Below are 57,671 nucleotides of genomic sequence, written 5' to 3' on the forward strand. Positions count from 1 at the left end.
TCCAGCACGGTGCCGGTCACGGAGCCGCCGGCTGTGAGGCTGGCGTTGATGTTGGGCACTGTCTGCCCGGAGGTGACCGGGATGGACTGTGCCTGCCCCGCGCCGGCGGATTCCGGCTGGTTCTGGTAGTACTGCGCCTCGTCCTGGGTGAACCCGCTGGAGCGGTTGAACGCCACCTTGTAGGAACCCGCAGCGAGGCCGACCACGCTGTAGTTGCCGGCCTCATCCGAGTAGCCGTTTTTGACCAGCTTGCCGGCTGAATCCAGGACGCTGAGCAGGTAGCCGGGCTGGCCACTTGCCCCGGAGACGTTGCCGCTGATGGTCGCCCCCTTAACAACCGTCATGTTCGCGCCGGCGACAGTCTGGCCCGCGGTCACCGCGACGGAATTGGCGGTGGCGGCTGTTGTTCCTCCGTACCAGAGGTCCTCGGCGCCGCTCTGGCCGCCGAGGAAGCGCAGCTTGTAGGTGCCCGTTTCGAGTCCGACGATGCTGTAGGTTCCGTCTGTATTGACCCAACCGTGAACGGAAGAATCATCGATGGTTCCGGTCTTCGTGGCGACGATTTCCGACGCCGTCAGTCGCGTCCCCGCCGGAGCCGTGATCTGGCCGCTGATGGCACCGCCCTTGACGAGGGCGGCGTTGATGGCCGTGAGGGTCTGGCCGTCGGTGACTGTCACCGGAGTGGCGGTGGCCAGCGAAGTGGCATTGGTGTACCACCTGGCCAGCACACCAGCGTTGCTGTATCCGGCGAACCGGAGTTTGTAGCTGCCTGCCGGGACTCCGCGCAGCGCATAGGTGCCGTCGCTGTTGAGCTGGACAGAACTAACCGATTCGCCATCGGCTGCCTTGAAGAGGCCGACGCTGACGGCAAAGCCGTTCACGCCCGCGGGCAGGGTGACCTTGCCGCCGATGGTCGCTCCCTTCGCAAGCGTCGCATCAACCGCCGTCTTGTCCTGGCCTGCTGCCAGGACAACGGGCGTGGCAGCGGCCTCGGTCTGCACGTTGTTGTACCACTCGTCCAGTGCCCCGGAGTTGTAGTTGGAGAACTTGACCTTGTAGCTGCCAGCCGGGAGGCCCTTCACTTTGTAGGTGCCGTCGGCGTTCACGCTCGCGTACGTGCCGTAGGGGCTGCCCTCTCCGCTGGCGGACACGGACACCCCGGACAGGGTGACCCCTACCGGGACGGTGACTTTGCCGCTGATGCTTGCACCCTTTACCAGGGTCGCGTTGATGCCGGTGACGTCCTGACCCGAGGCGACAGGCAGTACGGTGGCCGATTCCCGGGAGGTGGCATTCGCGTGCCACTGGTCCAGGGCCCCGGAATTGTAGCCCGAGAACGAAATGGCGTAATCGCCTTGGGGGAGACCGGCGAGCTTGTAGCTGCCGTCGGGCTGCACGTTGGTGTAGCCGGGGTAGGACAAGCTGCCCTTGGAGTTGTACGCGTAGACGGAGACGGCGGAAAGGTCAACGCCTGCGGGCGCAGTGACTTTGCCGGAGATGGTTGCACCCTTGATGAGCACAGTGTCGGGCAGTGTCAGATCCTGGCTGCTGCTGACTGCGACGGGTGTGGCGGCAGATGCCGCAACTGCACCGCCGTACCACTGCCCGAGTGCTCCGGAGCTGCCCGTGCTGAACTGGATCTTGTACGAGCCTGCCGCGAGGCCTGCGAACTGGTAGGAACCGTCAGGGCTGGGCTGCATCCCCCCGGCCCAGGACATAGTTTCCGAATCATAGAGGTAGATCCATACTCCAGAAAGGTTGACGCCTGGGGCTGAAGAAACCTTTCCGGTGATGGACGCGCCTTTCACCAGTGCAGCATCGACCCCGGCGTGGTTTTGTCCCGCCGTGACGGCAACGGCAGTGGCCGTTCCAAACGATGCCGCCCCGTTGTACCAGTGCTCCAGCAGGCCGCTGTTGGTGCCGAGGAACTGCACCTTGTAATTTCCAGTGTTGAGTCCGTCCACCTTGTAGGTGCCGTCGGCGTTCACTGACGAGGATCCGACGTAGTTGGGGTTTGGTCCGGCGGCCTCGTACACCGTGGCGTGAACCAGCGAAAGGTCGATTCCGGCGGGGGCGGTGACCTTTCCGCTGACTGAACCGCCCGTGACGAGGGATGCGCCGATTCCCGTCTTGTCCTGGCCTGCCGCGACGGTGACCGCAGTGGCGGTGTCGAAAGATGAGGCGCCAGGGTACCACTGCTGCAGCAGGCCGGTGCCATAAGAGGAAAACAGAACCTTGTAGCTGCCCGCCCGCAGGCCGCGGAGGCTGTAGGTTCCCTCGGAACTGATGCTGGAATAGCCTGCGGTGTTGCCGTTGATGTCCCGGGCCTCCACATGCACCTGGCTCGCGTCGGCGCCGGCAGGAACCGTAACGGTGCCGCTAATGGACGCGCCCCGCACAAGGGCCGCATTGATACCGGTCAGATCCTGGCCAGCCGTCAACGTGACGGGGGTGGCTGTGTCGAAGGACGTCGCCGCCGCATGCCACTGGGTAACAGCGCCGGAGTTTCCGCCGGCAAACTGGATCTTGAAGCTGCCTGAAGGCAGGCCGCGCACCGAGTAGCTTCCATCCTGGTTGACCGACCCATACGCGGAGAACCAGTCGTCGCCGGTGCTTTGGACAGATACCCCGACAGAACCGATATCCACGCCGCTGGGCCCGGTGATCCGGCCGCTGATGGTGGCACCCTTGACCAGGCTGGCATTAATTCCTGTGAGCGTCTGTCCGGCCGCAAGGGTAACAGTGGTGGCAGTCTCGAACGAGGAAGCTCCGGCATGCCACTGTTCAAGGGCACCGGAGTAGTTGGAACCACTGAACTGAATTTTGTAGGTTCCTGCCGGCAGTCCGTTGATCGCGTAGGTGCCGTCCTCATTGACCTGGCTGTAGCCGGTGTACGAATAGCCGCTGGCGGTGTGTGCGTAGACCTGCGTCGAAGCGAGGTCAACGCCCGCCGGCGCCGTTACCTTTCCGCTGATCGAGGCGTCGGACAGGTCCACCGCGTTGGCTGGTGCCAACCCCGTGACTATGAGCGCCGAGAGTACCGATAATAACAATGCGATTCGCAAACGGAATCGCCCGCTCTTAGCGAGCATTTTTATCCCCCCATGGGTCAGCAAACGGCGCGGCCGTCACTTTAAATTGTCAAAGAACGCCTCAGTCTAACTGTGGAATAGGGTTTGTCCAACGATTGTGTAACATCCTGAATTTATATATTGCGGTCACCGGTCCGTAGAAAGTGACCGTGGAAAGTCAGTACCCAGGAGCGGCTATTGTTGGTTACGAACAATTTCGGGGGAAAGGCTGCAGGCTGCGCATGGAACGAGCCATCTCCCGTCTTCCCGGGGCCTGCATCATCCTGATGGCCGCCTCTCTCCTGGCCTTCCAGCCCGGCGGACTGTTCCGCTTTGTATGGGTCAAGCTCGTGGTGGTCATTCTCGCGGTCCTCGCCGGCCTGCTGTCGCCCGTGGGTGCGCGCCTCCCGCTGGCAGTGAAGGCAGTAACGGCAGCTTGCGTGCTGTGGATCGCCGTCGCGATGCTGCTCTCCGACACGCCTCTTGCGAGTATCTCGGGACGCTGGCCCCGTTATGAAGGCCTGCTGACACTGGCTGTGTACGTGGCGGTTTTCGCTACCGGTGCCAAGGTTCTGGGAGGTTCCGCAGGCGCTCCCCGGCGCACGCTGCTCAGCCTGTCCCTGGCCGTTGCGGGCATCGCCTTGTTCGTCATTGCCGCGCTGGAAGGCGCCGGTCTGCGCCCTCTAGGCGGCGCTGAGGACGTCAGGCCGGGAGCGACGCTGGGCAACGCAACCGACCAAGGCCTGGCCGGTTGCGTGATTGCCGGTGTCCTGGCTGCGCAAGGCGGGCCGGGCAACACCTGGCAGGGTTGGCTGTGCCGTGCGGGCCTGCTGGCCGGCGCCGGAGTTGCTGTGCTTTCCGGGTCCCGTGCTGCGCTGGCGGCCCTCCTGGTCGTGGCGCTGTTCGCCGCCTTCACGTGGATGGCGGGCAGGTCCTGGTCCCCGCTGAAGATCGCCGCCGGAGCCGCGGCCGCCGCGGCGGGCATCGCCGTCGTCGTGCTTCTGGTTCCCGCCGCCAGGGATCGGCTACTGTCGGCCGGAACGGTGGATGGCCGGTGGCTGCTGTGGGACCGGACCCTCGGGCTGATCGCCGACCATTCTGTCTCGGGCGTAGGTCCGAGCGGTTTCGTGGACGCGTTTCCCGCGTACGTGAACGGGGAATGGGCACGGACTGTGGGCGACAGCTTTCCTGCTGACTCGCCGCACAGTTGGCCGCTGCAGGCGCTGGCCGCAGGCGGATTTCCGCTGCTGGTGCTCGTTCTGGCTTTGATCGCCGTGTCGGTGATTGCTGTGATCCGGCGGTTGCAGGAGACCCCGGTGGCGGCGGACCGCCGGTACCTCACGGTGGTGCTGGTGACTCTCGCAGCCTACGCGCTGGCCCTCCTCACCCACTTCACCTCGATCGGGACCACGGGCCTTGTTGCCTTCCTCTGCGGGGGCCTGGTGGGGTCCGACGTCGGGACCCCCGCCGGAGCCGGCAACCGGTTCATCCCGGCCTATGCTGCCTGGAAAATGCGTGCGGTTCCGCGACTGGCGGGCGTGGTGCTGGTCCTCGCGGCGCTGGCCGTTGCCGTTCCCGCTGCCCTCGCTGAATGGCCCATGGGTGCCGGAGTCCGGGCGGCAGCTGCGGGGAACAACGCCGGTGCGCAGCAGGCATTTGTGCAGGCCCGGCAGTTTCGGCCATGGGACAGCGACACCGCGCTGCTCGCAGCCCAGGCGTTCGCCGGCCCGGCAACGGCGGGCGACCGGGAGGCGGCCCGGTACGCCGTGGAATGGGGAAGGCTCGCCCGGGAACGGACGCCCGGTTCCCAGGAGGCGGGCACCGCCTTGGCGCTCGGCTACCTTTACAGCGGCGACGTTCCTGCGGCCAAAGACCTGCTGGATGCGCTGGTCGCCGACGCCCCGTATTCGACGGCCCTCTACGTCCACCGCGGTGTGGCGCAGTTCGGCCTGGGCCGTCCCGCCGAAGCCATCGCCGACTTGGAGCACGCGGCCTCGCTGGACCCCACCCTGGAGACGCCATGGCGTATTTTGGCGAATATCCACCAGCGGCTCGGCCACGCACAGGAGGCTTTAGCTGCCAGTCAGCGGGCAGATTCCCTAGTGGGGAATTAGGCCGTTACTGTCCATGCATAGGGTTCGCGTCCATAAAAGGGGAGGGCTCTTGGTGGCGATTAACGAATATTTCCTTAACTGAAGACACTCAAGCTAAGAATGCCGCAGGAAACGATCAAGATTGGCGCAGTTTTCTCGATTTCGGGCTTAAGTCCATTTCCTGCGTGTTATTGACCCACATATTTTCCGGCGGTCTTATTCCCCGTCAGCGGGGCATCAGTTTACGAGGTGCGCTCGCTGGCAGAGCCGGTAACAGCGCAGACACACAACGCGACCTCACATGAAACGTTTTGGAAAACATCGTGGTGCAGGCTGGTTCCATCAACATTCCAAGGGAGGTGGACCGGCCGTGAACGAACATTTGACGCCTGAAGTGCAGTCCAGCGCGGAGCTGGCGGTGGGCGACGAGGTCGAGGCCTGGCACCGTGGACGGCTGGCGCACCGGGGGACCGTGAGCAGCACACTCCGGGACATCGACCTGTTCTGGATCATCGACGCCCGGACCGGCGCCCGCCGGCTGCTGGATCTTGAGCAGCTCAGCGTGCGCCGCGTCCCCGCCGGAAAGGCGGCGAACGCCGTCGGGCATTCCACAGGTGCCGCGAAAGTGAAGTCCGACGCCGGGAACCCGGCCAACGCCGTCGGCAAGCCTGCCGCCCGGAGGCGGCGCCCGGTCAGAAACCTGAGCCAGGTGGTCTTCATTGAGGCGCCGGCCACGCGGTAGCCGGCAAAACCTACGGCATGTTGCTGAACCGCTCCGCCTGCGTCTTGCTGCCCTGCACGATGATCTGGTCGTCGTCGTACAGGACGGTCTGCGCGGTGGTGTGGCCCCAGATGCCGCCGGGGCGCTTGACCGCCACGATGGTGATGCCGTACTTGTCGCGCAGCCCCAGCACGCCCAGTGGACGGTCGCGGGCCTCGGTGGGCGGGCTGGTGCGGATCATCACGAAGTCGTCCTCGAACTCGACGTAGTCCAGCAGTGAGCCCCGGACCAGGTGGGCCACGCGCTTGCCCATGTCGTGCTCGGGGCGGATCACGTGGTCCACGCCGAGCTGGTTGAGGATCTCGGCGTGCGGTTCGCTGATGGCCTTGGCCCAGATCTGCGGCTTCTTGAACGTCAGCAGGCGCGACGTCGTCAGGATGCTCGCCTCGATGTCGCTGCCGATGCCCACCACGGCGCGGTCGAACTCGTGGACGGAGAGCTGGCGGAGCACCTCCTCCTTGGTGGAGTCCGCCCGGACCACGTGGGTGAGCCGGCCGTTGTAGGACTGCACGGTGTCCTCGCTGGAGTCGATGCCCAGCACCTCGGTGCCCTGGGCCTCGAGCTCCAGCGCCAGCGAGCCGCCGAAGCGGCCAAGTCCGATGACCACCACCGAATCCGCCTGTGCCGCGGATTCGGGGGAACGGGAGAAGAAGTTCTTAGCCAATGAGGGGCCTTTCCTTCGGGTATTCGTATAGAAGCGGGCGTTCGCGGAGGGCCAGTGCGGCGCCCAGAGTCACCGGGCCCAAGCGGCCGATGAACATGAGCAGGATCAGCACCACCTGGCCGGCCGGCGGCATGGCGGCCGTGATGCCGGTGGACAGGCCCACCGTGGCGAACGCGGAGATCACCTCGAACAGGATCCGCTCCTGGCCGAAATCGGTGATGATCATCAGGAACATCGTGGAGCCCACCACCAGCGCGATGGCCAGCAGCACCACGGCGATGGCCTGCCGGTGCACGGCGCGGGAGAGCCGCTTGCCGAAGATGTTCACGGCCGTGCCGCCCTGCAGTTCCGTCAGGAGGATGAAGAACAGCACGCTGAACGTGGTGATCTTCAGGCCGCCCGCGGTGCCGGCCGGGCCGCCGCCGATGAACATCAGGATGTCCATGCCGAGCCAGGACACCTCGTGCATCTGCCCGATGTCGACGCTGTTGAATCCGGCGGTGCGGGTGATGACGGACTGGAAGAAGCCGGCCAGGACGCGTTCGCCCGGCTTGAGGGCGCCGAGGGTGGCAGGGTTGGACCATTCGACGGCGGTGAGGAAGACGGTGCCTGCCGTGAGGAGCGCTGCCGTTCCAACGAGGACCAGCTTGGTGTTCATGCTCCAGTGGATGGGCCGCTGGTACTGCCGGCGCAGCTCGAAGAGCACCGGGAAGCCGAGGCCGCCGATGATCACCGCGGCCGCGATGGGCAGGCAGATCCACGGGTCCCCGGCGAAGCCGATGAGGTTGTCCGTGTGCAGGGCGAATCCTGCGTTGTTGAATGAGGACACCGCGTGGAAGACGCCGTGCCACAGCGCACGCCCGGGCTCATAGCCGTAGCCCGCGACCAGCCTGGCGGCCAGCATCCCCGCGAGCACAGTCTCCACGGTGAGGCTGATGGCCAGCACCCCGAGCAGCACCCGGCGCACGTCGCCGAATCCGTTGCTCTTGGTCTCCGCGGCCGCCGAGAGCCGTGAGCGCAGGCCCAGCCGGCGGGCCATGAGCACCCCCAGCAGCGTGCCGAAGGACATGACGCCGAACCCGCCGATCTGGATCAGGGCCATGATCACCACCTTGCCGAACCCGCTCCAGTACACCGGAGTATCGACGGTGATCAGCCCGGTGACGCACACGGACGACGTGGAGGTGAACAGGGCATCGAGGAACGGGGCGCCGTCGGGGCCGTTCCGCGCGATGGGCAGCATGAGCAGGATTGTGCCGAGGGCGACCGCACCGGCGAACCCGAGCACGATCACCTGGGCGGGGTGCTGTGGTGCGAAGACGTTGAGGATGCGCGGGAAGACTTTGGAACCCCCGGGCCACAGCCCGCCGAACCCGCGGTCCGTTCCGGCCGCTTTCCGGTCTGTCCTGGCAGACGCTTTGGCTGTCTTCGCTGCCGATTTGGCTGCGAGCCTGGCAGTTTTCGCTGCCGGCCGGAGTCTCTTGCCTGGAGGCCGGGCGTTCCTGCCCGCAGGCCGGGCCTTCGGGGCAGGAATGTCGCGCATACGCGTCACGCTACCACCGGGGAAATCCCTGTGGCCGGTGTGAAGGACGAGGCGTTAAGAAAGCGTTAAGATCCCCGGCTTTGGCGCTTTTCGTAATCCGGCCGATGCTAGGCTCCCGTGGTCATCAGCAAACTGCCCATGTGAATCGAAGGACCCCGTGGCCACCTCAAGCACGCAAGGCCGTGTCCTGCCATGCTGACCCAAAGCGCCCCGTTGCTGTGGCTGATCCTCGGGATCGGCGCAACCGGCTACATGATCTACCGGCTCATCAGAGCAACGAAGTAGCCCCCGCCGTCGGACGCCCCTCCCGCGGCCCGACGGCGGACCTTACTCAGACCAGAAAGACACTTCATGACCGCACCAGCCCAATACTCCGTTCCGGCCAGCGTGCCCAACCCAGAGCGGGAAAACGGCCCCGGCGGTGCGCTCACGCGGTGGCTGCTCGAGCACAAGGTGCACCAGCCGGTGGGGCCGGAGTCCGAGGAAGGCACCGGGCACCAGCAGAGCTGGTGGAAGGTCATGTGCCTGACCGGCGTGGATTACTTCTCCACGCTGTCCTACCTTCCCGGCATCGCCGCGCTCGCCGCCGGGGCCCTGTCGCCGCTGGCCACGCTGCTGATCGTGGCCCTGACGCTGCTGGGCATGCTGCCGATGTACCGGCGGGTGGCGCACGAGAGCCCGCACGGGCAGGGGTCCGTGGCCATGCTCGAGAACCTGCTGCCGTTCTGGCGCGGGAAGGTGTTCGTGCTGGTGCTGCTGGGGTTCGTGGCGACGTCGTGGATCATCACCATCACCCTGTCCGCCGCCGACGCCACCGTGCACATGCTGGAGAACCCGTATCTCCCGCCGTTCCTCGAGGGCCAGGCGGTTCCCATCACCGTGGTGATGCTGCTGATCCTGGGCGGGGTGTTCCTGCTGGGCTTCTCCGAGGCGGTGGCCGTGGCCATTCCGCTGGTGGGCGTCTTCCTGCTGCTGAACGCCGTCATCATCGGCACCGGAATTTACGACGCCGTCACCCAGCCGGGTGCCGTCGCCGCGTGGATGTCTTCACTGGGGTCCTTTGGCGGCGGCTTTGGCAATATCGCCGGGCCTGCGATCCTCGCGTTTCCGCTGCTGGTGCTGGGACTCTCAGGCTTTGAAACCGGCGTCAGCATGATGCCGTTGGTTTCCGCCTCAGGGTCCACGCCGGAGGAGATGCTGCGGAACCGGATCCGCAACACGCGCAAGCTCCTCACGACGGCGGCCGTGGTGATGAGCGTGTACCTGATCGGCAGCAGCTTCGTGACCACCGTGCTGATCCCGGCCGAGGCATTCCAGGAGGGAGGGCCGGCGAATGGCCGTGCTTTGGCCTACCTGGCGCACGAGCGGCTCGGCAACGGCTTCGGGTCCGTCTACGACATCAGCAGCATCCTCATCCTGTGGTTCGCCGGCGCGTCCGCGATGGCCGGGCTGATCAACATCGTGCCCCGGTACCTGCCGTCCTACGGCATGGCTCCGGACTGGTCCCGCGCGGTGCGGCCCGTGGTCCTGGTCTACACCGCCATCAGCATCCTCATCACCATCGGTTTCAAGGCCGACGTCAACGCCCAGGCCGGCGCGTACGCCACCGGGATCCTGTTCATGATGGTCTCCGGAGCGGTGGCCGTGAGCATCTCCGCCGCGCGCAAGAAGAATCGCGGTGCCGCCGTCGGCTTCACCGTCCTGACGCTCGTGATGCTCTACGCCCTGGCGGAGAACGTGATCGAGAAGCCGGACGGCCTGGCTATCTCCGGGTTGTTCATCCTGGGCATCGTGGTGGTCTCACTGGTGTCCCGTGTCTCGCGGACCACCGAGCTGCGGGTGGACCGGATCGAGTTCGACGAGACCGCGCGCCGCTTCATCACGGACACGATTGAGTACGACGGGCGGATCAACCTGATCGCCAACCGCCCGCAGGCCCGGGACGCCGCCGAGTACGCAGAGAAGGAAGCGGCGCAGCGGGAGAACAACCCCGTTCCCGGCACAGCCGACGTGATGTTCCTGGAGGTCGACGTCACGGACCCCTCCGGATTCAGTGACGTGCTCACGGTGAGGGGCGTGGAGGTGGACGGGCACCGCGTCCTCCGCACCGACAGCCCCGCTGCGCCCAACGCGATCGCGGCCATTTTGCTTGCCCTGCGCGACGCCACCGGTGTCCGGCCGCACGCGTACTTCGAGTGGGCCGAAGGCAACCCCCTGGCCCACCTGATGCGCTACCTGCTCCTGGGCCGCGGCGACACCGCCCCCGTGGTCCGCGAGATCATCCGCGAAAACGAGCCCGACCCCGCCCGTCGCCCCGGCATCCACGTCGGCTAACCCGAGACGCTTCCTCACCTTTCGTCGGGTTTTCCCGGACCCTTCCTCACCTCTCGTCGTGTCTTTCCGGACCCTTCCTCACCTCTCGTCGGGTCTTTCCGGACCCTTCCTCACTTTTGATCGAGCCTGTCGAGATCAAGGGTCACGGGACGATGGTTTTCGGCGCACGACATGTCCTGTTCACCGGGGCGTCAGGCGACGGTGGGCAAGCGTTAGCTGCCGGCAGGCAGGGTGGTGGGCACGCCGTCGGACGTTCCCCATCCGGGAAGTGCGGCCGCGTCCCCAACCGCACTGAAGGAGAACCCTGTGCTGCTCAAGAGCACCGTCACCGCCCTCGTCGCCCTAACGGCACTCGCCGGAATCGCGGCGCCATCCACCGCGGCGCCGGATGCCGCCGTCGTGCTAGGGGAGCCGCATTCCGCAGCGCACGCGCATAACGACTACGAGCACGACCGGCCGCTGCTGGACGCGCTGGAGCACGGTTTCACCAGTGTGGAGGCTGACGTCTGGCTGGTGGACGGCGAGCTCCGGGTGGCGCACGACCTCGCGGATGCGCGGGCCGGTGTTACCCTCGAAAGCCTCTACCTGGACCCGCTGGACAAGCTCGTGCGCCAGCAGGGCCACAGCGTTTACCCAGGTTGGGACGGCAGCCTGCAGCTGCTGATCGACATCAAGAGCGACGGCGAAACGACCTATGCGGCTGTCGAGAAGGAACTGGCTGAGCACCCTGCGTTCATGACCAGCTACGCCAACGGCAGAGTTTCGGCCGGGCCGGTCACGGCAGTCGTCAGCGGCAACCGCCCGCTCGCCACGATGCAGGCAGCGGACAAGCGGTTTGGCTTCTACGACGGCCGGTCGGCAGACCTGGCTTCGGGGATGCCGGCCGGGCTGATGCCGCTGGTCAGCGACAACTGGACCAAGCTGTTCACGTGGCAGGGTGTCGGGCCGATGCCGGAGGCAGAGCGCGCCAGGCTGCGCGCGTACGTGGAAACGGCCCACGCCAACGGGCACCGGGTACGGTTCTGGGCGACGCCCGACCAGCCAGGCGCGGCGCGCGATGCGATGTGGACCGAACTGCTCGATGCCGGCGTCGACCACATCAACACAGACGACCTTCCTGCGCTGGACAGGTTCCTGAGCGCGCGCCCCGAGTAATTTCTTTTCGAGGGCCGGGGCTTAGTGCGCCCGGCCCTCGTCGTCTCCTCGACGAAGGAAGATTTGCTGCTCAAGTGCTGCAACCTGATGCCACGGGAATGCCAATCAACGAGACTCGGGAGACGGTCCCCTCAACTGCGACTGATCTCCAGCCACCCGGACCTATAGCCACCAAGGAAACAGTGCTGATGCCCAGGTCGAGAACGCCGGCGTCGACAGTGAGCTCCGTGGCCGATGCGGGTAAGCGGTTGGGCAATGAGGCTGTTCCCCCCTGGGGAGTGAGCGTCCACTGGTACTCGGTCCTTGTGAGGCCGCCGCTAACCGGAGCTGTCCAAGAAAAAGCAGCCTTTGTAAGGAGACCACCCGCGGTGCACATGAGTGACGTCGGCGGCAGGACTGTTCCGGCCGTGAACGTCCCTTGAGCACCCTGCGGCAGCGTCCAGGCCGCCGTCGTCGGCTCCGGCGGAGCGACCATCAGGGCAGCAGCAAGAGTGAACAGCCCGACGACGGCGAGGTGTTTCCGCTTCACGGCGCCACTTCCTGCTGCTCGCTTTCATTTCGACGACGGCGGGGCTCCTCCCTCGGCCAGAAAGCCCACGTCAGGTGAGGGAGCGTCGGGCGTGAAGCGACGAAAGCTGAGGAAGCGTCGGGCGTGAAGCGACGAAAGCTGAGGAAGCGTTGCTACGGAGCGGGGGAAGCCGTGACCACCACGTTCTTGCCCCAGGGGTCCTCCGTGTAGCAGCTGATCAGCACCACGCGGTTGGGAACGACGTTCCAGATGTCGCTGTCCTTGAGCGTGTTCTTGTCGTGCGTCGTCACCGAATCCACCAGGTACCTCAGCGTGCCCTTCGCAGTGGTGACCGTGACCGCCTTGCCCACGAGCGACTTGTCACTGAGCCGGTTAAACGGGGCGTCCCGGCCGTCCCAGCTGTGCCCCACGATGTATGTCGTATTGGTCGATCCGGCACCCGGCACGCCGTAGCTGGTCAGCCAGTACGCGTCGAGAGTCAGCGGCGGAACGAGCGACTCCGAAGCCAGCTCGTCTGCACTCGGCGTCAGCGGCAGGACCCGCACGTCCAGGTCGACGGCGTCGACCGACACCGCCGTCGGCGCCGACGCCAGCGGCCGCGTTGCCTTGCGGGCAACGGGCGCGGCACTCGGGGAACCCACCGCTGAAGAAACCGCTGAAGGAACGACGACGGTGCTGCCGCCACTTGGGGGAACAGCGTTCGACGGCGCCAGGAAGAGAGCGGCTGCCAGGCCCGCGGCAGCACTGGCGGGCACGGCAAGCCAGCGCCGCCGGATGGGCTGGCGCCGGCTGGCCGTCGTCTGCGGTTCCAAGGTGAACTGCCTAGTTGCGGCTGCGCTCCAGGCGGCGCATCCTCAAAGCGACGGCTGCGGGCACGCCGATGCCCGCCGCCAGAAGCCCTGCGAGGAGTGCCAGCCCGGGGTGGACGCCCGGCTCGGCTTCTGCCGCGGTCTGCACGTTGAGGCCCTTGTTCGTGACGGCTAACGCGCTGCCACCTCCGGCGGGAGCCTCGTTGACCGCATTGGGGAGGGCCGGCGTCGGGCTTCCCGGCGCAGTGACCGGTGCCGACACCGGCGGCGTCACCGGATCAATCTCGGTGGAGTCCGGATTGCAGGCTGCGAGGAACGCCTCGAAGAGGCCCGCGAGGCCGGCGGCGGAAGCTTCATCGAGCGAGACCGCGGCCAGCGCGGCATCGAAGTCGGCCGCCGCTGAGTTGAAGGCGTCCTGGGCTGCGATGATCTCCGGCGTGTTGATGGCTGCGTCGTACGCCGCTGTCAGGTCCGTCACGGCCTGCCGGGCTGCGTCCTCGGCATCCTCGGCCGCTGCCGTGTCGTCCTGGGCGGCAGTTATTGCGGCCGGATCGCCCGATTCTTCGGCCTCTTCCTCTGCAGCTTCGGCGGCAGCGGTCGCTGCGATGGCGTCGTCCAGCGCTGCCTGGGCAGTAGCGAGTTCGGCGGCGGGGACTGCCCCGGCTGCTTCGACCATCGCGAGATAGCTCGCCTCGGCGTCCGCCGCGATTGCGGCCTTGGACTCGAGATCGGCAATTGTGGTTTCGGTGATGCCGGCCGCAGAGAGGGCAGCCTCAAACTGGGTGGACGCCTGCACACACGCGGGGTCTCCCGGTGCCGCGGAAGCAGTGGGGGCCGCGAGGAAGAGCCCGCCGGCGAACACGGCTGCTGACGAACCGGCGGCGACCCATTTGGATACGGTCATGGTGTGTGCGTCCCCCAAATATGAAGTGGCCGCCGGGACAGCCCCGGCGGTCGGCGGCGGCTCATCGATGTTGCTCCGAAGTTTCCGGCGGGCAAGGCAGGAGAGACGCTCGTACCGCAAATCATCCGGAGTACGACGGCGAGACCTCAGTTTTACCTGAATGCCGCCCGGAAGATTGCTGTGACAGTAAAAATACCTACCGATGCCGGCCGTGGCAAACGTCACTGACCTGCTATGGCATTTGGACCGCCGGCGGTGCCCGCGGCGGTGTCGGCGGCCGTCCGCCGCACCACGAGCAGGGCCAGTGGATCAAGGAGCTTCCGGGTCCCGGTCCCGGCCTCGAGAATCCAGAACATGCCAAGGACCGGCACGGTTTCCGTCACCGTTCCCACCTAGAAAAGCTGGCCGTTGTAGTGAGCTTCAATTTTGTCGCCGGGGGAGAGGTTGCGGCAGTCGATGATGCGACGGGCCGCGCCGTCGGTCGCGGCTGAATCGTGCATGAGGGCTCCATCCTGACGCCGTTGGTGCTTCGATCGTGATGCGCCATTGGCGCTCTTTCAGGATGGGTCTGCCACATTGCCGGCTGGTTTCGGCCGGGTGATTTCCGCGTGACCTGCTTTGACGCGGGCCGGTCGGGCGGCGGGAGGTGAGGAAGGGTTGGGGGTGAGGCGGCGGGAGGTGAGGAAGGGTTGGGGGTGAGGCGGCGGGAGGTGAGGAAGGGTTGGGGTGAGGCGGCGGGAGGTGAGGAGGGGTTGGGGGTGAGGCGGCGGGAGGTGAGGAGGGGTCAGGCGGGGCCGGGGGATTGGAGTCCGGGGGCTACGGAGAGGTTGGGTTCGGGCTGTGTCAGGTCCCGGGCGCGGAGCACCGCCATGGACTTCGCGGCCACCTTCAGCACCGAGCCGGCGTCGATGGGTCCGTGTTCCACTCCGGTCCCGGCGGTGTTGATCACCATGTCCCAGGCCTCGGCAAACTCACTGGCCGGGAGCGCGAATTTGATGTCGTCGTCGTGCGCGTTGAAGTACAGCAGGAAGTTCACGTCCGTGATGCGGCGGCCGCGGTCGTCCCGGCCCTGGATGCCGTCACCGTTGAGAAACACGCCGATGGTCCGGCCGAAGCCCCGGCCCCAGTCCTCGGGGAGCATCTCCATGCCGTCCTCGTTCAGCCACACGATATCCGGCAGCTTCTCGCCCTTGCCGCGCCGCACCGGCCTGCCGTCGAAGAAGGTGCTGCGGCGGAACGTGGGGTGCTTGGCGCGCAGCCGGTTCACCGCGGCCGTGAAATCCATGAGCGGCATGTCGACGGCGTCCCAGTTGACCCAGCTGAGCCTGGAATCCTGGCAGTACACGTTGTTGTTGCCCTGCTGCGTGCGGCCGAGCTCGTCGCCGTGCAGGATCATCGGCACGCCCTGCGACAGCAGCATGGTGGCGATGAAGTTCCGTTGCTGCCGGGCCCTGAGCGCCAGCACCTGGGGGTCCGTCGTCGGTCCCTCCACACCGCAGTTCCACGAGCGGTTGTGCGATTCGCCGTCGCGGTTGCCCTCTCCGTTGGCGTCGTTGTGCTTCTCGTTGTAGGAGACCAGGTCCCGCAGTGTGAAGCCGTCGTGTGCGGTCACGAAGTTGATCGACGCCACCGGGCGACGCCCCGACCGCTCGTACAGGTCAGCGGACCCGGTCAGCCGCGACGCGAACTCACCCAGCGTGGCCGGCTCGCCGCGCCAGAAATCGCGCACCGTGTCACGGTACTTGCCGTTCCACTCCGTCCACTGCGGCGGGAAATTGCCCACCTGGTACCCGCCCGGCCCGACGTCCCACGGCTCGGCAATCAGCTTCACCTGCGACACGATCGGGTCCTGCTGCACCAGTTCGAAGAACGTGGAGAGCCGGTCGACGTCGTAAAATTCCCTGGCCAACGCGGCGGCGAGATCAAAGCGGAACCCGTCCACGTGCATCTCGGTGACCCAATACCGCAGCGAATCCATCAGCAGCTGCAGGGAGTGCGGGTGCCGCACGTTCAAGGTATTTCCAGTACCCGTGTAGTCGACGTAGTACTGCTTGTCGCCCTCCAGGAGCCGGTAATACGCGGCGTTGTCGATCCCCTTGAAGCTCATGGTGGGGCCCAGATGGTTCCCTTCCGCCGTGTGGTTATAGACGACGTCGAGAATCACCTCGATCCCCGCACGGTGCAGAGAGCGGACCATCGCCTTGAAATCCTGGACCTGCTGGCCCATCTGGCCGATCGAGCTGTAGGTGTTCTGCGGAGCAAAGAAGCCGATGGTGTTATAGCCCCAGTAGTTGCTCAGGCCCTTCTCCTGCAGGATGCCGTCGTTGACGAACTGGTGCACCGGCATCAGCTCGATGGCCGTGATGCCCAGCCGCTGCAGGTGCGCAATGACGGCTGGATGGGCGACACCCGCAAAGGTGCCGCGCTGCTCCTTGGGCACCTCGGGGTGCAGCTCCGTGAGCCCCTTGACGTGCGCCTCGTAGATGACGGAACGGTGGTAGGGGATCCGGGGTGGCCGGTCCCCGGCCCAGTCGAAGAACGGGTTGATCACCACGCCCAGCATGGTGTGCGGCGCCGAATCCTGGTTGTTGCGGGAAGAGGGGTCGCCGAAATTGTAGGAGAACATCGCCGGGTGCCAGTGCACCTGCCCGGCGACGGCCTTGGCATAGGGGTCCAAAAGGAGCTTGTTCGGGTTGCAGCGCTGCCCCTTGGCTGGGTCGTATGGGCCGTGAATCCGGTACCCGTACTTCTGCCCGGGCTGGATCTGGGGCAGGTAGCAGTGCCACACATACCCGTCCGCCTCGAGGAGCTCCACGCGTGTTTCGGTGCCGTCACCGGCTATCAAACACAGCTCGACGGCGGTGGCCGCCTCGCTGAAGAGGGCGAAGTTTGTCCCCATCCCGTCAAAGGTCGCACCCAGTGGATACGCGCTGCCCGGCCAGACTTCCATGATCACTCCTGCGGCTGTTCAGTTTTCCGAACCATACTCGATGTCCAGTTGGGGTCCGCGCGCCTCGCCCTGACTCAAGGCTAAGCACACTTAGTAATTTCGCCAAGGTCTGGCGGAAACCCGTGACGCTGTAGATCAAATTGTTTGTGATTCTGGCCTCGTGAAGCCCCCGTTTCCCGGGTGCAGGCCGGGGCCGCGCCTACGATGATGGGGATGACTCCGCCCGACAGCCCGCCGCCGTTCAGCCTCCGCGGCATCGCTGTTCCGGCCTTCGGACCTGCGCTCCTGTTCAGCATCGGCCAGGGGGCCATCCTGCCGGTGGTGGCGCTGTCCGCCCGTGAACTGGGCGCGTCCGTTGCCGTGGCCGCATTGATCGTCACGCTCATCGGCCTGGGCTCGTGGTTCTTCAACCTGCCGGCCTCCATGATCACCCTGAAGTTCGGCGAACGCTGGTCCATCGTGGGCGCGGCCGCCGGCGGGGCGCTGGCGCTGCTCGCCGCCGGAGTGTCCCTGGTGATTGGCAACGGACTCTGGCTGCTCGCGGTGGCGATGGCCGTCGTCGGGATGTCCGCGGCCGTCTTCAGCCTGGCCCGGCAGAAGTACCTCACCGAGGCCGTGCCGGTTGAATTCCGCGCCCGTGCCCTGTCCACGCTGGGCGGCGTGAGCCGCATCGGCACGTTCATCGGTCCGTTCATCGGCGCCGCCGCCATCGCTTTCGTCGGTATCAGCGGCGCGTACTGGGTGGGCGTGGCCGGCATGGCCGCTGCAGCCGTGCTCGCCGTCACCGTCCCTGATCTGGTGGCCGTGGACGGGTCCTCCGCCAGGACCGGTCCGGAGCCCACCCTGCGGGGCGTGGCCGTCTCGCACGCGGGAGTTTTCCTGACTGCCGGAATCGGCATTCTGCTGCTGAGTGCCCTCCGCGCCTCCCGCCAGGTGGTGATCCCGCTGTGGGCCGACCACCTGGGCCTCGACCCGACACATGCCTCACTGGTCTACGGGCTCTCCGGGGCGATCGACATGCTGGTCTTCTATCCGGCGGGCAAGGTGATGGACCGGCGCGGGCGGCAGTGGGTGGCCATCCCGTCCACGCTGATCATGGGTGTGGCGCTGGTGCTGATCCCGCTGACCGGCGGGTTCACCAGCCTGCTGCTCGTTGCCCTGCTGATTGGCTTCGGCAACGGGATCAGCTCCGGCCTGGTGATGACGCTGGGCGCCGACTTCTCACCCGACCGCGGCCGCGGGCAGTTCCTGGGCCTCTGGCGGTTCATGGCCGACGCCGGCACCACCGGCGGCCCCGTGCTTCTCTCCGCGGTGACGGCCGCGGCCTCCCTCGGCGCCGGCGTGACGGCCACCGGGGTACTGGGGTTCGCAGCCGCGGGCGTGTTCGCCGTCGTACTCCCCAGACTCAGGCACCGCCGCAACTACTGACGCGCTTGCCCACCTGCGAGTCAGCTGGGCGGGTCGAGGCGTAACGGAAGTCCCGATATGACGCGCGCCTTTCACCGCCGCTTTGGACGGTGAAGTTAGGTTAGCCTACACTCAGCATGGCTCTTGTCGGCCTTTCGCTTTCCGCCTGCCCCGTGTGCAGGCATTCATATCTAGGTGGTTTACCGGTGCGCTCCTCATTCCCGCTGTCCGTGTCCGTGGGACTCGTGGCGCTTCTCTCCCTGTCCGCCTGCGGCTTCAGCGGCGAAGCCGGCAAATCCAGCCAAGCGGCCGACCTTGACCAGCGGATCGTCGTGGACAACTTCCGGGCACCCGTGGCGGACTGGGCTCTGGAGAGCGACGCCGCCTACATTCTGTCCCTGTCCGGGTGCCTCGAGACCCTGACACGCTACGACGAGACCCAGGGAAAGATCGTGCCGTCGCTCGCCACGGAGTGGAAGCAGGTTTCCGATCTCGAATGGGACTTCACCCTCCGCGAGGGCGTCAAGTTCCAGGACGGTGCCGCGCTCGACGCCAAGGCGGTGGTGACCTCGCTGCAGAACGTCCTCGACGCCGAGGTGCCCGCCCGCGCCTTCAGCCCGAAGGTGGTCAAGGCGGTCAAGGCCATCGACGACCACACGGTCCGCGTGACCACCCCGACCGAGAGCCCGCTGGTGCCCTACCGGCTCGCGAGCGTGAACACCGGCGTGCTGTCGCCGGCCGCGTTCAAGGGCGACACCGTCGATCCCTTCGGCCACTGCACCGGCCCGTTCACGCCCGTGTCCGAGAAGCCGAAGCAGTCCCTGACCCTGGACCGCAACGAGGACTACTGGGGCGGCCAGGTGAAGCTCGCCGGCGCCGAGATCCGGTTCATCACCGACGGCGCCACCCGCACCGCCCAGGTCCAGACCGGCGAGGCGGACGTGTCCCTGTCCATCCCGGTCTCCGGCCTGGCCGCGCTGGAGTCGGACTCCAAGGTGAAGGTCCTGAAGGCGGATTCGCCGCGGACCGCCACGCTGTACATGAACAACGGCAAGGCCCCGTTCGATGACGTCGAGTTCCGCAAGGCGGTCCGCTCGGCCCTTGATCTGGATGCGCTCGCCGCCAGCGTCTACGAGGGCGCGGCGATCCCGGCCAGCGGGCCCTTCGCGCCGTCGGAGCCGTGGGCCATCGAGGGTGCGCAGACGCCGAAGCAGGACGTTGACGCCGCCAAGAAGCTGCTGGCCTCCGCCGGCTACACTGCCAGCCGGCCGCTGGAGATCATCGCCATCGTGGAGCGCGCCGAGTTCGCAGACGTTGCCACCGTCATCCAGGAGAACCTGAAGGCCGTGGGCGTCCCGGTGAAGATCCAGACCAAGGAATACGCCGCCGTCGAACCGGACCTGCTGTCCGGCAACTACGACATGGTGCTGAGCCAGCGCAACCGCCTGATCGACATCGCCGACCCCATCGGCTTCCTCACCGCTGACTACACCTGCGACGGCACCTACAACCTCAGCCACTTCTGCAACGCCGAGTACGACAAGAAGATCGCCCAGGCAGCCACGACGGCCGACGCCGAGGCTCGCTACAAGCTGTATGCCGAAGCCGGCCAGATCCTCCAGGACCAGGCCGTGAACGTGTGGCTGGTCAATGAGCAGGCCATCGACGCCGTCCGCACCGACCTGCAGGCGCACGTCCAGGACCCGCTGGCGCGCTACGTGCTCCGGGCCGAAACGGCCAAGTCCGGATCGTGACGCTCCGCTGTACAGGACCCAAAGTGCTGGGTTCCGCATGATGCTGTTCCTCGCCAGGAGAACGGCGGCCCTGGTGGTCGCCGTTCTTCTGGCATCTTTCGTGGTGTTCCTCATCCCCTACGTCACTCCGGGCGACCCGGTGCGCAAGATCATCCGCTCGCGGGTGGCCGGCGACGCGATCGACGACTCCGCCGTCCAGGCACTAAGCGCCCAGCTGGGACTCCAGGATCCCCTGTGGACGCAGTACCTGCGCTGGCTCGGGCGCTTCGCCAGCGGCGACATGGGCCTGTCCTACACCAGCCGCACGCCCGTGGCGGACCAGGTGCTGCCCGCCCTCTGGGTCACGCTCAGCCTGGTGGTCATGACGCTCGCGGTGGCCGCGCTGATAGCGGTGATCCTCGGCATCGCCGCTGCCCTGAACGAGGGCCGCGCGGCCGACAAGGCCATCACCGCCGTCTCCCAGGCGTTCATCGCCATGCCGGAATACTGGCTGGCGCCGATGCTCGTGCTGGTCTTCGCGCTCGAACTGTCCGTTCTGCCGTCGGCCGGGTGGGAAGGCCCGACGTCGGCGGTGCTGCCCGTGGCGGTCCTCGCCCTGCGTCCGGCGAGCCATTTCACGTCCGCCGTGCGCGAAGGAATGCTGGATGCGCTGGGCGCCGAGCATGTCACCGCTGCACGGGGCAGGGGACTGAGCTACTTCCATACGGTCCGGAAGCACGTGATCCCCAACGGCCTGCTGCCCCTCACCACGCTGGCGGCCGTGTGGTTCGCAGGCCTGCTGGGCGGATCCGTCATCATCGAGGTCATCTTCGCGATCCCAGGCATGGGGCGCCTGCTGTTCGACGGCGTCCTGAACAGCGACATTCCGCTGGCGCAGGGGGCCGTGGTGGTGGTTGTGGGGCTGGCTGTCCTGCTGACTACGGCGGCGGATTTGGTCCACGGACTCCTCAACCCCCAGGTCAGGCTGCGCCATGCGTAAACTTCCCCTTCACATCAGGCTTGCCGCCTGCATCCTGGCCGTTGTGGTGCTGTCCGTGGCCCTGGCCGGCTGGATCGCGCCCTATCCGCCGGCGGAGCAGGACCTTGCCTCCCGGCTGTCCGCGCCCACCGCAACCCACTGGCTGGGCACCGACCACCTGGGCCGCGACACCCTGAGCCGGCTGCTCGACGGCGGCCGCTTCTCCCTGACCATCGCCGCCCTCGCCACGGTGCTCACTGCGGTCATTGGCACGGCGATCGGCGTGCTCAGCGCCCGGCGGCGGGGCTGGCTGGACGAGTTCTTCACCCGCACCAACGACATCCTCCTGGCCATGCCGGAAATGGTGGTGGCGCTGTTCCTGGTGGCCGCGCTGGGGGCGGGGTATCCCGCCCTGCTGCTGGCCCTGACCGTCACGGGCTGGACACCCTTCGCGCGGCTTGCACGGGCGCTGGCCTACGACGTCTCCGCCCGCGGCTTCATCGAGGCGGCCCGTGTGCTGGGCTGCTCGCCGTGGTTCACTGTGCGGCGGCACATCCTGCCGCACCTGGCAGGGCCGCTGCTGGGGCAGGCCACGCTCCGGTTCGGGCAGTTCCTGATCAGCGTCGGAGCCCTGTCCTACCTGGGCCTGGGGGTGCAGCCCCCGCAGTCCGACTGGGGCTCCATGCTCGCCGCCGCCCAGCCCTACGCCGTGAGGTCGCCGATGACCATCCTCGCGCCCGGCCTGGTGATCTTCACCGTGGCACTGTGCGTCACCCTCATAGGCCAGCATCTGGCGCGCATGTCCAGCAGCCGGCTGCTGCTGGCCACTGCCCCTGCACCGGAGGCCACCCATGCCTGAGGGCCTGCTCATCGAGGACCTGCACCTCAGCGTCCGGGCGCCGGCTTCCCGCCCGGTGCTTTCCGGCGTCGGCCTGTCCGTGGCTCCGGGCGAGTTCGTTGCCCTGGTGGGGGCCTCCGGAAGCGGCAAGACGATGACCGCGCTGGCCGTCCTGGGACTGCTGCCGCCGCAGATCCAGGCCGGGTCGGGGTCCATCAGCCTGGGCGGGACGGACCTGCTGCGCGCCAGCGGCGCGGAGCTCAACCGCCTGCGCGGCGGCCGGATCGGGATGCTGTACCAGCAGCCCAAGCGGATGTTCAACCCCCGCATGACCATTGGCAGCCACCTGGCCGAACCGCTGAAGCTGCACCGGGGGCTGCGCGGCCGCCAGGCCAGGGAGCAGGCGCTGGGGCTGCTGGCCGACGCAGGATTCGACGATCCCGCGCGGATTGCCAGGGCCTATCCGCACCAGCTGTCCGGCGGGATGGCGCAGCGGGCCATGCTGGCCGTGGCAATGGCGGGACAGCCGGAGCTGCTGCTCGCCGACGAGCCGACCTCCGCACTGGACAAGGTACTGGAGCGGCAGATCCTGGAACTGATCGACAACCAGCGGCGCCGGCACGGGCTCGGTGTCCTCTACATCACCCACGACCTCGCCACCGTCTCCGCGTTCGCCGACCGGGTGGTGGTGATGGATGCCGGTTGCGTCCAGGAGGAAGGCCCGGCCAGGACCGTCCTCGGCGCGCCCCGGACCGCATGCGCCAGGGAGCTTCTGGAGGCGTGCGCCCTCACCCGCCGCCGTATTGCCGCGGCGGGGGAGCCCGGACCGTCCCGCGACATCCTGGCCCTGCACGGCGTCACCAAGCGGTTCGCCAAAGGGCGCGGCGCCCGCCCGGCCTTGGACAACGTCTCGCTGAGCCTCCGGGAAGGCGAGATCCTCGGCGTCCTCGGCCAGTCCGGCTCCGGGAAGAGCACGCTTGCCCGGCTGCTGGTGGACGTCGAGGCCCCGGACCGGGGCAGCATCGCCCGGACACTGTCCAGGGCGGACGGCAGGAACGACGACGGCGGCGCCGGTTCCGGCGTCCCCGGCACCGAGGTGCAGCTGGTCTTCCAGGAACCGCACGACGCCTTCGATCCCCGGATGAAACTGTTCGCCAGCCTGGAAGCCCCGCTGCGACGGCAGCGGGCGTGCACGGCTGACGAACGCCGGGACCGCATCCACCAGGCCGTCCGGGACGTTGAGCTGGAACCCGGCATGCTGGACAGGTACCCGAGCCAGTGTTCAGGGGGCCAGCTGCAGCGGCTGACGATCGCCCGGGCGCTGCTGCTGGACCCGGCGGTGCTGATCTGCGACGAGGCAACGTCCGCGCTGGACGCCGTGACGCAGCGGAAGGTCCTGGACCTGCTGCTGCGCCTGCACCGGGACCGCCGGCTTTCGCTGATCATGATCTCCCACGACATGAACGTCATCCGGTACATGAGCCACAGGGTGGCCGTGCTGTACCAGGGTGCCCTGGTGGAGCTGGCCGGCACTGCCGACTTCTTCGCCAACCCCCAGCACCGGCACAGCAAGGAACTGGTGGCGGCCGCCCGCGCCCACCCGACGGCGTGCGCCGCCCCGGTGGCCTGCAGTGACCTGGCGGCCTGTGCCCACCGGGGGTCCGGCAGGCTGGGGACTACCCGTCTCCTCGAACTCGTCACCAGCCCGGACTCATAAGGACCACCTGACCCATGGCGTACCTGCCTGAAACCCGCATTCTGCTCGGCACCCAGCTGGTGTTCAATCTGGGCTTCTACGCGGTGATTCCCTTCCTGGCCGGCGCCATGGGCGGGGATTACGGACTGGACGCCGCCGCCGTCGGGCTTGTTCTTGGCGCCCGGACCTTCAGCCAGCAGGGGATGTTCCTGTTCGGCGGGCTGATCGCCGACCGGTGGGGCGCCCGCCGCGCGATCCTGACCGGCTGCCTGGTCCGCATCGCCGGGTACGCCACGCTGGCGGCCGCTTCGGATTTCACGCTGTTCCTGCTCGGCGCCGTGCTGACCGGTGCGGGAGGGGCGCTGTTCTCGCCTGCCCTGGAGTCGCAGCTGTCCCGGGCGGACCGCTCCCATGCAGACCCGTCCCATTCAGACCCGTCCCCTGCGGACAATACAGGCCAGACCAAGGAACGGGCCCCGGGTAAGGCGCGGCGCTCGGTGTTCGTCTGGCTGGCCATCACGGGGGAGATGGGTGCCCTGGTTGGCCCGCTCCTGGGAGCTGCCCTGCTGGGGTGGGGCTTCCGAGCGGCGCTGGCGGCCGGCATTGCCATCTTTGTTGCGGTGACGGTGGTGCTGTGGTTCCGCCTGCCCGCCGGTTCACCGGAGAAGGCGGTAGCTGGCGCGGGGGAGCCGGGAGCGTCACCGGGCAAGTCCCTGGGCGCCCTTGGATGCCTGAAGAACCGGCGCTTTGTGGGGTTCTGCCTGCTCGCCAGCACCAACATGGTGGCCTACAACCAGCTCTACTTCGCGTTCCCGCTGGAGCTGGACCGGCGGGGCCTGGACGGTTCGTGGCTGGCCATGCTTTTCCTGCTCGCCTCCGTGCTGACGTTGCTTCTGCAGCTGCCAGTGGCCGCGGCCGGCCAGCGGCTGGGGCCGGGCCGGGCTATGTCTGCAGGCTTTCTGCTGCTGGGCGCCGCGTTGGGCGCGGCCGCCGTGACGTCCGGCGACGCGGAATCCGCCGGTCCCGTGGCATCCGGTTCCGTGGCCTCTGGCTCGGCGGAGGCCGGTGCGGTGGCCCTGATGGCAGGCATAGTCGGCGCGCTGATCCTGGGACACATGCTCCTGACACCCACAATCCTGTCGCTGATTCCGCGGTTCATCCCGGCGGAGGGGGCCGCGTCAGGCCGCGGCGCATATTACGGACTGTCCGCTACCTGCGGCGGCATCGCCGTTCTGGTTGGGAATGCACTGCTGGGCTGGCTGCTGGACCTGACGGACCGGCACCACTGGTGGCCGGGCACACCCTGGCTGCCGATGGTGGGTCTCGCGGTCCTTGCCGCGCTGACGATGCCGCGGCTGCTGCACGGAATCCACCGCGGCAACGGGCTCGCACCCACGGCAGCCGCGAATTCACAGGAGCGGGTGGCATAACGGCCCCGCCGCCAAAGCCAACTGGCGGCGCGGGCGGTGGTTACGTCCCCGTCCAGCGGCGGAGGGTGCTGTTCACGAGGCCGATCAGCACGGCCGTCCACCAGCACGCCTGCGAGATGCTGAGTGCGATCAGCAGCCGCGTGCGCAGACGGCGGCCCAGTTCGCTGAAGCGTGTTTCCCGCGGAAGCGCGAACATCTTGTGCATGGCCGGGGCGATGCTCAGGCCGTTCAGCATCAGGATGAGCACGCAGCCAAGCTTCACCGCGGTTACCGGGTTGGTGAGGTCGGGCTGGATGAGGGCTCCGGAGGCCAGCAGGAGTGCCAGGCCGCCCCAGATCAGCGGCTTCGCTGCCTTCTCAAGCTTGGGTGATTCGTGCATGTGCACTTTGCCCATGAGCCACAGCAGGCCCAGCCAGTCGACAACGAGGATGGTGCCGAAGGACAGCACCAGGGCGAGGATGTGGGCGGCGAGTCCAATGCGGTGGAGTTCCGGGCCGCAGTCCACGAAGTGCCCCACGAGCAGGGAGGCGAGCCAGCCTGCGGTGCAGAGGACACCCAGCAGGAACAGCCGGATGGTCTGCCTGCGGGAGGTGGGGGTCCTTAGCGCGGCGCGGTTGCGGCGGGGAACGAACTGGCGCTGGGATTGGGACCAGGCTGCGGAGATTGCCGCGGTACGGGTTTCAGGGCGGGTCAAGGTGGTGCGGGTGTCGGCGATCATAAATGCCGGCCTTTCATCACTGTTGTGCTCCCCTGAGAGTGGTGCCGGGAGCTGGGCTGACCGGGAGTTCCGGACAGCAGGGAACTGCTGGGCTGGGTTGGGGATTTTCTTATGGTGCCTGGCGTGGCTGGCGCGCTGCGATGCAGGGCGGGGGCTCCTGGAGCTTGTGGCTCTGGAGGAGTTTCGGGCTACCTAAATGAATACGATACAGGTTGATTTATGGATTAAGCAAAGAAAGCGTGTTCTATTGATCGGCGCGTCGCCCCCAAATTCGGTCTGACGATCATGTATTGCGGCATCTTCGAATCGGCCTCCCGCTGGTGTGCAGATGGCCTGCTGTGAGGGGGGTCGCCGCGGTGCGGATTGCGTCTTAGCCGTCCGAACCGTGTCCGCCGCTGTCGTCTCCCGGTTCGGGCGCCTTGCGATGTCCGCCCTGGTCATCGCCCGGTTCCGCGGTGGTGCGCAGGCCGCCCTTATCGTCGCCGTCGTCACGTGGTTTGAGCGACGGCGTCGGGCGCTGGCCGCCGCCGTCCACAGACGTCACGCCCGGCGTCGCTTTCACGCTGACGACGGCGGCCGGAACCCGAGTCCTGCTCGCGCTATTCGGCAGGAGGACATTGTTCGCGTTGCCGGTGCCCGTGGGCGTGGTGTTCAATACCTGCGAATTGACGGCCAGGGCGGCGGATCCGGTCACGAGGATCCCGGCCACGCATAGCGCGACGGCTGCTCTGGTTTTCATGGTCCACTCCAGGGGCATCGGAAAGAGTTTTCGTGTAGGCGGAAGCCCGGGAACCGGCTGGCTTCAGCCTCGCTCCTGGATCTCGTGCAAATGCGCCAGCATTGCCTGTTCGGGGTGTCCGGGGTGTTCGGAGATGTGCCTGAGCAGCGACAGCCGGATCTCCGAGTTCAGGCCCTCGTCGCCAAGGATTTCGCCGATGAGCCGCATCAGCTGGCGCTGCAGTATTCCGCCCTGCGGGGTGCGCTGGGCTGGCCGTTGACCTGCCCGCTGGCCTGCCCGTGCCGTGTCGGGGACTGCTGCAGGGCCTCCGGCGGCGTGCCGGGCAGGCAGCCTCTCCGGCGTGGGGGACTGCCAATGGTTGTCACCGGGTGAATACGGGTCCGGGCTCATCATCTTATTTACCTTCCACCTGCGCCGCCCCGCGGGCCCTTCCGGCATGCGATGAGACCGGCGGCGTTGCCGGCAAATCCCGGTGCGAAGGGGAATGCCGTCTGCCGGTATTGTTTCGGCTCTCCATGGTGGATTTGCTGGTGAACCTTGGAGTCCAGAGGAGGCAGGGTCCCCCCAACCGGAAGGTGCGTCAAAAGCACGCGCGGCGGCGTGCGGCCGCCGCTGGGTTGGGGGTTCGGGTTCCCCAAGGTTAAACGGGATTTTCCTAGGTGCCGCTGGCACGATCTTTCCATCTGGTCCGACGCCACAGCCGCGAGTGGTCGTTTAGCCAGCTGGCCGGCCCGGCATTGCACCCCCCCTGACATGCCGGGCCGGCAACCCCCAGGCCTTTCGCTGGACCGCCCTACCTTTAGCTGGCCGCCCTGAAGGTGCCCGTCCTCGAGGGGGCCGCCGGTCCGCAAACCCTCAACTCTGCCGGGACCCCCACTGCACCCGAACGCCTCCGCCGGGGACCCGCCGTCGTCCGTCAGAACACCTGTTCCACAACCGCCTGGGTGAGTTGGCGGATGATGGCGGTCTGTACGGGGATTTCCGCGACGCTGGCGCCCAGCGAATACACCACGAAGGCGTAGGCGCGCTGACCCTGGACCAGGATGCTCGCGTCGTGCAGGTTCCCGTTGAGCAGCCCGTACTTATGGAAAACAGTGATCCCGGGAGGAACTGCGGCGGGGATCAGTGTCTCGTAATTGGTGTTCTGCATGTAGGACAGCAGCTCGGCGGTGTGGGCCGGACTGAGCAGGCGGCCGTTGTAGAGCAGGACCAGAATCCTGGCTGTCTCAGCAGGGGACAGCGTGTTGAAGGTTCTGTCGTACGGAATGCCGAGCGACGCCGCGTAATCATGGATGCCCTGGTAGCCGACGGCACCCAGGATCAGCGCCCATGATGTGTTGTTGCTCTGCTGGATCATCTGCCGGATCTGGGAGGCGGCGGTCTGGCCGCCCATCGGCGCCGTGAGGGACAGGACACCCGCCTCGGCAAGGTGGTAGTACGCGGCCGCGGCAAGGATTTTGCCCGTGCTGGCCGCCACGAACTTCTCCCGGACGCCGAACTGGCGGACAACGCCGTCGGACATGTCAACGAGGGCGACGCCCAGCTGGTACCGGCTGTTGGCTGCGATGATGGCGTTGAGCTGTTCCTCGAGAGTTGCGTCGGCCGGTGCCGCCGGCGGCACCGGTTGGGGTGGCGGTGCAGGGGCTGTTGGTGGTGCCGGTGCGGCGGGTGCCGGGGAGGGACGCACGACGGCGGCGGGTGGGGTAGGTGCCGTCCGTTTGGCCGTCGTCTTGGGGCTGGGCTGTTTTGCACGGCTGGGAGTTGGCGCCGGGGCCGACGCCTGCGGGGCGGGCTTGGTTGTTGGCGGCGACGCAGTCTTGCCCGGCAAAGGCGCAGCCGCCGGCGCGGCGCCCGGCGCAGCCCGTGAAGGTACCGGAGGCGGGGCCAGGGCTGACCCGTAGGCAGTGGTTGCGGTCAGCACCATCGCAGCGCAGATGATCAGGAGCCGGCCGCGGGGCTCCGCCGGCCAGGGGACTGCCTGGGTGGACTCTGTGCCACGCCGGTGCCGGCGGCGGGCGCGATGCCGGCCGGGGACCCTGCTCATCGCCCAGACCTCATTGCCCGGACCTCATTGCCCGGACCTCTTGGCCTTGGACCGGAAATGTGTAGCGCCTGCCACTCGCCTCACCCCAATTCGCCTGCCGCCGTCGTCAGGGGCGGCACACGGCCACGCTGGCACCCGGAGGTTGGGAAAAGGTGGGGCCCTGGTCGGGAAAAGTTGACTCAGGACACCAATATGGGGGATGGCGCGGTCAGGGCAACAGCCGGGGGTTCGCGGGGATGATGGGGATCAGGCCCGTGGGCAGCTTGATTTCGGCGTCCTCGGGCCGGTCCTGTCCCGCCCGTTCGATCGCCGCCCGGAAGTGGGGCAGGCTGCGCTCCACCATGTCCTCGCTGGCCGTGAGGGAAATCCGGAAAAACCCCGGCGTCTCGAACAGGGCGCCCGGAAGCACAAAGACATCCTCCTGGCCCAGCGCCTCGGTGAAGGCCTCGTCGTCATGAATGGGGCACTGGATGAACAGGTAAAAGGTGCCCTCGGACGGCCGGAGCCGGTATCCCATGCCGCCCAGCTCCTGGACCAGACGGTCCCGCTTCTGCTGCAGCTGGCCGACGTCGATGGTGAACGTCTCCAGCCGCGGCAGCGCATACTGCAGGACGGCGTTGGGGTAGATCCAGCCCATGGCCAGCTGCATGGCCTCGATGGCGGTGCCGAGCTCCTTGCGGTCCGGCATGCTCGGCGGCAGCGCCAGGTATCCGATCCGCTCGCCCGGCGACAAATGCGTCTTGCCGTAGGAGTAGGCCAGGAGCGTGTAGGGATAGAACTCCGCGGGGCTGTGGAAACGGGTGCCGTCGAAGACGATCCTGTTATAGGGCTCATCCGACACCAGGTAAATCCGCCGGCCTATCCGCTCCGACGCGTCGTCGAGGAGCGTGGCCAGCCTGCGGAGGAGCTCCGGCGGGTAGATCCTTCCGGTCGGGTTGTTCGGCGAGTTGATGATCACCACACGGGTCCGCTCCGTGATGGCCGCTTCGATGGCCGCCAGGTCGAGGTCGAAGGTTTCGAGGTCGATCCGGACTTTGACAGGGACCAGTCCGGCCTCGACGGCCAGCGGCTCGTAGAGGAACCAGGGCGGCAGGCTGTAGATGACCTCGTCGCCGGGATCGGTAACCGCCTTCAGCGCAAGGGCGATCGCGGTGAAGCCTCCGGTGGTGAGGTACAGGTCCTCGGGTTCGAACCGGACGTCGAGCAGCCTGCTCAGGGAATCCGCCGCCGCCTCCCGCGCATCCATCTCGTTGGTCTTATACGCGAACCACTGGTCGTCGTGCGGGTGGAGCGCGTCCCGGAGGGCGTCAACGTAGGCCTCCTGCGGCATCTGGTGCGGGTTGCCCAGGGTGAAATCGCAGATGCCGGGGAGGTGCTTGCGGTGGGCATAGGTGGAATGGTTCAGGTGCTCGGAGATCCGCCGGAAGGACGGGATGGAAGCCACCTCAAGGGCGCGCCGCGAGGCGGGGGAGTCCGTCACAGCCCGGTTTCCTGCGGCTTGGCATTGGCCTTCGCCGTGAGCAGGAGATACTCCCATTCCATCTGCGCGGTCGTATCGCCGTGGGCTTCGATGTAGTTGCCGGCAAGTTCCGTGAGTGCGTTGTCCAGGGCCTTGGCCTTCTCCTCGTCACCGGACAGGGACTTGTACACGGAGATGGTGGGGCCGTAATGCGACTTGAAGTAGTGCAGGAAATCTTCGGGCTGGCGGAAGCTGGTGATCGCGACTGTCCGCTTTTGCGCCCGGATCTCGCTCAGCCGGTCGCCGAACAGCTCACGGACATGGTCTTCGCTGCCCCACAGCGGCGCTGGCTGCGCGCCGGGCGGGGGCGGGGGAGCGAAGGGTTTCATGGCGGCGAACATCTGCCCGATGAAGCCCTCCGGGGTCCAGTGCAGCATGCCGACGGTCCCGCCCGGCTTGCAGACGCGCACCAATTCGTCGGCGCTCGCCTGGTGGTGCGGGGCGAACATGGCACCGAGGCAGGACATGACGACGTCGAACTCGCCGTCCGCAAAGGGGAGATTCTCGACGTCCGCCTCCACCCACTCGAGCTCAACGCCGCGGTCGGCAGCCTGCCGCCGGCCGGCGTCGAACATCTCCGGGGTGAGATCGCTGGCTATCACCCGGGCACCCATCATGGCCGCGGGGATGGCAGCATTGCCGGCGCCCGCGCCGACATCCAGGACGCGCTGGCGCGGTTTGATGTTGCAGGCCTCCACCAGGATGGCGCCCAGGTCCGCAACGAGCTCGCTGGCCAGGGCAGGGTAGTCGCCCTGCGCCCACATGGCCCGGTGTTTTTCCTTCAGGGCCTTGTCCGCCCCGGCTTGATCGTTCATGTCCGCGCACCTCTGCTTTCGCGGGTCCAGGAGCAGCGCCCCAGCTGAGTCAGTGGAGGCTGTGGTGCGACTTATTGTGGGCTTCCCGGCTGGGCTTGTAAAGGTTGCGCATCCCCGACTGGGTAGCAGCAGAGGGCGTTGTCAGCGCTGAGAACGCCCTGACGTGCAACCCAGATGCGCGGATGTGTCAGGAGTAGTCCGCCTTCAGCAGCGCCGACTGCGTGGCGAAGGCCGGGTCCCCGGTCTGCCGGCCGAGGATTGCGAGCTGGCTGGTGACGCCCTTGTGGTAGCCCGCCGGGGCCCGCCACACGTACTGGCCAAAGGGGCTGGCGGCATACCAGGAAATGGTCCCCGGGCGCCGGTAGCTGGTGAAGTAGTCGCGGATGGTGGTGGCAGCGGTGTTGAACATCCACTGCGCGGTGGCGTTCTTGGTGAGCCGGTAGTAGTCGTAGGCGCCCCAGGCCGCATAGATGTGCCCGTTGACCACATGGCTGGAGGGGATGTTCGTGCCCACGTATTCCTCAAACCACATAGAGACCTTGCTGCCGCTCAGCACCAGGTCCTGGAACCACGGCTTGCCGTTCTTCTTGGGCACCTGGTACGAGCGGAAGACGCGGTCGGCATGGGTCTTCCAGTAGGTGTTGCCGGTGGTTTCGTACAGGTTCACCAGCGTGGAGAGCATCATCCCCTGCGCCATGCCGGAGTACCAGGGAATGCCCATGTCGATCCTGTTGCCCGGCGTGTGCCTGAACTTGTACGGGAACCACATGGCCCCGCTGGCGTCCGAGAACGAGCCGGACAGGATGTAGCGTGTGGTGGCGTCGGCGCGGCGCAGGTACTCCGGGTTCTTGGTGACGCGATACGAGGAGAGCATCTGGTTCACGAACCACGCGCTGTTCACCGGGTGGTAGACAACCACATTGTTGATCTTGATCTGCACCACGCCCTTACTGTTCACCGTCCCCCACGTTGTTGCGGTCAGGGGAACCACAGCCGTGCCGATGTAAGGGGAACCGCCGGCGGTGTTGATGGTGTAGTTCGCGTTGGCGTAGGTGAGCTGCACGGGCGGCGCCGCCTGGGACGTGACGGCAGCGGCCAGGAGCATCGCGGCGGCCGCGATCAAAGCCGTAAGAGAGCGTGAGATATCGCGGTAGCGCAAAGAAATTCCCCCATGAGACCAGGCCAGATTGCGCCAATGGTAGCAAGCCGGACGCCTTGGCAATACAGGCAGCAAGAAGCAACCCAACTGGGTCGCAGCAGAGGGGGTTCTGAGGGCTGAGAACCCCTTTAAATGCGACCCAGTTGGGGAATTGGGGACGGTGGGGTCAGCGCCCTGGTTAGTCCCGGCGTCGGACGGCGTACGCGAACAGACACGTCGTGGCCACGGTGGCCAGGTACCCGGCGATGACGATCAGCGAGATGCCAGCCCAGAAGTAGTTGGTGGTGCTGGCCTCCTGGCCGATGCCGGGAACGATCATGACCAGCGAATACACCGATACCGCAGTCGAGGCCAGCCCCAGCACCATGGGCAGCCCGATCCAGAGCCGCGCCGAACCCCAGTGCCCGCCGAAGCCGTCCCAGACGTTCCACTCGTGGCCGTCATTGCGGAGAATCAGCCAACCCGCGGGAATCATGAAACAGCCCACCACCAGGAACGCTGCCACCACATCCGCCGGCCGGTGCCACTGGTTCACCAGCGTGGACATGCCCGAGGCGATCGCAAACGTCCCGCCGACAAAGCCGGCCAGCGGCCGCCACCGCGGCGACGCCATCAGGAACACGGCCGCCGCCGCGGACGCCGCCAGCGTGGTGTGTCCGGAGGGCAGCGAATTCAGCTCCAGCGTCTCCACGCCCCGGTACGGCCGCAACGGCAGCAGGTCCTTGAGCACCTGCGTGGCGATGTTCGCCGCCACGCACGCCGCCACGGCAATGCCCGCGGCCCGCCAGCGGCGGTGAATCACCGTCACCAGCAGAACGACGACGGCGGCCATCACCAGGGAGATGGTGGGCAGCCAGTCCAGGAACCGGGTGGTCACCTTGCCCGCGGGCCCGTGGATTTCCACGGCCTCCACGAGGGCGGACTCGTCGATGAACTGGCCCGTGGTGGTCCGGACGAAGTAGTAGTAGGTGGCGGCGAGCCCTGTAGCGCAGACCAGGGTGGCCACGGCGAACAGGAAGCCGGTGCCCGCTGCCAGGCGCATCCGTCGAGCCGCCGGCTGACGGCCCTGCTTCTGACGGCCCTGCTTCTGGCGGCCTTGCTTCTTACGGCGGGGGTCCCTGAGCTGGAAAGTCATCGTAACAAGGGTGTCACAGTTTGCTGGGAGTCGCCTGTCCGCCCGGTGGGTGCGCCCTGTTGTGGCCCGGCTTTCCCGGCACCCATGGATGCTCGACTCTGCAGGCCAGAGGGCATTACGTTTGGGGCATGACCGAACATCCAGAGGAAAGCCCCGCTGTGTCCGAAGAACCGGTCCGCGCAGAACCGGTACGTGACGAAGCCGGCCGCGAAGAACCTGCCAGCGACGAAACCGACCTCAGCACCAAACTGGACCCGGATTTCATCCCGCAGCAGGGCGAAGCCCCCGACGCCAAGCGGGCCCGTGAGCACCCCGAGGAAACCGGCAGCTGACGTTCCGGAACGCCGCCGGCAACGTACGGAACGCCGCCGGCTGGCGGCTAAAGTTGGTGCATGGGCGGTATCGCGGATGTACTTGGCCCCATCCTGGAAATCATGACGTGGGTGGGCTTCCTCCCCGGCGTGCCGTTGCTCGTATGGGGACTGATTATCGAACGGCGCCGCTGCGCCTGGACCAAAACCACGGGTGAGGTGTACACCGCCGGCGGCTTTACCGGCTTCCGCTGGACCGACCAGGAAAACGTCCCGCGCCAGACCCTGGTGGACTCCGACGTCGCGCGCGGCCTCGTGGCCGGCACCACGGTGGAACTGCATTACGACCTCTGCCACCCGTCGCGCTGGGGCCTGAGACCCCCCAAACACGACAACACCATCCTGATCCTCGGCTGGATCCTGACCGGAGTGGGCATTCTGAGCACCGTCGGGGGCTTCGTGCTGCTGCTCTTCTGACGGCCGCGAACAAAGGGCCCGGACAAAGGGGCCGGGTCAGCCCAACCGGACAGACCAACCCAACCGCGCAAACCAACCCGGGCCGGACATGCGTCGGATACCCGTGCCGCGGCGGGTACCCGGTCTGTGGGGCAGCTGAAGCTGCGTTTTCCGTCTGCTAGACGTGGGGATCGACTGTTGAAGCCCGGCCGGCGCTCGCGGAACGACCGCCGCGCCGATTCCTGTCGCGCAGGTGGTCCAGCAACGCCTGTTCAGGATGCCCGGGGTTCTCTGCCAGGTGGCGCAGGAGCCGGCGCCTGACCTCGGACCGCGGATCCGCCGTGGCGAGCACGTTGTGGATGATGTCCAGGACCTGTTGGTGGAGTTCCGAGTCGTCCACCATCACCGTGGTGGGCTGGCCGTAAGGGGAGTCAACCGTGGAGCCCCATCGCTCCGGCGGAATGGGTTCATACAGATCGCGGAATTCCGTGTGCATCACTGGCTCCTTATTGCGGGGGGAAACTGCTTCTTCGGATTGCCGCCGCGTGCGCTTATTCATTGCTGCTGCCACTCCTGCCGCTGGTGGAGGAGAGACCGTCAGTGCCAGCGAGACCGTCAGTGCCAGCGAGACCGTTAATGCCGGAGAGACCGTTTGTGCCGTCAAGCTCGCTCGAGGACGTTGTATCGTCAGTGGGTGCCACTGCCGGGGAAGTGACCTGGGCCGGTTCCACAATCTCGACGCCGGGATCATCAGAGGATACGGCGGGGTCTTCGCCGGAATTGGCTGGGTCGTCGGGTGCCAGCCCGGTCTGGGCCGGTTCTGCTGGCTTCGTGGAGAGAGGCGAGGAGGTGGCAGGATTCAGCGGCGCCGATTTGAGCGCCGGTGACGAGGCCTTGGGCGTTGCCGTGGGGTTGGTGAGCGGCGACAGTCGCGGGGTCAGGACCGAGTCGCGGGGGGCCGGTTCACGAACAATCACCCCGGGTTCCTGACCTGTCGGCGCCCCTGTGACGGCCTGCGCCCAGACGGTGATGCTGGCGAGACCCACCAGCGGAATGCTCAGCAAGGACCACCTCTTCATCGGCCTGCCACACCTCCTTCGTGAAACAACTTTGAGGCGTGAAGGTGAGGCAGGGATGAGACGCGGATGAGAGTCTTCTCATGTACCCGGCGGGCACGCGTCAGGTGGGCAGAAGGCCTAAATCGAGTGGCCTTCCGCATCATCAGTGCCGGCTGCCTCATCGGGAGCCGCGGCGGAAGGGCCGGTCAGGCACACGAGCCGGTAGCCCACGCCGCGGATGGTCTGGATGCGGTCCTGGCCAAGCTTGTGCCGCAGGTACCGCACGTATACGTCAACCACATTGGAGGACCCCTCGAAGTGGTAGCCCCACACGCGGCTCAGGAGCTGCTCGCGGCTGAGCACCTTGCCGGCATTCTCCATGAACGTCCGGGCCATGACGAACTCCCGCGCGGACAGGTCGATCACGCGGCCGCCGATCTCGGCAGTGCGCAGGTTCACGTCAAGCGAGAGGTCACCGCAGACGAATGTCGGGGCGGAGGTCACCGCCTGCGCGCCCCGGAGCCGGAGCTTGATGCGGGAGAGCAGTTCCTCGAAGCGGAAGGGTTTGGTCATGTAGTCGTCCGCGCCGCCGTCGAGCGCCGCTACCGTACTTTCTAGGCTGTCCGCCGCCGTCAGAATGATCACCGGAATCGTCGAGTGCATGTCGCGGAGGTTTTTGAGGACGGTGAGGCCATCCATCCTGGGCATGCCGATGTCCAGGATGAGGAGATCGAACTCCCCGGACGTGGCGTAATCCAGTGCTTTCACCCCGTCGGAGACCTGGGTGGTGGTGTAGCCGGCCGCCGTGAGGCCCTTGGCGAGGAAGGCCGCGATGCGCGGCTCATCGTCGGCGATCAGGATCCGGGTCAAGGCGCGCCTCCCGCCGGGGTTGCCAATTCAATGCCCGACGCCGGTCCGGCCGGCTTCGGTTTGCCCCCTGCGGTGCCCGTTCCTTTATGTCGCGGTCCCTTGGCAGGCGGGCCCTTGACGGACGGGGCTTCGCTGCCGCTCCGGCCGGCGCTGTCCGCGGCGGCGGAATCATCCGTTTTACGGTCCGCGTCCTTGCCGCCGGAGGGGATCCGGAGCACGAAGCGGCTGCCCTTGCCCTCCTCCGATTCCAGCTGCACCGTGCCGCCATGCGCCTCGGCGATGGCCTTCACGATGGACAGTCCCAGGCCCGAGCCTTCCGAGGTTGCCGAATTGCTTCCTTTGCCGAAGCGCTCGAAGATGCGCTCATGATCCTCTGCGGGGATGCCGGTGCCGGTGTCCGACACCCAGATCTCCAGCTCTCTGGATGCGGAGTCTGCCAGCTCCCGCACCACTGACGCCCGACCGCTTTGGGGGGTGCCGTCGTCGTTCTCCACCCAGGCGCCCCCGACCGATATCCGGTCCGACTCGGAGGTGTGTTTGACCGCGTTCGCGGCGAGCTGCTCCAGTGCCTGGGTGAGCCGGCGGCGGTCAACGCGGATCAGGCCGCCGGGCTTGGCGTCCAGGCGCCACTGGCGCTCGCCGAGGACCCGGACCCGGTTCAGGACGTCCTCCAGGAGGTCGTCGGCCTCCACCCAGGCGGGAGTCACGAAGTCCGGCCGGCCGCTGCGGGCCAGGATCAGCAGGTCATCCACCAGTACCTGCATCCGGTCCAGCTCGTCCAGGAGCAGCATGCGGGTCTGGTCGACGTCGTCGGGATCCCCGGCCCGGAGCAGCTCCAGGTAGCCGCGGATGATGGTCATGGGGGTGCGCAGTTCGTGGCTGGCGTCGTGGACGAACCGGCGCTGGTTGTCGAAACCGGACTCCAGCCGCTCGAGCATGCGGTTGAAGTTCATGGCCAGCTGGGCAATATCGTCCGTGCTGTCCGGCACCTCAACCCGCTTGGTCAGGTCCTCAAAGGTGGTGGCTTCCGTGGCCTCACGAAGCCGCCGGACCGGACTCAGCAGCCGCCCGGTGACCAGGTAGCCCACCAGGCCGGTCAGCGCGAGCGTCGCCAGGGACGCCAGGGCGAAGGTCCACATGGAACCGAAAACCTCGGCGCGCTGGGCCCCGATCTCGCTTGAGGCAATCAGCAGGCCCTGGTCCTGGCGGCCGCCGGCAGTCAGCGAAACGGACGTGATCGCCAGGCGCACCTTCCGGCCGTCCAGGTCAATGTCGCGCATCACGGTCTGGCCGGGGGCGCTCCACCCCCAGACATGGTCCGTGACGGCGGCCGTGTTCAGGTTGGTTGGCTGCTCCGCAGCGGGCAGGATGACGTTGCCCCCGCGGAGCACGGTCATCACGGACTCGAAGCCGCCCGGGGCGCCATTGCGCAGATAGGTCCTAAAAAGGTCATGCACGGTGGTGTAGGGGGCGCCGCCGAAATTCGGCCGGCCCTGTCTGGCAAGCTCGTCCAGGTTCTCGCGCGGCAGCTGCAGCTCGGCGTTGACACGGTCATTGAGGCTCTTCAGCTGGGCGGCGTGGGTGGCAGCGCCGGCCACAAAGAGACCCACCGCCATGAAGACGAGCAGCGTGGCCAGCAGCCGGAAGCGGACGGAATGGAGTTCCGTGCGCAGTGCGCTGGCCGCATTCATGGGACTACCCGACCTCTATTTACGTGTGACCTGCGTAACGCGATGCACAGCCGGGCCGCCCGCGCAAAATATTTTTGAAATCCTGAGCGGCCGGCAAAGACGCTCATCGCCGAGTACTCGGAGTACTTGGTTGTACCCGGGCCGGCCATGGTCCGCCTCATTGGATCACCCATTTCATGCTGATTCGGCGGTCCTCCGGGGACGAGGATCGCGGTAGTACCGCTCTAACTGCGGTAATACGAATGTAGCCCCGGGTTCTTGGGAAAAACTTGGTGTTTCTTGACCCCGCTGCCATCCTCCCGGCGGGTTTCAGGGGAGCCCCGGGCCACCCCCACCGAGTGGTGGCCGGCTCGATGCAAAAGCAACCAAGTAGTGCCCTGACCGAAATTCGAGTACTCGCTACTCGTGCCCCTACTTGCCCGAGTGACAAGTATGAATCCAAGCCATTCATGGGGAATGCAGTTCACATGGGGATAGTAGGTGCAGGAAAATGGTTCAGACTGTTGCAGAAGATACTCGTTGGTCCCGGAGGGTCAACGACGACGAGTACCTTCCTAACTCGATGGAAGAAGCCGGTGGCACAACGACGAAGTTGTCCATCAACATCCTGGGTCCGCTCCGGGTCCGCCGCGGCGGCGTGGTCATCGGATCCCACGAACTTGGCGGTCCCAAGCCCCGCCAGGTCCTTGAAATCCTGTTGCTCAAGCTGGGGACCCCGGTCTCCAAAAACCACCTGATCGACGTCTTGTGGAACGGCCAGCCGCCGGCTGAGGCCCTCTCCACGCTGGAAAGCTACGTCAGTGTGCTGCGCCGCCACCTCCAGCCGGGAAGCGGCAAGGGCGGCGCCCTCCGCACGGTCACCGGCGGCTACATGATCGACCGCAGCATGGTTGACCTTGACCTCGACCGTTTCGATGACCTGCTCAAGCAGGCCGGACATGCCTCTCCGGAGGAGTCGTTCCGGCTGCTCGAGAAGGCCCTCGACATCGCTTCGGTGCCGCTGCTCGGCGATGAGCTGCTGGCCGGCTGGGCCGAGGAGGAGCGTGCGCTCCACTCCGCCCGCGTCGCCAGCATCAAGGCACGGGCAGCGGAAGCCGCTGTCGCCGTCGGACACCCGGAGCGTGCGGTGGCCCTGGCCAGCGAACTGCTCGTGGACGATCCCATCAACGAGCGCGCCTGGACCGCCCTGGTCCTGGGCCTCGAAGAGTCCGGGCAGTACATGGAAGCGCTGCGGGCCTACGGGCGCTGCCGCCGGGTCATGGACCAGGAGATCGGCTGCCTCCCCGGACGCCCGCTGCGGGAAGCACACGCCCGGCTGCTGCAGGCAACGGCCGCCAGCGAGGACGAAATGGACCTCTCAGATTCTGATGCTCCCACCCCGGCAACATCGCAGATCACCCGGGAAATCAGCATCCTGACCATCGACGACCACAGCACGTTCACGGAACTGCTGACGGCAGCCCTGGACCGCGAACCGGACCTGCGGAGCGTCGCCTCGGCCACCACCGCCAAGAGCGGCGTGGAGCAGAGCATCGCCCTCAAGCCCGACGTCGTGATCATGGACTTCCACCTGCCCGACGGCGACGGCCTCACCGCCGCTGCCCGGATCCTCGCCGACGCCCCGAACACCCGGATCGTCATGCTCACCGGCGACCCGACACCGGAAGCGCTGCGGACCGCCGCCTCGATGGGCATCTGCGCCTTCCTGCCGAAGGGTGGATCGCTGTCCACCCTCCTGGACACACTCCGCTACGCACGGGCCGGCAACATGGTGGTCCACCCCTCGCTGGTGGCCCAGCTGGGCATGTCCACTCCCGCTCCGGCCCCCGCGGTCCGCGAAGTGGAACCCGGCGGACCCGTCCTGACGCCCCGTGAACTGGACGTCCTCCGACTGATGGCCGGCGGCCACGGCTCGAAGGAAGTGGCCAGCAAGCTGGACATCTCCCTCAACACCTGCCGCGGCTACGTGAAGGCAATCTTCGCCAAGCTCGGAACCCACTCGCAGCTCGAATCGGTCATGGAAGCCTCACGGCGCGGCATGCTCGAGCAGCCGTCCCATGGCTAGGCCATCGCTCCGCAAACCTGCCCTGTTTCGCCCGTTCGAATCGCCGGCCAACCACAACTCCGAGGTTTTCAAGGCCGTCCGGCGGTTCCTGCTAATGGGGCTGGTTGCCCTGGTGGTGGTCACCACCCCGGTGGCCTTCTGGATCTGGTCCGAGGCTGAACGCCACGCACTGGAGAACTCCAAGGAGGCCACCGACCACCTGGCCAACAACGTGGTGGGACCGCTGCTGGACGCGGAGGTCCTGTCCGGTGCGCCCACGGCCGTTGAGCGGCTCGACGAGCGCCTCCGCCCCTGGATGGGCGAGACGTCGGTGTTCGAGATCCGGCTCTGGGACAAAGACGGGCGCATCGTCTACTCGGACGACCCCAAGCTCATCGGCCACACCTTCGGCCTGCCGCACGAGGCGCAGGAAGTCCTGGACGGCGGGGACGTCCCCGCCAACCTGGAGATGCAGAAGGACGAGGTCAACACGCCCAACGTCGAAAACGGCGAGCTCGTGGAGGTCTACGTGCCCGTCACTGCCCCCGACGGGCAGAAGCTGGTGTTTGAGACGTATTACGACGACGACGGCGTCCGCCAGGAGCAGGCTGCCGTTCTGTTCGGCATGGCCCCGCCGTTTCTCCTGTCCCTTGCCGTCCTGCAGCTGGCGCAGCTGTTCCCGGCAGTCCAGCTGGCCCGCAGGATCCAGGCCTATGAAGCCGGCCGGAGCCGGCTGCTCCGCCGGGCCATCGAGGCCTCCGAGCTGGAGCGGCAGCGGATTGCCCGGGACCTGCACGACGAAGTGATCCAGGAACTCTCGGGGCTGTCCTACGTGATGGAGTCCGAGGAACTGCACAGCCCGCCGGGCCAGCGGGCGCTGTTCTCCGACGCCCGGCGGATCCTGCAGGACAACGTCCGCAGCCTGCGGGCCATGACCAGTGAGCTGTACCCGCCGGACCTCAACCGGCTCGGCCTCTCCGGGGCGCTTGCCCGGCTCGGTGATCCGCTCGAGGAACGCGGGATCAGCCTGGAACTCGACCTGCCGGACCAGTGTGAACTGGACCGGGACCGCGCGGCCCTGTTCTACCGGGTGGCCCGCGAGGCCCTGGCCAACACTGCCAAGCATTCCCGGGCGGCCAAGGCCGAACTCCACCTCCACCAGGACGGCGACCGTTCAGAGATCCGCATCCAGGACGACGGCTGCGGCTTCGACCAGAGCGAGGGGTCGCCGGAAGGGCACTTTGGCCTGCGCATCATGAAGGACACCATCGGCGAGGCCGGCGGCACGCTCCAGGTGATGTCCGCTCCCGGCCGGGGGACCACTGTGGTCGCGCGCTTCGGAGCCGGGGGCAACAAAGTCCCGTCCTCCTTCGACCACGAGCCGGAACCGGTGCCCTCGGCGTAACGACCGCCCTGGGCGCCTCCCAAAGGCCGCCGGTCCCTCCAACGACGTGGGGGCCGGCGTAGTTCTGCGCCGGTACAGTGAATTCATGCCCCTCCAGTACCCGCCCCTCGAGGACCTGCTGACCAGCGCCCGCGTCGTGGTTCTGCCCATGCGCGTGAAGTTCCGCGGAATCCTGGAACGCGAAACGCTGCTTCTCCGGGGCCCGCTGGGGTGGGGCGAGTTCGGCGCGTTCCCCGAGTACGGAGACGACGAGGCCTCCCGCTGGCTTGCCTCCGCCATCGAAGCCGGCTGGCACGGCTTCCCGGAACCCCTGCGGACCAGCATCCCCGTCAACGCCACCGTGCCCGCCATCGAGGCCCGCCGGGTCCCGGAAATACTGGCCCGGTTCGGCCGCGTGGACGCTGTGAAGGTCAAGGTGGCCGAACGCGCCCAGACGCTCGACGACGACGCCGCCCGGGTTGCCGCTGTCCGCGCAGCGCTTCCCGACGCATCCATCCGCGTGGATGCCAACGGCGGCTGGGACGTTCCGACTGCAGTGGCGGCGCTGACCCGGCTGGCCGACGTCGGGCTCGAATACGCGGAGCAGCCCGTGCCGGACATCGATGGCCTGGCGGAGGTGCGGCGCCGGCTGCGTGCCGCGGGGGTGCCGGTGCTGATCGCGGCCGACGAAAGTGTCCGCAAGGAGGAGGACCCCCTCAAAGTGGCGCGGGCCGGCGCGGCCGATCTCCTCGTGGTGAAGGTGGCGCCGCTCGGGGGAGTCCGGCGCGCACTGGAGCTGGTTGCGCAGGCGGGCATGCCCGCCGTCGTGAGCTCCGCACTGGACACGTCAGTGGGGATCCGGGCCGGGCTCGCGCTCGCCGCCGCACTGCCGGAACTGCCTTATGCCTGCGGGCTTGGAACAGTCTCGCTGCTCGGGGCGGACGTCACCACCCAGCCGCTCGTGGCCGACGACGGCGCCATCACCCTGCGCGATGCCGTCGCCGACGAGGGGCTGCTTGAGCAGTACGCCGCCCCTCCCGAGCGCCGCGACTGGTGGCTCGCCCGGCTCCGCCGCGCCTACGCCGTCCTGCAGGCCCCGGCGTAGCCCTCTTCCCCGACTCACCCCACTGACCCTTCCTCAGGTTTTGCGGGATTCCCGGGGACCCTTCCTCAGGTCCTGCGGGTTTTCCGCGGACCCTTCCTCATTTCCTGCGGGTTTTCCCGGGACCCTTCCTCATTAGGGTGCCGAGTTCACCGGATCTTCATCTGAGTGTCGGCTTCCGGTTGGCTTTCGCTGCAAGGGTGGCGGTGCCGCATCTAAACCCTTGGAAGGTCTCTCTCCCATGTCTGAAATCTCCGGACGCAAGTTCGCTCTGCTGCCCATGCTCGGCCACACCAAAGGCAAGCGCAGCCCTGTCACCTGCGCGCTCAAGTGCGACAACGCCTGTGCGGGCGATGTCTGCAACACGAGCGCGAACAGCTACTTCCGCGACATTGCCTCCACCACGCTGTCCCGCCGCGCCGCCCTGGGCTTCGGCGCCGCCGGTGCCCTCGCCGTCGTGCTTGGCGGCGCCGTAACCTCCGGTGAGACGGCCGTTGCCGACGGCGGAACGGGACTGTCTGCCGCCGCGAAGAACGGCTTTGGCCAGGGTGCGTCCAAGCTGCAGTTCACCGCCATCCCCGCCGTTGCGTCCGACGTCGACGCCCTGACGGTTCCGGCAGGCTTCACATGGCAGCCCGTGATCCGCTGGGGTGACCCGATCTTCAATGACGCCCCGGCGTTCGAGCTGGGCAACCAGACCGCAGCAGCACAGGAGCGCCAGTTCGGCTACAACAACGATTACTCGGACATCCTCGAGATCCCCGGCAGCAAGGGCCGGCGCGCGCTGCTGTTCGCCAACCACGAATACACGAACGAGAACATCATGTTCCCGGCCAGCATGCCGGCCGGGCAGATGCGCGCGGTGGGGGCGGCCGCCCACGGCCTGAGCGTCGTCGAGCTGGAGCGCAAGAACAAAAACAAGCCGTGGAGCTACGTCCAGGGCGCCCCGCTGAACCGCCGCTACCTGAACAGCACCCGCTACGAGCTGACCGGCCCCGTCGCCGGCGCGGACCTGGTCAAGACCGTGGCCGACCCCGAGGGGCGCTGGATCAACGGCACGCTGGGCAACTGCTCCGGCGGCACCACCCCGTGGGGCACCATCCTCTCGGGCGAGGAAAACTTCAACGGCTACTTCGTTGCTCCGGGCACGTCCGCCGCGGACAAGCGCTACGGCCTGACCAACAAGGCCACGGCGCGGCAGTGGGAACTCGACGACCCCCGCTTCAACGCCAACAACGCCGGCTACGAAAACGAGACCAACCGCTTCGGCTGGATTGTGGAGGTGGACCCCTTCGACCCGACGTCCACGCCGAAGAAGCACTCATCGCTGGGCCGCTTCAAGCACGAAGGCGCCAACGTGATCGTGGCCAAGTCAGGCCACGTGGTTGCCTACTCCGGCGACGACGAACGCTTCGACTACCTCTACAAGTTCGTCTCCAAGGCCAAGTACCGTGAGGGCGACCGCAAGCACAACATGACGCTCCTCTCCGAAGGCGACCTGTACGTCGCCAAGTTCACCGGCAACGCCCCGGCCGCGGAAATCGACGGCAAGGGCACCGTACCGTCGGACGGATCCTTCGACGGCACCGGCGAATGGCTGCCCCTGGTGGTCGGCGGCAAGTCCATGGTTGCCGGCATGTCCCTCGAGGAAGTCCTCGTGTACACGCGACTGGCTGCGGACAAGGTGGGTCCCACCAAGATGGACCGCTGCGAGGACGTCCAGCCCAGCCTGCACACCGGCAAGGTCTACGTCGCCTGCACCAACAACTCGGACCGCGGCAAGCCCGGCAAGGAAGGCGCCACCGAGGCCAACCCGCGCAACGAGAATCGCGACGGCCACATCGTCGAAATCACGGAGACCGGCGACCAGACCTCCACCAAGTTCACCTGGAACCTGCTGATGGTCTGCGGCGATCCCTCCACCGGCGACGTCACCTACTTCTCCGGCTTCCCGGCCGACCGGGTCTCGCCGATCTCCTGCCCGGACAACCTGGCCTTCGACTCTGTGGGCAACCTCTGGATCTCCACCGACGGCGCCCCGTCAGGCATCGGCAAGGCCGACGGTCTGTTCAAGGTCACCCTGGATGGCCCCGAGCGCGGCCGCGTGGAGCAGTTCCTCGCAGTGCCCCGCGACGCCGAAACGTGCGGACCGATCATCCACGACACCGAACGCAGCGTCTTCGTCTCCGTGCAGCACCCGGGCGAGGAGGGCACCTTCGAGGCGCCAAACTCGTACTTCCCGGACTACGTTGCCGCCGGCGCCACGCCCCGCCCGGGCCAGGTCCGGGCTCCCCGTCCGGCCGTGGTCCAGGTGTTCCCCACCGACGCCTAGCCTCCGCAGCGCCCCGACGCCGGCGCTCCGGCACTTCTCCGGTTGCGAAGTGCGGGAGCGTTTGGCGTTGGGCGGCGGGATGTGAGGAAGGGTTGATGGCAGACTGGTTCGGTGACTTCCCACGAACCTAGCGAGCCTTCCGCCTCCACTGTCGGCACCCCGGACCACGCTGATCCCGAGGCCAACCTGACGTCCGTGGCGTCCGCGCGGATTGCCGTCGCGTCGCTGCTCGACGGCGGCGTCCGGTATGTCGTTGTGGCGCCGGGTTCGCGGTCGGCCCCCATGGCCTACGCCCTGGCTGAAGCCTCCGCGGCCGGGAAAGTGGAGCTGCTGGTCCGGATCGACGAGCGCTCGGCCGGGTTCACCGCACTCGGCCTCGCCCTGGCCACGGGCGCGCCTGTAGCCGTGCTGACGACGTCGGGGACCGCCGTCGGGAATCTTCTGCCGGCGGTGATGGAGGCCAACCACGCCGCCGTCCCGCTGGTGGTGGTTTCGGCAGACCGGCCCGAGGAACTGCGCGGGACGGGCGCGAACCAGACGACCATCCAGCTTGACCTGTTCGGCGAGCACGTCCGTTTCGCCGTCGACGTTTCCGCCGGCGAGAGTCCGCAGCGGGCGGTGGAAACGTCGCTCGCCGCCGCCACCGGGGCCTTCGAGGACACGCCGCCGGGACCCGTGCAGCTCAACCTCGCCTTCCGCGACCCCCTCGTTCCCGAAAAGGGGGAAAGACTGCCGGAGCAGCGCGGCCACGGGACCTTCCGGATCGGCACCGAACCGCTCACCATGACCCTCGACCCCGCCGCGGCAGAGCTTCCCGAACGGCGCACCGTGGTCCTCGCCGGGCACGACGCCGGTCCGGTCGCCGAGGCCTTCGCCCGTGCCCATGGACTGCCGCTGCTGGCCGAGCCGTCGTCCAACTCCCGTTTCGGCCCCAATGCCGTGGGACCGTACCGCCTGCTGCTGGAGCACTTCGGCCCGGACTCGGCGCTGCCGATCGAGCGTGCCGTGGTTTTCGGGCGCCCCACGCTTTCCCGGCCAGTTTCGGCATTGCTCGCTCGGACGGACATCCCGGCAGCCCTCTACGAACCTGTGCCGGTCGCCTGGTACGAGCCGGGACGGCGCCGGGAAACGCCCATCGCCAGCCTGGCCGAGCTCGCGGAGTTCGCCGGCCGGGGCCCGTCCGCCTGGCTCGACGCCTGGCTCCTCGCAGGCGCCGCGGCCCAACATGCCGTCGATGGCATACTCGCCGCGGGAGAGCCCGCAACCGGTCCCGCCGTGGGCTCACTCGTCTGGCAGCACACCCGCGGCCAGCTGGTTCTCGGCTCGTCCAACGGCATCCGCGACGTGGACCTTGCCGGCCTGCCCGCATCCGAGCCGGCCGCCACGGTATTCGCCAGCCGGGGCCTTGCCGGCATCGACGGCACCATTTCCACCGCCACCGGCATCGCACTCGGCGGCCACCAGGAAACCACCCTGCTGCTCGGTGACGTCACCTTCCTCCACGACGCCGGCGGCCTTTTCCTCGGCGCCGGCGAGGAACAGCCGCAGCTGCGAATCGTCGTCCTCAACGACTCCGGCGGCGCCATCTTCAGCCTCCTGGAACACGGCGCAGTCGCCGAGGCCGGAGGCTACGGAGACGCCGTCGAACGCCTCTTCGGAACCCCGCACTCAGTGGACATTGCGGCACTCGCGGCGGCGTACGGCGTCGGGCACTGTTCGGTGAGTACGACGGCGGGACTCGCCGAGGCGCTTGCCGCACCGTTCACCGGGCGCACCATCATTGAGGTGCGCACAGACCGCCACGGACTCCGGGACCTGCACGGCAGGATCAAGGCCGCGGTGGGCGCGGCCGTGGCAGGGGTGCTCGCGGAGTAGCGGCCTCGCGACGATCCGCCTGACCCGGCGACGCGGATCCTCTCCTGCGACCCGGATCCTCTCCTGCGACGCGGATCCGGCCCTAGGATGCGCACATTCGGGTGTCCCCAGGCCGCACGGGTGTCTCCAGACCGCATCGGTGTCCTCACCTGATCCTTAGCTGTCCTGCACTGAGCCGAAAATGTGTCGTGGGACAGGCTATGTTTCTTCGGCCGTCAGTGCATTGTCCACATAGCCGCCACTTTTGCACATGGGCGTGACCGGCACTTCAGTCGTCTTGAGTGCTGTGTAATTGTCACAGCATGACGACGCTTCCACGGCTGATCCTGACGAAGAACCTGACCCGGATCGGCGCCAACCCGCGCCCGCTGTCCGCTGATGCCAAGACGGGAAGGCTAGTGCGCATCAGGCAGGGCGTCTACGTTGATGCGGCGGAATGGAACGGGCTGCAGGGATCAGAGCGCTACAGGCTGCGGATTGAGGCCGTGGCCGAAACCTGTGTGGCTCCCACGATCTTTTCGCATCACTCTGCAGCGTCGCCGTGGGGTTTGCCAACCATTCAGCGGGGCCAACCGGTCCACGCGCTGACAACTTTCCAGGGCGGCGGCCGATCCCGGGCCGGCGTGCGTCGACACCTGGTTGACCCCGGAAGAATCGATGCCGAGGAACTGGATGGGCTCCTGGTTACGTCGCGCGTCACCACCGTGCTGGATCTCGCGGCCTACGTTCCCTTCGCTGAGGCACTCGTGCCACTGGACCACGTGCTCAGGCCGGACAGTACGCGGCGCCTCCCGGCCCTCAGTAAGGAGCAGTTGCTCGAGGCCCTGCCGGGCCGGTACGTACCGGCTGTTGAAAGGCGGGTGCGTATTGCCATCGAATTCGCCGATCCGCAGGCAGGGTCGGCCGGGGAGTCCTACAGCCGCGGACTGATACATGCGGCCGGTTTTGCCTTGCCGGCCCTGCAGTATGAGGTGCGGGATTCAACGGGACGGGTTGGCTACTCTGACTTCTACTGGGAAGGGAACCGTACCGTGGGGGAATTCGACGGCATCGTGAAGTACCAGAAGCCCGAATACCTGAAGGGGCGCACACCGGGGCAGGTGGTGGTCGACGAGAAGTTGCGCGAGGACCGCATCCGGGCAACGGGCCGCAACGTCGTCAGGTGGGTGTGGGCGGACCTGTGGTCGCCGGGCGAACTGGAGCGGAAGCTGTCGGCGGTGGGGGTGCCGCGCCGCCGTCGTTCCTCCCTGGGACACGCAAATGGTGCCGGAACGCGGAATCGGTCCGGGGACACTCGAATATGAGCGTCCCCGGACCGTTTCCGCGTCCTGCGGGGGTTTCGTTGTCCTGCGGGGGTTCCCCAGTGACGGGGCTGCAGGAGTGTCTACTCGGCGATCTCGATGTGGGTCGGGTCCAGCACGCGGCGGAGGAATTCCTTGGTGCGTCCCTGTGTGGGGGAGGAAATGACGTGTTCGGCCACCCCTTCCTCGACCACCACGCCACCGTCCATGAACACCACGCGGTCCGCAACTTCCCGCGCGAAGCCCATCTCGTGCGTGACCACCAGCATGGTCATGCCTTCCTTGGCCAGGTTCCGCATGACCGAGAGCACGTCGCCGACTGTCTCCGGGTCGAGGGCCGAGGTGGGCTCGTCGAAGAGCATCAGTTCAGGGTCCATGCTGAGTGCGCGGGCGATGGCCACACGCTGCTGCTGGCCGCCGGAGAGCTGGTCCGGGAACCGGTCCGCGAGGTGACCCAGGCCGACGCGCTCAAGGTTGGCGCGGGCGATCTTGTCCGCTTCGGCCTGAGGGCGCTTGAGCACCTTGGTCTGCGCGATCGTGCAGTTGCGCAGCGCGTTCAGGTGCGGAAACAGGTTGAACTGCTGGAACACCATGCCAACTTTGCGGCGCATCTTGTCGATGTCCACGTCAGGGTCGGTGGCATCGAAGCCGCCTACATGGATGCTGCCCTCATTGGGCTGCTCCAGCAGGTTGACGCACCGCAGCAGGGTGGACTTGCCGGAGCCGGACGGACCGATCAGGCACACCACTTCGCCCGCTGCGACGTCCAGGCTGATGCCCTTGAGGACCTCGTTGGAGCCGTACGATTTGCGCAGGTCCTTGATGGCCACACCGGCGGCGTGGACGCGCCCGCTCTGGGCGCGGGAGTGGATTTCGACGTCGTTCATGACTTCTCTGCCTAACGCTTGGTCCGCGCGGAGCGGCTTTCGAACTTCCGGGCCAGGAGGCTCAGCGGGATGGTGACCACGAGGTAGAACGCACCCGCCACCAGGAGCGGAGTGAGCCCTGCGCCGAGGCTGGAGATGCCGTCGCGGCCGAACTTGGTGAGCTCGTACTGCGACGCCGTCAGGCCCAGCACATAGATCAGCGATGAGTCCTTGGTCAGCAGGATAACCTCGTTGGTCAGCGGCGGCAGGACAATCCGGAAGGCCTGCGGAATGACGATCGTGACCATGGCCCGCCACTGCGGCATGCCCAGCGACCGCGCTGCTTCCGTCTGGCCCTTGGGTACGGCCTGCAGGCCGGCGCGGAGCGTCTCGGCGATGTAGGCGGCCGCCACCATGCCCAGGGACACCATCACGACGACGGCCACGTTCCACTGGACACCGAAGGCCAGGGGAACGCCGTAGCCGAAGGCGATGAAGACCAGCAGCGCCGGGATGCCGCGGAAGAATTCAATGTAGCCGGTGGCGATCCAGCGGTACAGCGGGAAGCTGGAGAGCTTCATGAGGGCCAGCAGCAGGCCCCCAGACAGGCCGACGATAAATCCGAGGAAGGTGTAGATCAGGGTGTTCTTCAGGCCCGAGAAGAAGATGTCCGGGAACATCGGGCCGATCTTGCCGAAGTTGAAGACGTTGGTGGTGACGGTCTTCCAGTCGGTGGCCAGAATCAGCGCGGCCACAGCCACAACGAAAATCCCGGCCTGGACGTACAGGCTTACTCTGGCCCGCTGACGTGCGGTCATTGCCATGGTGTACTCACATTCGTTTTTGCGCAGTTGAGGCCCCGCACGGACTGCTGAACAGATCCCGGACGGGGCCCCTGCCGCATAAGTGTCAGGCGCGCCGGTTACTTGGTGGCTTCGCCGAACCAGCTGGTCTCGAACTTCTTGAGGCTGCCGTCGTCGGTCAGGCGCTTCAGCGTGGTGTTGACCTGGTCGAGCATGGCGGTGTTGCCCTTCTTAACCGCGATGCCGAGCTTTTCCCCGGTGGCGTAGTTCTCGACGCGCTTGTACTTGGCGTCATCCTTGATCGCGTAGCCGAGGACCGACTGGTTGCCCAGGGCGGCATCGATGGTGCCGGCCTTGAGTGCCTGGACCAGGAGTCCGGTGTCCTCGAACTGCTGTGCGTCGAGGCCCTTATCCTTGGCGTACTTGGCACCCGTGGTGGCCTGCTGGACGCCCACCTTCTTGCCCTTGGCGCCGTCGAGGTTCGTGATGCCGGATGCATCGCTTGCCACGAGGGTCAGGTCGTCGTTCAGGTACGGATCGGAGAAGTCCATGACGGCCTTGCGGGTATCCGTGATGGACACGGAGGAGATGGAGACGTCGCAGCCGGTGAGTGCGGTGCCGGTCTCGATGGCCTCGAAGGAGCTGTCCACCACGTTCAGCTCGGCGTTCGTGTCCTTGGCCAGTTCGTTGGCGATGTCCATGTCGAAGCCGACGATCTTGCCGTCCTTCTGGAACTCGAAGGGTTCGTAGGGGACGTCCGAGCAGACGGTGAGCTTTCCGGAATTGATGAGCTGCACGCCGCCGCTGCTGGTGGCAGCCGGGGTTGCGCCGCCGCCGCCGCAAGCGGTAAGGCTGATGGCCCCGACGGCGAGGATTGCGGCTGCCTTGGCGCTGAGTTTGGCGGTGGCAAGGGACTTGAGCTGCATTTCGTTACCTTTTGTTGCAGGGGTATGCGGAACTAAATCGGTTCATAGTGTAGCGCCGATGAAGAGATATGCATCCCAGAAAACTAAGTTTCACTATTTGATAACTAAACCACAGCACTTTTCAAGGGGTTTAATCCCGCGAGTGTCTGGCATGCCGGACGACCGCGGCAGCGCAGCTTCTGCCTAGCCGCGCGGAATCAGTTGCTGATCCCCAGCGACTCAAGCATTGGCCGGAACTTGGCCCACGTCTCCGCGAGCTCTGCCTCGGGCTGTGAGCCCTCAACGATTCCACAGCCGGCATATAGCCGGACCGTAGTGGGGGACTCGATCACGGCGCCACGCAGCGCGATGCCCCACTCGCCGTTGCCCGCGGCGTCCAGCCACCCGACCGGGCCGGCATACGGCCCCCGGTCCAGGTGCTCGAGTTGCCGGATCAGCGCCCCTGCCACCTGCGTCGGCGTCCCGCACACGGCGGCGGTGGGGTGCAGCGCGTTGATCAGGGCAAGGCATGTGGGGACGTGGCCCTCCACCTCGGCGAGTTCGGCCTTGACGTCGGACGCGAGGTGCCACACGTTGGGCAGTTCCAGGATGAACGGCTCGTCGTGGGCATTCATGGCTTCGGAGAAGGGCGCGAGCTGGGTGGTCAGTGACTGGATGGCGATCTCGTGCTCGTGCCGCTGCTTCTCAGACCCGGCCAGGACCCGCTCGGCGTAGTCCAGCGGCAGCCCTGCCTCGCCCACGGCGTCCCGGCGGTCCAGCGTCCCGGCGAGCACCCTGGCCTGGGCGGTGCGGCCCTCCACCTGAATGAGCATCTCCGGCGTCGCGCCCACCAGGCCGTCCACGCCATAGGTCCAGCACTCCCGGTACCGGCCGGCCAGTTGCCGCAGCACTTCCGCCGCGTTCACGCCCTCGGGAACCGTGGCCACGATGTCCCGGGCCAGGACCAGCTTCTCCAGTTTTCCGGTGCGGATCTCGGCGACGCCGGCGGTCACGGCGTCCATCCAGTCCTCTTCGCTGAGGGATCCGGTCTTCAGTGTGGCCGGGGTTGAGTGAAAGACCTCCGGATGCACGACGGCGGCAGCCGGGTCCGACTCCAGCCACCCCTTCAGGGCGGCGACGGCGCCTGCTTCGGTGAGCTCGCCGTCGTCGGCCGTTATCTGGGTAAGCCAAGCACGTCCGTCCCGGACGCCCACCACGATCTCCGGCACGATCAGGCGGGATTCATGGTCCGAAGCCTTGGAGAAGGCGAAGGACCCGAACGCCACAGGGCCTGTGCCGGGGCACTCCACATGGTCGGTGATGTCAGCCTCGATGACCAGGTGTCGCCACCAGATGTCCGCCTCGAGGAACCGCTCGGGGCCCGTGGCAGTGAAGCGCGCCGCCTCCCCGAAGCCCACCAGACCGGCCTCGCGCCGCGTCCAGCAGAGAACGTCGTCGCGGACCAGATACGACGGCAGCCCCTCGGGGGCCGATTCTCCATCCAAAGGGACTGTCAGGGTGCGGAGCGTTCTGGTCATGATGGGTCAACAGTACTCCGGCGCAGTAATTTCAAGTGATTCCGGGTGGTCCAGCACGCCCACCACGCCCGGGGATGCCCGTGTCACGGAGCCTGCGGAACTTTTGAGACAATGACATGGTGAACCGAGCATCCTTGGATAAGCGTCCGGACGAAGTAGCCACGATGTTTGACGACGTCGCACCCAAATACGACGTCGTCAATGATGTCCTCTCGATGGGGCAGACGCGCCGGTGGCGCAAGGTTGTGGTCGAAGCCATGGACGTCCGGGCCGGCCAGCGCGTGCTGGATCTGGCCGCGGGAACGGGAACCTCCAGCGAGCCATATGCCGACGCCGGCATAAATGTTGTGGCCTGCGATTTCTCCCTTGGCATGCTCAAGGTGGGCAAGCGCCGCCGTCCCGACATTGACTTCATCGCCGGGGACGCCACCAACCTGCCCTTCGCCGACAACACCTTCGACGCCAGCACCATCTCCTTCGGCCTGCGCAACGTCAATGAGCCTAAGAAGGCCCTGGCCGAGATGCTCCGGGTGACCAAGCCGGGCGGCAAGCTGGTCATCGCCGAGTTCTCCCAGCCCGTGGTTCCGCTGTGGCGCACTATGTACACCGAATACCTCATGCGCGCCCTCCCGGCCATCGCCACCAAGGTCTCCTCCAACCCGGATGCCTACGTCTACCTCGCCGAGTCCATCCGTGCCTGGCCGGACCAGGACCACCTGGCCGCGTGGCTGCAGGACTCCGGCTGGCAGGATGTCACCTACCGAAACCTGAGCGGCGGCATCGTGGCCGTCCACCGCGCCCACAAGCCCCTCACCGGCAACGGATCGGCGGAGGCCATCGCCGCCCACACCGGCCCGGTGGCCAAGCTGCGCCGCAACCTTCCGCGGACCGCCCGCTGACACTGTGAAAGTACTGATTGTTGGCGCGGGTCCCGCCGGATCCACCGCCGCGTATTACCTCGCCAAAGCCGGCATCGACGTTACGGTCCTGGAAAAGACCAGCTTCCCGCGCGAAAAAGTGTGCGGCGACGGACTCACCCCGCGGGCCGTCCGCGAGATCCAGAAGCTCGGCCTTCCGCACCCGGAGGCGGACGGCTGGCGCCGGAACAAAGGGCTGCGCCTGCTTGCCGGCGGCCGCAGCCTCGAACTGCCCTGGCCCGAGGTGTCCGATTTTCCGCAGTACGGCCTGATCCGCACCCGCCTCGGTTTCGACGAGGAACTCGCCCGCCACGCGCAGGCCGCCGGTGCCATCGTCCTGGAACGCCACAGCGTCACCGAGGCGCTTCGAAACAGTGACGGCCGGGTCACCGGCGTGCGCGCAGCGATCCTGGACGAGTCCGGACGGAAAACGGGGGAGACGTTCGACTTCACCGCCGACGTCGTGCTGGCCGCCGACGGCAACTCGACCCGCACCGCCGTCTCGCTCGGCATCCAGAAGCGCGACGACCGGCCCCTGGGCGTCGCCGTGCGGACGTATTTCCAGAGCCCGCGGCACGACGACGACTGGATGGAAGGCTGGCTGGAACTTCCCGGCCGCGACGGCAAGCTGCTGCCCGGCTACGGATGGGTGTTCGGCGTTGGCGACGGCACGTCCAACGTGGGCCTCGGCATCCTCAACTCCTCCAAGGAGTTCGGCAAGCTCGACTACAAGCAGGTCCTCCGCGAGTGGACCGCCGGCATGCCCGCTGAGTGGGGCTTCACTCCGGAAAACCAGGTGGGGGAGATCCGCGGAGCCGCCCTGCCCATGGGCTTCAACCGCACCCCGCACTACTCGCCGGGCCTGCTGCTGCTCGGCGACGCCGGCGGCATGGTGTCCCCGTTCAACGGCGAGGGCATCTCCTACGCCATGGAGTCCGCCCGCTTCGCGGCCGAGTTCATCATTGACGCCGCCTCGCGCTCAGCCTCGGGCGGCTGGAACGCGTCCGACGCCGACTCCCGGCTCGCGGGGTACGCGGACTACGTGCGGGAACAGTGGGGATCCCACTTCACGCTGGGGCGTGCCTTCGCAGCGCTGATCGGGAAGCCCGCCGTCATGAAGCTCGCCCTGCGGACGGGGATGCCCATTCCTGTGCTGATGCGCTTTGTGGTCCGGTTGCTGGCCAACCTGACCGACCCGTCGGCCAAGGGCTTCGAGGACCGGGTCATCCGCGTGCTCGAACTGCTGGTTCCGGCCACCTCCAACACCTCCGCCCTTGCCCCTTCCGGCCTCAAATCAGCGGTTTCCGCAACAAAAAGTTAGGGTTAACCCGTGACCAACTCCGCGAACCACAGCTGGACGCACGCCGGGCACGGCCTGCCGGACTCCGAACCCAGCCTCAACACCACCGCCATCGCCACCGGACTGCAGCTGCCGGCAGGTTTCGCGGCCATCGCGGAAGACCCTGACCTGGGTCCTGCCATCACCACCAACCTGGCCCGGGTGGAGAAGAAACTCCGCGAAGCGATCGCCAACTCCGATCCCCTGGCTGACGCAACGTCGCGCCACCTCGTGGAGGCCGGCGGCAAGCGCATCCGCCCCCTGCTGACCCTGCTCTGCGCCCACCTGGGTGACGCGTCGCTGCCGGCCGTGGTGCAGGCCGCCGTCGTGGTTGAGCTGACGCATCTGGCCACGCTGTACCACGATGACGTCATGGACTCCGCGCCCTTCCGCCGCGGGGCGCCCACGGCCCACGAGGTCTGGGGCAACTCCGTGGCCGTCCTCACCGGCGACCTCATTTTTGCCCGCGCCTCCATCCTCGTGTCCGAGCTCGGCTCCCGTGCGCTCGGAATCCAGGCCCGGACCTTCGAACGGCTGTGCCTCGGCCAGCTGCACGAAACCGTCGGCCCCCGCCCGGACGAGGACCCGGTGGAGCACTACCTGTCCGTGATCGCGGACAAGACCGGTTCGCTGGTGGCGGCCTCCGGCCAGTTCGGCGCCATCTTTTCCGGTGCCGATGAGGCCTACGAGAACGTCCTGGTGGAGTACGGCGAGAAGGTGGGCGTCGCGTTCCAGCTCGCCGACGACGTCATCGATGTCACGGGCGTCAAGGTCAAGTCCGGCAAGTCCCCGGGCACCGACCTGCGCGAAGGCGTCCCCACCCTTCCGGTGCTGCTGCTCCGCAAGGCCGCAGCGGACGGTGACCAGTCCGCCGTCGAACTTCTCAAGCTGATCGACGGTGACCTCTCCTCGGATGAGGCCCTCGCTGAAGCCGTTGCCGGACTGCGCCAGCACCCGGTCACGGCGGAGTCCTGGGTGGTGGCCCGCGCCTGGGCAGCCGACGCCATCGCGGCGCTTGCCCCGCTGCCGGAGGGTGTTGTGAAGGCATCGCTGTCCAGCTTCGCGCACGCTGTGGTGGACCGCGCCAGCTAGCAGCTGTACCGGCTGGCAGCAGACCAGCCAGGGAAGGCCCGCCCCCCAAGGTGCGGGCCTTCCCTGTTTAACCGGAACGGCTCTTTAACCGGAACGGCCCCGGTTTCAAGCAGCGTCACGAGTCATACGCTGCCCGGAACCGGGGCCGCCTCTCCGTTCGCATCAAATCCACCGGAGGCATTCAGTGGATCCGAGAAACACCCTATGACAGATCTGTCACATATGCCAAATCTCTGTTAATTGGCGTGTCACACAAATCCTGGTCATCCCTCTGCCGGCCGCCGCGCCATGGTGGGGCACATTGCGGCGGCTGAAGGCCGGCTTAGGCCCAAACCTCGGCGTGTCGCGTGCCGAAGTGTCCCACGACGGCGGGGTTGTCCACATGGCGCAGCCCGGACCTGCCGGTCTTCGGGGCCGCACGGCACCTTGGAGGCATGGAGATTGAGGCTTTCCTCAGTACCCGGGCCGGAGTGGCCAGAGCGTCCGCGCTGCAGGGTGCCGGGTTTACGCGCACCGCATTGGGCAAGGCGGTGGCCGCGGGGCGCATCGTGCGGATCAGGCGGGGCGTCTACAGCCTGCCCCGGGAAGCAGGCGTCTTCAGTCTGGCGTTGCACCACAATGCGCTGCTGACGTGCCTGTCGGCTGCTCCCACCTACCGGCTATGGACGCTGGACGGGACGGGTCCGTTGCACCTGAGTCCGGGCCACAAGGCCGCCCCTCCGGGAGCGCTGTCCCACGGCCGGTGCCTTCACGCGCACCATCCCTGGCTGCCGGTGGCTGGCCTGGCGGACGTCCTCATCCACGCACTGCGCTGCCTGCCCGAACTGGAGTCGCTGGTCATGGTGCAGTGTGCGGCCCAGCGGGGCGACATAACCGTGGAGTTCCTGCGGCGCAAGCTTCCCGGAAACCGCAATGCCCGCGCCCGGGCCGTCCTGGACTACGTGATCCCGCGTGCTGACTCAGTTCTTGAGGTCCTGGCCAACTTCCATTTCCGGCGGGCGGGGCTCCATGTCCGCCGGCACGTGGAGCTTCCGGGCGTGGGCGAGGTCGACTTCCTGATCGAGGACTGCCTCGTGGTGGAAACCGACGGCGGCACGCACCTGGAGCCCCGGCAGGTGAAGAAGGACCGGAAGCGCAACAACGCCACGGTCATCGGCGGCCGCCTCGGGCTGCGGTACGGCTATAACGACGTCGTCAATCACCCTGCGCGGATGGTGGCCGAAGTGCTGGCGGTACTGGAGTTGCGCCGGCGGGGAGCCTTCGACGCACGGTGACCCCCGCCGTCGTACTTTCCTCAGCGGACGCCGCGTGCCAGCCGCTGCCGTCGCGGGGCACTTTGCGGCAGGTTATGGCCTGTTCAGGCCCAATCCTCGGCGTGTCCCGCGTCAAAGTGCCCCGTTCCGGCCGCGGGACTCAGGCCGCTGCGGGGACGAAAACTAGTCCTCGTCGTTGAAGGCCCAGTCGAACATGTCGAAGACGAACTCCGAGAAGGTGCCTTCCTCGCTCTTCCACTGGCCGCGGGCGTTGTTCCGGCGGTACACGATGGGGTCCGGGACGCTCAGGTCGCCGATGCGGAAGCCCCAGGTGAAATTTTCTTCCTCGTCTTCGAGGAACATCAGGAAGCCTTCGTCGTCCACTTCGAGTTCCTCGGGGTCCCAGAAGTAGTGGTAGGCCTCCATGAGGTCTTCGCACCCGCCGAGCGCCAGGTAGAACTCGCGCAGCACCAGGGGGATGGTGAACTGGTGATCGGAGAGCTCTGCGTCCAGTTCCTCGGCGGACAGCCCGTCCTCTTCCTGCCATTCGTCTTCGAGATACTTCGGAACAAGCGCGCGGAACTTCTCGAGGAACATGTCAGTCATGGCTCTTATCCTAGCTAATCCCGGCCCCTCGAATTCCCCGGTTCCAGACCCAGCCGGTGCCACCCGCGGACCGCCAGCGGAATGCGCCACGAGCGGCGCCAGGCCACCACCCGGAACGCGAAGACCAGGGCCGCGACGGCGCACGCCGAGAGGGGATTAAAGACGCCCATGACCCACAGGATGGTGGTGAGCGCGGCGCCCGTGAAGGCAGGCAGCGCGTAGAGGTCCCGGGCATCGAACAGCTGCGGCACTTCGTTGGCGGTGATGTCGCGCAGCAGCCCGCCGCCCACCGCCGTCGTGACGCCGAGCAGCACGGCGGCGACGGGATTCATTCCGAGGGACAACGCCTTGAGCGTCCCCGTGATGCAGAAGAGTGCCAGGCCGGCGGCATCGAACAGGATGAGGAGTGACGTGAAGCGCTGGACGCTGGAGAACAGGTAGTACACCAGCCCGGTGGCCAGCAGCGGCGGGACCACATAGGCAGGGTTGCTGAAGGCAGCGGGTGGGCCGGAATTGAGGATGATGTCGCGGATCACGCCGCCGCCCAGCGAGACCAAAGAGGCGAGCAGAAGGGACCCGAGGAGGTCGAACTGCTTCCGTGCGGCGAGCAGCGATCCGGACACCGCGAAAAAGAAGATGCCGGCCAGGTCCAGCCATGCCAGGGCGATGTCAAAAGAGAATGTCATGGAGCGTCCCGGCATATTTCAAGGGGCGGACAGTGCAGCTCCAACGTTACGCTAGCCCCTATGAATAGCCCGATCCTGATCGCCTGTGCCCATGGGACCTCCAACGCGCAGGGAGCCGCCGAGGTCAACGCCCTCCGTGACGCCATCGCCGCGCTGCGTCCGGGGCTCGACGTCCGCGAAGCGTATGTGGACGTCCA

Annotated in this window: 48 protein-coding genes (2 of these 48 only partly in view); 23 read left to right on the forward strand and 25 right to left on the reverse strand. The window is 67.0% G+C overall.

Translation table 11 applies throughout. The features are described from left to right. Positions 1–3,014, reverse strand: the 5' portion of a protein-coding gene (locus ARGLB_RS23655) for a beta strand repeat-containing protein (protein WP_175305004.1). Its footprint begins 1,621 nt before the window's first position; only the first 3,014 of its 4,635 coding nucleotides appear in the window; the start codon lies at positions 3,012–3,014; its stop codon lies off the left edge, out of view. 299 nt (positions 3,015–3,313) lie between these two features. Between ARGLB_RS23655 and ARGLB_RS15060 the strand changes: the two genes are divergently transcribed. Together ARGLB_RS15060 and ARGLB_RS23660 are read left to right on the forward strand one after the other, a co-directional pair. Further along, positions 3,314–5,185 (forward strand): O-antigen ligase family protein, encoded by a 1,872-nt coding sequence (locus tag ARGLB_RS15060; RefSeq protein ID WP_003804075.1) that lies wholly within the window; start codon positions 3,314–3,316, stop codon positions 5,183–5,185. Between the two features lie 349 nt (positions 5,186–5,534). Next, a complete protein-coding gene (locus ARGLB_RS23660) occupies positions 5,535–5,906 on the forward strand; it encodes a hypothetical protein (protein WP_003804077.1) in 372 nt (123 codons plus the stop codon). Between the two features lie 10 nt (positions 5,907–5,916). On the opposite strand, the gene ARGLB_RS15070 is transcribed toward ARGLB_RS23660, so the two are convergent. Together ARGLB_RS15070 and ARGLB_RS15075 are read right to left on the reverse strand one after the other, a co-directional pair. Further along, entirely contained in the window at positions 5,917–6,609 is a 693-nt protein-coding gene (locus tag ARGLB_RS15070) for a potassium channel family protein (protein WP_003804080.1), read from the reverse strand. Beyond that, a complete protein-coding gene (locus ARGLB_RS15075; protein ID WP_003804082.1) occupies positions 6,602–8,152 on the reverse strand; it encodes a TrkH family potassium uptake protein in 1,551 nt (516 codons plus the stop codon). The genes ARGLB_RS15070 and ARGLB_RS15075 overlap by 8 nt, the downstream gene beginning before the upstream one ends. Positions 8,153–8,503: 351 nt before the next feature. Between ARGLB_RS15075 and ARGLB_RS15080 the strand changes: the two genes are divergently transcribed. Next, positions 8,504–10,486 (forward strand): APC family permease, encoded by a 1,983-nt coding sequence (locus ARGLB_RS15080; RefSeq protein WP_003804084.1) that lies wholly within the window; start codon positions 8,504–8,506, stop codon positions 10,484–10,486. A gap of 306 nt (positions 10,487–10,792) precedes the next feature. Next, complete coding sequence (locus ARGLB_RS15085) at positions 10,793–11,641, forward strand: phosphatidylinositol-specific phospholipase C/glycerophosphodiester phosphodiesterase family protein (RefSeq protein ID WP_003804086.1); 849 nt, start codon at positions 10,793–10,795, stop codon at positions 11,639–11,641. A 681-nt stretch (positions 11,642–12,322) separates the two neighbouring features. On the opposite strand, the gene ARGLB_RS15090 is transcribed toward ARGLB_RS15085, so the two are convergent. From ARGLB_RS15090 to glgX, 4 genes are all read right to left on the reverse strand, one after another. After that, on the reverse strand, positions 12,323–12,982 hold the full coding sequence (locus tag ARGLB_RS15090) for a class F sortase (protein ID WP_003804091.1): 660 nt from the start codon (positions 12,980–12,982) through the stop codon (positions 12,323–12,325). Between the two features lie 10 nt (positions 12,983–12,992). Further along, positions 12,993–13,883, reverse strand: coding sequence for a hypothetical protein (locus ARGLB_RS22505; RefSeq protein WP_050934376.1), 891 nt, complete (start codon positions 13,881–13,883; stop codon positions 12,993–12,995). 221 nt (positions 13,884–14,104) lie between these two features. Beyond that, on the reverse strand, positions 14,105–14,266 hold the full coding sequence (locus tag ARGLB_RS23665; RefSeq protein WP_003804095.1) for a hypothetical protein: 162 nt from the start codon (positions 14,264–14,266) through the stop codon (positions 14,105–14,107). A 401-nt stretch (positions 14,267–14,667) separates the two neighbouring features. Further along, positions 14,668–16,833 carry a glycogen debranching protein GlgX gene (gene glgX, locus ARGLB_RS15105; RefSeq protein WP_003804097.1) on the reverse strand — a complete coding sequence of 722 codons (2,166 nt, stop codon included), beginning with the start codon at positions 16,831–16,833 and terminating at the stop codon, positions 14,668–14,670. Between the two features lie 213 nt (positions 16,834–17,046). On the opposite strand from glgX, the gene ARGLB_RS15110 reads away from it, so the two are divergent. From ARGLB_RS15110 to ARGLB_RS15135, 6 genes are all read left to right on the forward strand, one after another. Next, complete coding sequence (locus tag ARGLB_RS15110; protein ID WP_003804099.1) at positions 17,047–18,261, forward strand: MFS transporter; 1,215 nt, start codon at positions 17,047–17,049, stop codon at positions 18,259–18,261. Between the two features lie 185 nt (positions 18,262–18,446). Continuing rightward, positions 18,447–19,994: an ABC transporter substrate-binding protein gene (locus ARGLB_RS15115; RefSeq protein WP_003804100.1), complete on the forward strand. Its 1,548-nt coding sequence runs from the start codon at positions 18,447–18,449 to the stop codon at positions 19,992–19,994. Between the two features lie 37 nt (positions 19,995–20,031). Beyond that, positions 20,032–20,973 (forward strand): ABC transporter permease, encoded by a 942-nt coding sequence (locus ARGLB_RS15120; RefSeq protein WP_043419320.1) that lies wholly within the window; start codon positions 20,032–20,034, stop codon positions 20,971–20,973. Then, complete coding sequence (locus tag ARGLB_RS15125) at positions 20,966–21,811, forward strand: ABC transporter permease (RefSeq protein WP_003804102.1); 846 nt, start codon at positions 20,966–20,968, stop codon at positions 21,809–21,811. The genes ARGLB_RS15120 and ARGLB_RS15125 overlap by 8 nt, the downstream gene beginning before the upstream one ends. Next, positions 21,804–23,507: an ATP-binding cassette domain-containing protein gene (locus ARGLB_RS15130; RefSeq protein WP_003804103.1), complete on the forward strand. Its 1,704-nt coding sequence runs from the start codon at positions 21,804–21,806 to the stop codon at positions 23,505–23,507. Before ARGLB_RS15125 ends, ARGLB_RS15130 begins: the two co-directional genes overlap by 8 nt. Positions 23,508–23,521: 14 nt before the next feature. Further along, positions 23,522–24,916: an MFS transporter gene (locus tag ARGLB_RS15135; protein ID WP_003804105.1), complete on the forward strand. Its 1,395-nt coding sequence runs from the start codon at positions 23,522–23,524 to the stop codon at positions 24,914–24,916. A 40-nt stretch (positions 24,917–24,956) separates the two neighbouring features. Here ARGLB_RS15135 and ARGLB_RS15140 read toward each other — a convergent pair whose 3' ends face one another. The 8 genes from ARGLB_RS15140 to ARGLB_RS15175 form a co-directional block, all read right to left on the reverse strand. Beyond that, positions 24,957–25,634, reverse strand: a complete 678-nt coding sequence (locus ARGLB_RS15140) for a hypothetical protein (protein ID WP_003804107.1) — start codon at positions 25,632–25,634, stop codon at positions 24,957–24,959. Between the two features lie 370 nt (positions 25,635–26,004). Continuing rightward, positions 26,005–26,373: a hypothetical protein gene (locus tag ARGLB_RS15145; protein ID WP_139023358.1), complete on the reverse strand. Its 369-nt coding sequence runs from the start codon at positions 26,371–26,373 to the stop codon at positions 26,005–26,007. A gap of 63 nt (positions 26,374–26,436) precedes the next feature. Next, positions 26,437–26,766, reverse strand: coding sequence for a hypothetical protein (locus ARGLB_RS15150; protein WP_003804112.1), 330 nt, complete (start codon positions 26,764–26,766; stop codon positions 26,437–26,439). Between the two features lie 523 nt (positions 26,767–27,289). Next, a complete protein-coding gene (locus ARGLB_RS24325) occupies positions 27,290–28,417 on the reverse strand; it encodes a serine hydrolase (RefSeq protein WP_175305005.1) in 1,128 nt (375 codons plus the stop codon). Between the two features lie 208 nt (positions 28,418–28,625). Next, on the reverse strand, positions 28,626–29,897 hold the full coding sequence (locus ARGLB_RS15160; protein WP_003804118.1) for an aminotransferase class I/II-fold pyridoxal phosphate-dependent enzyme: 1,272 nt from the start codon (positions 29,895–29,897) through the stop codon (positions 28,626–28,628). Then, entirely contained in the window at positions 29,894–30,751 is an 858-nt protein-coding gene (locus tag ARGLB_RS15165; RefSeq protein ID WP_003804119.1) for a class I SAM-dependent methyltransferase, read from the reverse strand. The genes ARGLB_RS15160 and ARGLB_RS15165 overlap by 4 nt, the downstream gene beginning before the upstream one ends. Positions 30,752–30,938: 187 nt before the next feature. Further along, the gene (locus tag ARGLB_RS15170) at positions 30,939–31,874 is read right to left on the reverse strand and encodes a D-glucuronyl C5-epimerase family protein (protein WP_139023361.1); all 936 of its coding nucleotides are present in this window, start codon (positions 31,872–31,874) and stop codon (positions 30,939–30,941) included. A gap of 214 nt (positions 31,875–32,088) precedes the next feature. Continuing rightward, positions 32,089–33,045 (reverse strand): phosphatase PAP2 family protein, encoded by a 957-nt coding sequence (locus ARGLB_RS15175; protein ID WP_003804124.1) that lies wholly within the window; start codon positions 33,043–33,045, stop codon positions 32,089–32,091. Positions 33,046–33,173: 128 nt separating this feature from the next. On the opposite strand from ARGLB_RS15175, the gene ARGLB_RS23350 reads away from it, so the two are divergent. Both ARGLB_RS23350 and ARGLB_RS15180 read left to right on the forward strand, forming a co-directional pair. Next, positions 33,174–33,377, forward strand: coding sequence for a hypothetical protein (locus ARGLB_RS23350; RefSeq protein WP_139023362.1), 204 nt, complete (start codon positions 33,174–33,176; stop codon positions 33,375–33,377). 60 nt (positions 33,378–33,437) lie between these two features. Then, the gene (locus ARGLB_RS15180; RefSeq protein ID WP_003804128.1) at positions 33,438–33,833 is read left to right on the forward strand and encodes a hypothetical protein; all 396 of its coding nucleotides are present in this window, start codon (positions 33,438–33,440) and stop codon (positions 33,831–33,833) included. Between the two features lie 157 nt (positions 33,834–33,990). On the opposite strand, the gene ARGLB_RS15185 is transcribed toward ARGLB_RS15180, so the two are convergent. From ARGLB_RS15185 to ARGLB_RS15200, 4 genes are all read right to left on the reverse strand, one after another. Beyond that, complete coding sequence (locus ARGLB_RS15185) at positions 33,991–34,308, reverse strand: hypothetical protein (protein WP_003804129.1); 318 nt, start codon at positions 34,306–34,308, stop codon at positions 33,991–33,993. A 55-nt stretch (positions 34,309–34,363) separates the two neighbouring features. Beyond that, on the reverse strand, positions 34,364–34,891 hold the full coding sequence (locus ARGLB_RS15190; RefSeq protein WP_003804131.1) for a hypothetical protein: 528 nt from the start codon (positions 34,889–34,891) through the stop codon (positions 34,364–34,366). A 117-nt stretch (positions 34,892–35,008) separates the two neighbouring features. After that, positions 35,009–35,740 (reverse strand): response regulator transcription factor, encoded by a 732-nt coding sequence (locus ARGLB_RS15195; RefSeq protein WP_003804133.1) that lies wholly within the window; start codon positions 35,738–35,740, stop codon positions 35,009–35,011. Further along, complete coding sequence (locus tag ARGLB_RS15200; protein ID WP_003804135.1) at positions 35,737–37,431, reverse strand: sensor histidine kinase; 1,695 nt, start codon at positions 37,429–37,431, stop codon at positions 35,737–35,739. Before ARGLB_RS15200 ends, ARGLB_RS15195 begins: the two co-directional genes overlap by 4 nt. A 490-nt stretch (positions 37,432–37,921) precedes the next feature. Between ARGLB_RS15200 and ARGLB_RS22510 the strand changes: the two genes are divergently transcribed. The 6 genes from ARGLB_RS22510 to ARGLB_RS15235 all read left to right on the forward strand — a co-directional run bounded on the left by ARGLB_RS22510 (position 37,922) and on the right by ARGLB_RS15235 (position 47,472). Further along, positions 37,922–39,496 (forward strand): BTAD domain-containing putative transcriptional regulator, encoded by a 1,575-nt coding sequence (locus tag ARGLB_RS22510; protein WP_003804136.1) that lies wholly within the window; start codon positions 37,922–37,924, stop codon positions 39,494–39,496. Next, positions 39,489–40,880 (forward strand): sensor histidine kinase, encoded by a 1,392-nt coding sequence (locus tag ARGLB_RS15215; protein ID WP_003804138.1) that lies wholly within the window; start codon positions 39,489–39,491, stop codon positions 40,878–40,880. Before ARGLB_RS22510 ends, ARGLB_RS15215 begins: the two co-directional genes overlap by 8 nt. An 85-nt stretch (positions 40,881–40,965) precedes the next feature. After that, positions 40,966–41,964 (forward strand): o-succinylbenzoate synthase, encoded by a 999-nt coding sequence (locus ARGLB_RS15220; RefSeq protein ID WP_003804139.1) that lies wholly within the window; start codon positions 40,966–40,968, stop codon positions 41,962–41,964. Between the two features lie 238 nt (positions 41,965–42,202). Continuing rightward, a complete protein-coding gene (locus ARGLB_RS15225; RefSeq protein ID WP_003804141.1) occupies positions 42,203–44,293 on the forward strand; it encodes a PhoX family protein in 2,091 nt (696 codons plus the stop codon). A gap of 111 nt (positions 44,294–44,404) precedes the next feature. Continuing rightward, positions 44,405–46,168 carry a 2-succinyl-5-enolpyruvyl-6-hydroxy-3-cyclohexene-1-carboxylic-acid synthase gene (gene menD, locus ARGLB_RS15230; protein ID WP_003804143.1) on the forward strand — a complete coding sequence of 588 codons (1,764 nt, stop codon included), beginning with the start codon at positions 44,405–44,407 and terminating at the stop codon, positions 46,166–46,168. A gap of 302 nt (positions 46,169–46,470) precedes the next feature. Continuing rightward, positions 46,471–47,472: a hypothetical protein gene (locus ARGLB_RS15235; protein WP_003804145.1), complete on the forward strand. Its 1,002-nt coding sequence runs from the start codon at positions 46,471–46,473 to the stop codon at positions 47,470–47,472. An 80-nt stretch (positions 47,473–47,552) separates the two neighbouring features. On the opposite strand, the gene ARGLB_RS15240 is transcribed toward ARGLB_RS15235, so the two are convergent. From ARGLB_RS15240 to ARGLB_RS15255, 4 genes are all read right to left on the reverse strand, one after another. Further along, positions 47,553–48,356, reverse strand: a complete 804-nt coding sequence (locus tag ARGLB_RS15240) for an amino acid ABC transporter ATP-binding protein (protein ID WP_003804147.1) — start codon at positions 48,354–48,356, stop codon at positions 47,553–47,555. Between the two features lie 11 nt (positions 48,357–48,367). Next, entirely contained in the window at positions 48,368–49,159 is a 792-nt protein-coding gene (locus tag ARGLB_RS15245; protein ID WP_003804150.1) for an amino acid ABC transporter permease, read from the reverse strand. A gap of 98 nt (positions 49,160–49,257) precedes the next feature. Further along, positions 49,258–50,064, reverse strand: coding sequence for an ABC transporter substrate-binding protein (locus tag ARGLB_RS15250; RefSeq protein ID WP_003804151.1), 807 nt, complete (start codon positions 50,062–50,064; stop codon positions 49,258–49,260). Positions 50,065–50,261: 197 nt separating this feature from the next. Continuing rightward, complete coding sequence (locus ARGLB_RS15255) at positions 50,262–51,581, reverse strand: isochorismate synthase (RefSeq protein ID WP_003804154.1); 1,320 nt, start codon at positions 51,579–51,581, stop codon at positions 50,262–50,264. Positions 51,582–51,700: 119 nt separating this feature from the next. Here ARGLB_RS15255 and ARGLB_RS15260 point away from each other — a divergent pair, with 119 nt between their 5' ends. From ARGLB_RS15260 to ARGLB_RS15275, 4 genes are all read left to right on the forward strand, one after another. After that, positions 51,701–52,480, forward strand: coding sequence for a demethylmenaquinone methyltransferase (locus ARGLB_RS15260; RefSeq protein WP_175305009.1), 780 nt, complete (start codon positions 51,701–51,703; stop codon positions 52,478–52,480). A 4-nt stretch (positions 52,481–52,484) separates the two neighbouring features. Then, positions 52,485–53,819: a geranylgeranyl reductase family protein gene (locus tag ARGLB_RS15265; RefSeq protein WP_003804158.1), complete on the forward strand. Its 1,335-nt coding sequence runs from the start codon at positions 52,485–52,487 to the stop codon at positions 53,817–53,819. A 9-nt stretch (positions 53,820–53,828) separates the two neighbouring features. Continuing rightward, complete coding sequence (locus ARGLB_RS15270; protein WP_003804159.1) at positions 53,829–54,929, forward strand: polyprenyl synthetase family protein; 1,101 nt, start codon at positions 53,829–53,831, stop codon at positions 54,927–54,929. Between the two features lie 434 nt (positions 54,930–55,363). Continuing rightward, positions 55,364–56,203 (forward strand): type IV toxin-antitoxin system AbiEi family antitoxin domain-containing protein, encoded by an 840-nt coding sequence (locus tag ARGLB_RS15275; RefSeq protein ID WP_003804160.1) that lies wholly within the window; start codon positions 55,364–55,366, stop codon positions 56,201–56,203. Between the two features lie 162 nt (positions 56,204–56,365). On the opposite strand, the gene ARGLB_RS15280 is transcribed toward ARGLB_RS15275, so the two are convergent. Then, positions 56,366–56,788, reverse strand: a complete 423-nt coding sequence (locus ARGLB_RS15280; RefSeq protein WP_003804161.1) for a hypothetical protein — start codon at positions 56,786–56,788, stop codon at positions 56,366–56,368. Between the two features lie 14 nt (positions 56,789–56,802). Next, complete coding sequence (locus tag ARGLB_RS15285; RefSeq protein ID WP_003804162.1) at positions 56,803–57,474, reverse strand: trimeric intracellular cation channel family protein; 672 nt, start codon at positions 57,472–57,474, stop codon at positions 56,803–56,805. Positions 57,475–57,534: 60 nt separating this feature from the next. On the opposite strand from ARGLB_RS15285, the gene ARGLB_RS15290 reads away from it, so the two are divergent. After that, positions 57,535–57,671, forward strand: the start of a protein-coding gene (locus ARGLB_RS15290) for a sirohydrochlorin chelatase (RefSeq protein ID WP_003804165.1). The gene runs 655 nt beyond the window's last position; only the first 137 of its 792 coding nucleotides appear in the window; it begins with the start codon at positions 57,535–57,537; its stop codon lies off the right edge, out of view.

Origin of the sequence: Arthrobacter globiformis NBRC 12137 (assembly GCF_000238915.1) — a bacterium.
GTDB lineage: Bacteria > Actinomycetota > Actinomycetes > Actinomycetales > Micrococcaceae > Arthrobacter > Arthrobacter globiformis.

Excerpts from the sequence above, each read along its gene's own strand:
- ARGLB_RS15060 (WP_003804075.1), top strand. The coding sequence starts at position 3,314 with ATGGAACGAGCCATCTCCCGTCTTCCCGGGGCCTGCATCATCCTGATG.
- ARGLB_RS15075 (WP_003804082.1), bottom strand. The coding sequence starts at position 8,152 with ATGCGCGACATTCCTGCCCCGAAGGCCCGGCCTGCGGGCAGGAACGCC.
- ARGLB_RS15080 (WP_003804084.1), top strand. The coding sequence starts at position 8,504 with ATGACCGCACCAGCCCAATACTCCGTTCCGGCCAGCGTGCCCAACCCA.
- ARGLB_RS22505 (WP_050934376.1), bottom strand. The coding sequence starts at position 13,883 with ATGACCGTATCCAAATGGGTCGCCGCCGGTTCGTCAGCAGCCGTGTTC.
- glgX (WP_003804097.1), bottom strand. The coding sequence starts at position 16,833 with ATGGAAGTCTGGCCGGGCAGCGCGTATCCACTGGGTGCGACCTTTGAC.
- ARGLB_RS15110 (WP_003804099.1), top strand. The coding sequence starts at position 17,047 with ATGACTCCGCCCGACAGCCCGCCGCCGTTCAGCCTCCGCGGCATCGCT.
- ARGLB_RS15120 (WP_043419320.1), top strand. The coding sequence starts at position 20,032 with ATGATGCTGTTCCTCGCCAGGAGAACGGCGGCCCTGGTGGTCGCCGTT.
- ARGLB_RS15125 (WP_003804102.1), top strand. The coding sequence starts at position 20,966 with ATGCGTAAACTTCCCCTTCACATCAGGCTTGCCGCCTGCATCCTGGCC.
- ARGLB_RS15130 (WP_003804103.1), top strand. The coding sequence starts at position 21,804 with ATGCCTGAGGGCCTGCTCATCGAGGACCTGCACCTCAGCGTCCGGGCG.
- ARGLB_RS15135 (WP_003804105.1), top strand. The coding sequence starts at position 23,522 with ATGGCGTACCTGCCTGAAACCCGCATTCTGCTCGGCACCCAGCTGGTG.
- ARGLB_RS15140 (WP_003804107.1), bottom strand. The coding sequence starts at position 25,634 with ATGATCGCCGACACCCGCACCACCTTGACCCGCCCTGAAACCCGTACC.
- ARGLB_RS15145 (WP_139023358.1), bottom strand. The coding sequence starts at position 26,373 with ATGAAAACCAGAGCAGCCGTCGCGCTATGCGTGGCCGGGATCCTCGTG.
- ARGLB_RS15150 (WP_003804112.1), bottom strand. The coding sequence starts at position 26,766 with ATGATGAGCCCGGACCCGTATTCACCCGGTGACAACCATTGGCAGTCC.
- ARGLB_RS24325 (WP_175305005.1), bottom strand. The coding sequence starts at position 28,417 with ATGAGCAGGGTCCCCGGCCGGCATCGCGCCCGCCGCCGGCACCGGCGT.
- ARGLB_RS15165 (WP_003804119.1), bottom strand. The coding sequence starts at position 30,751 with ATGAACGATCAAGCCGGGGCGGACAAGGCCCTGAAGGAAAAACACCGG.
- ARGLB_RS15175 (WP_003804124.1), bottom strand. The coding sequence starts at position 33,045 with ATGACTTTCCAGCTCAGGGACCCCCGCCGTAAGAAGCAAGGCCGCCAG.
- ARGLB_RS23350 (WP_139023362.1), top strand. The coding sequence starts at position 33,174 with ATGACCGAACATCCAGAGGAAAGCCCCGCTGTGTCCGAAGAACCGGTC.
- ARGLB_RS15180 (WP_003804128.1), top strand. The coding sequence starts at position 33,438 with ATGGGCGGTATCGCGGATGTACTTGGCCCCATCCTGGAAATCATGACG.
- ARGLB_RS15185 (WP_003804129.1), bottom strand. The coding sequence starts at position 34,308 with ATGCACACGGAATTCCGCGATCTGTATGAACCCATTCCGCCGGAGCGA.
- ARGLB_RS15190 (WP_003804131.1), bottom strand. The coding sequence starts at position 34,891 with ATGAAGAGGTGGTCCTTGCTGAGCATTCCGCTGGTGGGTCTCGCCAGC.
- ARGLB_RS15200 (WP_003804135.1), bottom strand. The coding sequence starts at position 37,431 with ATGAATGCGGCCAGCGCACTGCGCACGGAACTCCATTCCGTCCGCTTC.
- ARGLB_RS22510 (WP_003804136.1), top strand. The coding sequence starts at position 37,922 with ATGGTTCAGACTGTTGCAGAAGATACTCGTTGGTCCCGGAGGGTCAAC.
- ARGLB_RS15215 (WP_003804138.1), top strand. The coding sequence starts at position 39,489 with ATGGCTAGGCCATCGCTCCGCAAACCTGCCCTGTTTCGCCCGTTCGAA.
- ARGLB_RS15220 (WP_003804139.1), top strand. The coding sequence starts at position 40,966 with ATGCCCCTCCAGTACCCGCCCCTCGAGGACCTGCTGACCAGCGCCCGC.
- ARGLB_RS15225 (WP_003804141.1), top strand. The coding sequence starts at position 42,203 with ATGTCTGAAATCTCCGGACGCAAGTTCGCTCTGCTGCCCATGCTCGGC.
- ARGLB_RS15235 (WP_003804145.1), top strand. The coding sequence starts at position 46,471 with ATGACGACGCTTCCACGGCTGATCCTGACGAAGAACCTGACCCGGATC.
- ARGLB_RS15240 (WP_003804147.1), bottom strand. The coding sequence starts at position 48,356 with ATGAACGACGTCGAAATCCACTCCCGCGCCCAGAGCGGGCGCGTCCAC.
- ARGLB_RS15245 (WP_003804150.1), bottom strand. The coding sequence starts at position 49,159 with ATGGCAATGACCGCACGTCAGCGGGCCAGAGTAAGCCTGTACGTCCAG.
- ARGLB_RS15250 (WP_003804151.1), bottom strand. The coding sequence starts at position 50,064 with ATGCAGCTCAAGTCCCTTGCCACCGCCAAACTCAGCGCCAAGGCAGCC.
- ARGLB_RS15255 (WP_003804154.1), bottom strand. The coding sequence starts at position 51,581 with ATGACCAGAACGCTCCGCACCCTGACAGTCCCTTTGGATGGAGAATCG.
- ARGLB_RS15275 (WP_003804160.1), top strand. The coding sequence starts at position 55,364 with ATGGAGATTGAGGCTTTCCTCAGTACCCGGGCCGGAGTGGCCAGAGCG.
- ARGLB_RS15280 (WP_003804161.1), bottom strand. The coding sequence starts at position 56,788 with ATGACTGACATGTTCCTCGAGAAGTTCCGCGCGCTTGTTCCGAAGTAT.
- ARGLB_RS15285 (WP_003804162.1), bottom strand. The coding sequence starts at position 57,474 with ATGACATTCTCTTTTGACATCGCCCTGGCATGGCTGGACCTGGCCGGC.